This window comes from Pseudomonas sp. Z5-35 (assembly GCF_051131945.1).
Lineage (GTDB): Bacteria > Pseudomonadota > Gammaproteobacteria > Pseudomonadales > Pseudomonadaceae > Aquipseudomonas > Aquipseudomonas marvdashtae.
Genome location: NZ_CP071640.1, coordinates 3,686,281 through 3,743,951, shown reverse-complemented (window position 1 = coordinate 3,743,951; position 57,671 = coordinate 3,686,281). Strand labels below are relative to the sequence as shown.

Genomic DNA, 57,671 nt, shown 5'->3' with positions numbered 1-57,671 from the left:
TTAGAGGCAGACCCATGACCCAGGAAACCGGCGGCTTCGCCGCTTTTAATCTCAACCCGAACATTCTGGCAGCCGTCATTGCGACCGGCTACGAAGAACCTTCGGCGATTCAGCAGCAATCGATCCCGATCATCATGGCCGGCCATGACATGATTGGCCAGGCGCAAACCGGTACAGGTAAAACCGCTGCGTTCGCCCTGCCGATCCTGCATCGCATCGATCCTGCCAAGCGCGAGCCGCAAGCCCTGATCCTGGCGCCAACCCGTGAGTTGGCGCTGCAAGTAGCCACCGCTTTCGAAACCTACTCCAAGCAAATGCCTGGCGTTACCGTTGTGGCCGTTTACGGCGGCGCCCCGATGGGCCCACAACTGAAAGCCATCCGTAATGGCGCGCAGATCGTTGTCGCCACCCCGGGTCGTCTGTGCGACCACCTGCGTCGTGACGAGAAAGTCCTGGCTACCGTGAACCACCTGGTTCTCGACGAAGCCGACGAAATGCTCAAGCTGGGCTTCATGGATGACCTGGAAGTCATCTTCAAGGCCCTGCCGGCAACTCGCCAGACGGTATTGTTCTCGGCCACCCTGCCGCAATCGATCCGTGCCATTGCCGAGCGCCACCTGCGCGATCCGCAACACGTGAAGATCCAGACCAAGACCCAGACCGTCACCGCGATCGAACAGGCTCACCTGCTGGTTCACGCTGACCAGAAGACTTCCGCCGTTCTCAGCTTGCTGGAAGTGGAAGACTTCGACGCCCTGATCATGTTCGTGCGCACCAAGCAAGCGACCCTGGACCTGGCCAGCGCCTTGGAAGCCAAAGGCTACAAAGCCGCTGCGCTGAACGGCGACATTGCCCAGAACCAGCGTGAGCGCGTGATCGACTCCCTCAAGGATGGCCGTCTGGACATCGTTGTGGCGACCGACGTTGCTGCCCGTGGCCTGGACGTTCCGCGCATCACCCACGTGTTCAACGTGGACATGCCGTACGATCCGGAATCCTACGTGCACCGTATCGGCCGTACTGGCCGTGCTGGTCGCGAAGGCCGTGCGCTGCTGCTGGTCACCCCGCGTGAACGCCGCATGTTGCAAGTGATCGAGCGTGTCACCGGGCAGAAGGTGGCTGAAGTTCGCCTGCCGGACGCCCAGGCCGTTCTCGATGCCCGCATCAAGAAGCTGACCAACAGCCTGTCGCCGCTGGTGGCTGACGCCGAGTCGACCCACGGTGATCTGCTCGATCGCCTGACCGCCGACATCGGTTGCACCCCACGTGCCCTGGCCGCTGCCCTGCTGCGCAAGGCTACCAATGGTCAGGCGCTGACCCTGGCCGCGATCGAGAAGGAACGTCCGCTGGTGCCGAACAACGCACCGCGTGGCGATCGTCCAGAGCGTACCGGTGATCGTCCGGACCGTGGTGATCGCGAGCGTCGCGCGCCGATCCCGCTGGCCGAAGGTCGTGCTCGCTGCCGTACCGCGCTGGGTGCTCGTGACGGCATTGCCGCCAAGAACCTGCTGGGCGCCATTCTCAACGAAGGCGGCCTGGCCCGCGAAGCCATCGGTCGCATCCAGGTGCGTGACAGCTTCAGCCTGGTGGAATTGCCGGAAGATGGCCTGGAGAAGTTGCTGACCAAGCTCAAGGACACTCGTGTCGCCGGCAAGCAGCTCAAGCTGCGCCGTTACCGCGAGGATTGATCAGCCTGCGGGTTGATTGATCGAGCATAAAAATCCCCGACTGGTTCGGGGATTTTTTTGCCTGTCGTTTGGTGTTTCTTCAGGGCTATTGGTCAATCGAACCGATAAATGTCCATCCCCAGCGCTCCCATCGTGAATCCCTCATGGGCGACGTCGAACTTTCCACCGGCCCCTCGGGCAAAATACAGCGGCAGCAAGTGTTCGTCGCTGGGGTGGCTGCGTACGGCGTGGGGGGCTTGGCGACGGTAGTCGTGCAGCACCGGCTCGTCGTCGACCGTCAGTTGTCCGACCACCCAATCGCGGAAGGCCTTGGCCCACGGCTCGACGCTGTCAGAACCGGCGTTCCAGTCCAGGTCGCGCAGGTTATGCGTGATGCTACCGGAGCCGATCAGCAGGATGCCCTGCGCCCTTAGGCTTGCCAGGGCCCGGCCAACCTGCGTTTGTAACATCGGGCCCTGGCGGCTGGGCAGGGAAATCTGTATCACCGGAATATCTGCCGCGGGGTACATCAAGGAGAGCGGCACCCAGACGCCGTGATCGAATGGCCGCGCCGAGTCGAGACGCGCCGGCAAGTGCGCTGTAACAAGCAGGCCGGCCACGCGTGCAGCCAGTTCCGGGTCTCCGGGCGCAGGATATTGCACCGCGTACAAGGCTGGCGCAAACCCACCGAAATCATGCCAGGTGCGCGGCTGTGGGTTGGCGTTGACCCGCAGTTCATCGCTCTCCCAATGCGCCGAGACAATCACAATGGCTTTGGGCCTGGGCAGTTGCGCGGCCAGGCGAGCCAATGCCGGGCCGCTTTCACCGGGTTCCAGAGCAAGCATGGGTGAGCCATGGGAGATAAACAGGCTGGGCAGCATGGGCGTGCTCCTGAGCGTTAAGATATGCCATCTTCTGTCAGGTCGATGATCCAGATCTAATATAAGTTTTAACCTGTTTTGATCGATATTTTGGAGCGAATACCATGGAGCCGGAGTTTTGGCACAAGCGTTGGTCAGCGAACCAGATCGGTTTTCACCTGCCGCAAGTAAACCCTTATTTGCAGCGCTTCTGGCCGCAACTGGGATTGCCCTTGGGAACTCGGGTGCTGGTGCCTCTGTGCGGCAAGACCTTGGATTTGCCGTGGTTGGTGCAGCAAGGGTGCTCGGTGCTGGGCGTGGAGCTTTCGGAGAAAGCCGTCTGCGATTTTTTCCTCGAGCAGCAGCTTGAGCCGAGCGTGACGGAAGAGGGCGCGTTCAAGGTGTTTCGAGCCGCAGACATTGAAATTCGCTGTGGGGATTTTTTTGCGCTGACGTCGGCGGATGTGGCGGATTGCGCGACGCTGTATGACCGCGCTGCGTTGATCGCCTTGCCCGCGCCAATGCGCGAGCGGTACGTGGCCCATCTGCAGAGCATTTTGCCGGACTGCGTCGGGCTGTTGATTACGCTTGATTACAACCAGGACGAAATGCCTGGACCGCCGTTTTCCGTTGGGCATGACGAGGTACAGCGGTTGCTGGGTGCAGCCTGGCAATTGGAGATCTTGCAGGAACAGGATGTGCTGGGAGAAAGCTGGAAGTTCTTGCAGGCGGGGGTGAAACGTCTGGAGGAGCGGGTATATCTCATATCCCGTCGCTGATGAGGATCTTTGCTCGCAACGCCTGACCAGCAGCAAAAAAAAGCCCGCATCGCTGCGGGCTTTCGTTTGAGGCTCTGGCTATCAGCCGCGGCGACGCAGCGCGTCGATACGCTCTTCCAGCGGCGGGTGGCTCATGAACATGCGAGCCAGGCCCTGCTTGATGCCACCGTTGATACCAAAGGCATTCAGGGTGTCGGGCATGTGCACCGGCAGACCTTGCTCGGCGCGCAGGCGCTGCAGGGCGCCAATCATGGCGCTGGTGCCGGCCAGGCGTGCTCCGGCGTCGTCGGCGCGGAATTCGCGTTTGCGCGAGAACCACATGACGATGGCGCTGGCGAGGATGCCCAGGACCAGCTCGGCGAAAATGGTCGCCACGTAATAGGCGATACCCTGGCCTTCTTCGTTCTTGAAGATCACTTTGTCGACGAAGTTGCCGATGATGCGGGCGAAGAACATCACGAAGGTGTTTACCACGCCCTGGATCAGCGCCAGGGTCACCATGTCGCCGTTGGCAACGTGGCCGATCTCGTGGGCCAGCACGGCCTTGACTTCATCGGGCGAGAATCGCTCAAGCAAGCCCTGGCTGACGGCGACCAGTGCGTCGTTCTTGTTCCAGCCGGTGGCGAAGGCGTTGGCCTCGTAGGCTGGGAAAATCCCGACTTCCGGCATCTTGATCCCGGCTTCGCGCGACAGCTGCTCGACGGTTTGCAGCAGCCATTGTTCGTGGCGAGTGCGCGGCTGGCTGATGATCTGGGTGCTGGTGCTCATCTTCGCCATCCACTTGGAGATGAACAGCGAGAACAGGGAACCGGCGAAACCGAACACCGCACAGAAGATCAGCAGCTGATTGAGGTTGAGATCAACCCCGTTGGCCGCCATGAACCCGTTGAAGCCGAAAAGGCTCAGGGTGATGCTGGCAATCAGCACGACCGCCAGGTTAGTGGCCAAGAACAGCAGGATGCGCATCATGGTGGTGGAAATCTCCTCATGCTAAAGATGTAGCGTTATGCGGGGTATATAAGGTGCTGCCTCAGGCTATTCAACTCGCCTACTATTTCAAACTGTGTCCTACAGGCGTCCTAAATGCTTGAAAGACTTTTCCGAAAGTGATTACGGAAAAGGAATGCGGCGCCGCTGCCCTGTGAACGTTGGCCCTGGCCGACCATCCGTTCTGCATCTCTGAGTGTAGAAGGGCTGCCGAAGCCAGCGGAACGGATATGTTGCTGAATCAAACAGCGTGCGAGCGAGGCCGCTCGCACGCGCTCCGGGTCACTGGCGGTAGGACTTGAGGAAGTTGCCGATGCGGCCAATGGCCTGGTCCAGGTCATCGACCCGCGGCAGGGTCACCACGCGGAAATGATCCGGCCATGGCCAATTGAACGCCGTACCCTGGACGACCAGCAGCTTCTCGGACAGCAGCAGGTCGAGGACAAACTTTTCATCGTTATGGATCGGGCAGACCTTCGGGTCGATCCGTGGGAACGCATACAAGGCGCCCATCGGCTTGACGCAGCTGACGCCAGGAATGTTGTTGAGCAGTTCCCAGGTGCGATTGCGCTGTTCCAGCAACCGGCCCTGGGGCAGGACCAGGTCGTTGATGCTCTGGTAGCCACCCAGCGCCGTCTGGATCGCGTGCTGGCTCGGCACGTTGGCGCACAAGCGCATGTTGGCCAGCATGTCGATGCCTTCGATGTAGCTCTGGGCGTGATGCTTGGGACCGGAGATGGCGATCCAGCCGGAGCGGAAGCCGGCGACGCGATAGGACTTGGACAAGCCGTTGAAGGTCAGGCATAGCAGGTCCGGCGCCAGGGAGGCGGTGCACACGTGCACGGCGTCGTCGTAGAGGATCTTGTCGTAGATCTCGTCGGAAAACACCACCAGGTTGTGCTGGCGGGCCAGCTCCAGCATGCCCAGCAGCACCTCTCGAGAATACACGGCGCCGGTCGGGTTGTTCGGGTTGATGATCACCAGCGCCTTGGTGTTTGGCGTGATCTTGGCCTTGATGTCCGCCAGGTCAGGGAACCAGTTCGCCTGCTCGTCGCACAGGTAATGCACCGGGTTACCGCCGGACAGGCTCACGGCGGCGGTCCACAACGGGTAGTCGGGGGCTGGCACCAGCACTTCGTCGCCGTTGTTGAGCAGGGCCTGCATGGACATGACGATCAGCTCGGACACGCCGTTGCCCAGGTAGATATCCTCGATGCCGATGCCTTCGACCTGCTTTTGCTGGTAGTACTGCATCACCGCCTTGCGCGCGCTGAACAAGCCCTTGGAATCGCTGTAGCCCTGGGCGGTCGGCAGGTTGCGGATGACGTCCTGGAGGATCTCATCGGGCGCTTCGAAACCAAAGGGCGCCGGGTTGCCGATGTTCAGCTTGAGGATGCGGTGGCCTTCCTCTTCCAGGCGCTTGGCGTGCTTGAGCACCGGGCCGCGAATGTCGTAGCAGACGTTGGCGAGCTTGTTCGATTTGCTGACCTGCATGGCGATGTGTTCCCGAAAATGAACGATCCAGGCGGCGTATGAACTACCGTACTGGGGATCCTGCGTCTGTGCCCAGGCCTGACGCGATAGATGCGCCACAATCCGTTTGAATGCGCATGGCGTGACTGCCAGACTGGCATCTGACGAGGCGCAATCATACGTGCCGCCCGATCTGCGGAAAAGCGTCGGATCGGGCTTTTTCAATTGCCGAGGTAGGACGATGGAAAAGTTGCAGAAAACCCTTGAGGAATGGCGTGCGATGCTCGATCCGGAGCAGTACAACGTCTGCCGGTTGAAAGGCACCGAGCGGCCGTTCTCCGGTAAATACAACGCGACCAAGACCGACGGTGTGTACCACTGCATTTGCTGCAACGAACCGCTGTTCGATTCCCAGACCAAATTCGATTCCGGCTGCGGGTGGCCGAGCTTTTACGCGCCGCTCGAAGGCAGCGCGGTGGTAGAGGTGCGCGATGTCAGCCACGGCATGATCCGCACCGAAGTGGTCTGCGCCAAATGCGATGCGCACCTGGGCCACGTCTTTCCGGACGGTCCGCCGCCTACCGGCCTGCGGTATTGCATCAACTCGGTGTGCCTGGATCTCGTGCCACGCGAATAAGAATGGCTCAGTCCTTCGCCAGAAGGGCATTAGCAGAGGTTGGAGCAATTAAATTGCACACAATTTAATTGCTCGCTATCTTCCTGATTCCCACTTCTTTCTGGAGCCACCCCATGACCGACAACCTGTTGAGCATCCCTTGCACGACCATCCAGGGCGAACAAAAGACCCTCGCCGATTTCGCCGGCAAGGCGGTACTGGTGGTCAATACCGCCAGCCAGTGCGGCTTCACCCCGCAGTACAAGGGCCTTGAGACGTTGTGGCAGTCCTACAAGGACCAAGGGCTGGTGGTGCTGGGCTTTCCCTGCAACCAATTCGGCAAGCAGGAACCGGGTAACGAGGGGGCGATTTCCGAATTTTGCGAGCTCAACTTCGGCGTGAGTTTCCCCTTGTTCAAGAAGGTCGAAGTCAACGGTGCCAACGCTCATCCGCTGTTCGTCCAGCTCAAGCAGCGGGCGCCGGGTCTGCTGGGGTCCAAGGGCATCAAGTGGAATTTCACCAAGTTCCTGATTGGCAAGGACGGTCAGGTGGTCAAGCGCTTTGCCCCGACCACCAAGCCTCAGGATCTCACCGCTGAGATCGAAACCCTGCTCAAATGAACCCGCTGCCAGTCGATTCGCTGAAGCTCGACAGCCAGTTGTGCTTCAAGCTGTACGCCGCATCGCGGGCAGTGATTCGAAGCTACAAGCCGATGCTTGACCAACTCGGCCTGACCTACCCCCAATACCTGGTGATGCTGGTGCTGTGGGAATGGCAGGACAACCCGCCGGAGCAACCGACGGTGAAGGCGTTGGGGGAACGTTTGCTGCTCGATTCCGGCACGCTGACGCCGCTGCTCAAGCGTTTGGAACAGCTGAAGCTGGTCCAGCGCCAGCGCTCGGCCCGTGATGAACGGGAGATGCATCTGAGCCTGGCCCAGAGTGCAAAGGCCCTGCGCGAGCAGGTCGGTCCGCTCAAGGCCCGTTTGCTGTGCGATAGCGGGATCGACCTGGCTCGAGTGGGTGAGCTGCGCGACGGCCTGGACCATCTGCTGGCGCAGATCAAAGTGCTGACGTAGTGGGCACCCACTGATCCAGCAGTGCCGCCAACTCTTCGCGACGGAACGGCTTGGACAAATAATCGCTCATGCCTGCGGCCCGGCAGCGTTCGCGCTCTTCAGGCATCGCATTGGCGGTCAGGGCGACAATCGGCAGGTTCGGCCAGCGCCCGCTGCGGCGAATCTGCCGGCTGGCTTCGTAGCCGTCCATGACCGGCATGTTGCAATCCATTAGCACCAGGTCGAAATCCTGCTGTTCGAGCTGGTCCAGGCCTTCGGCGCCGTGGGCCGCGACGACCACTTCGCACCCCAGCTTCACCAGCATGCCCTTTGCCACCAGCTGGTTGACGGGGTTGTCTTCCACCAAAAGCACCCGTCCACGCCGGGAGGGGGTCTGCGCCTCGATTTGTGCGTCATCGATCGTGGTCGCCTCGCTTTGCAGGGAGCGGCGCAGGATCTGATAAAGCGCATGGCGCGCCAAAGGCCGGGCCTGCTGCAGCAAGGGGGCGAGGGCGGTTGCTTCTTCGCTGGGCATGAAGCTGCCGTAGGCGGTAACCAGCAGGATAGGGGCGTCGAAGGTGGGCCGCAAGTTGAACAGGCATTCCGGACAGTCGGTGATCAGGATGTCCGGATTGAGGCCGAGCAGCCCGTCATCCACCGTGCGTTGTACATAATCCAAGCCCCAGCCGGGCAACAGCATGCCCAACAATTCGGCCAAGCCGCTGCTGGCGGTAGTAATCGCGACGACGTTGCCACGCAAGGATTCGACGGGAGGCGCAGGGGTGTGGCAGGGCAGCGGCAGCTCGGCGCAGAACTGGCTGCCGAAGCCTGCCTCGGAACTGATCGTCAACCGGCCCTGCATGGCTTCGCAGAGATTGTAGGTCAGTGCCAGTCCCAGCCCGGTGCCGCCAAATTGACGGGTAATGCCGGCTCCGGCCTGGGTGAACGGCTGCAGGATGCGAGCCTGGGCTTCCTGTGGAATGCCGATACCCGTGTCGCAGATCTCAATTCGCACGCCACCGTCGTAATGGCTCAAGCGCACATCTACCCGGCCGAACCGAGTGAACTTCAACGCGTTGGACAGCAGGTTGCTGACGATCTGGCGAACGCGGGTCGGGTCACCTAATACTTGCGCGGGGAACTGCGGTTCGATCAGGCACGCCAGCTCGACGCTCGGGGCGGCATTCTGGGAAAGCAGGTTGGCCGTGTCTTCGACCAGGGCGCCCAGGTCGAACGGGATGCGCTCGAGCTCCAATTGGCCTGCGTCGAATTTGGACAGGTCGAGGATGTCGTTGAGCAATTCCACCAGGACCTTGCCCGAGTCATGGGCAATCGACAGCTGTTGCTGTTGTTCGGCCGTAAGCGGGCCGTCCAGGGACAGGGCAATCATTCCCAGCAGGCCGTTGAGCGGCGTGCGGATCTCGTGGCTCATGTTGGCCAGGAACGCCGAGCGCGCGTCGGCCATGTCCAGGGCGGTACGCCGGGCAACCTCCAGTTCCTCGTTGGACTGGCTGAGGCGGGCATTGATGGCCTTGAGTTCGGCGGTGCGCGCCGAAACAATGGTTTCCAGTTGCGCCAGGTAGTCGGTGAGGCGGTTTTCAGCCGTGCGCCGCTGCTGGATTTCGGTGGAGATGTTTTCGAACTGCTGGTTGGCGACTGACACCAGTACGCCGATCTCGTCGTACTGGTGGCCGGAAGGACACTCCAGCGGAGTCTGTTCGCTGCTGCTGGGGTCTCGGCTGCTCAGCTCGCGGATGACCCGCACCAGCGGCTTGGTCAGCATGACGTAGAACAGGGCCAGCAACAGCCCGGTCAGGATCAGGCTGCGGGCGAAACCATTGAGCAAGGTGATTTCGGCCCGGCGCAGGAAGCGACTGCCGAACGAATAGGTGTCGACGTCAAGTCGCAACACACCCAGGGACTCGCCGGGCAGATGACTCAAGTACAGCCGGTCCTCGAACTGGCGTTGGGCGCCGAACAGAAAGTCGCTGATGAACCGGTAGCTGCTTTGCAATTCGGGGCGTTTGACGCTTGCCAGTACGGTGTTGGTGTTATCGATCAGTTCGGCGCCGATGATGGCCGGCGAGCGCAACAGGCCCAGGGCCAGCTCCTGGGCGAGTTCGGCATCGATGTTATAGGCGATGCGCGAGGCCGGGTTGTGGCTGATTTCCAGCAACGAAAGGATTTCCCGGTTGATCGACGCGTCTTCGCTGGCATAATCGATGCCGATCTGCACCAGGCTCAGCAAGGTGCCCAGCACGAAACCCACCAGGACGGTCAGTCGGGCCTGCTTGTACGACAGCCGTTGGGTGAACCTGATGTCCATTGAATGGTGAACCACTTACGTTTCCCTTCGCCGGTCAAGCATAGCTGATCATCTCTGAATGTCGGTGTCGCGGGTGTGTAGTGTTTGAACAGACCCGCCATTGACGTCGTCGTTTCGTCGCTGAAGCGTCATCATTACCGTGAACTTGTCCGAGGAGAAGACGTGGACGTCCGATTGAATGCTTTTCTTGAGCGCGCCGATGCGGTGCTGGCCCGTATCGAGCCCCTGTTGCCCGCTCCACGACCCGCCATCGACTGGTCCCAGACCTTGGCTGCCCGTTGGCAACGCGACGGGCGCAGCGGTTTCCTGCTGCCGCTTGAAGTCAGTCTCGATATTGGTTTGTCGGACCTGATCGGCGTGGATCGCCAGGTGGAGCAGTTGGGCCGCAACACCCAACAGTTCCTCGATGGCATGCCGGCCAACCATGCGTTGCTCTGGGGCTCGCGTGGCACCGGCAAATCGTCGCTGGTGCGCGCCTTGCTGGCCGAACATGCCGGGCATGGCCTGCGCTTGATCGAGATCGAGCGCGATCACCTGGCCGATCTGCCCCGGGTGGTCGAGCAGGTGGCGAAACTGCCGCAGCGCTTCGTGTTGTTCTGCGATGACCTGTCGTTCGAATCCGGCGAGGGCGACTACCGCGTGCTCAAGAGCGTGCTTGACGGTTCCCTCGAGCAGGCGCCGGACAACGTGCTGCTGTATGCCACTTCGAACCGCCGCCATCTGGTGCCCGAAAAGGAAAGCGACAACGAGAACTGGAAGCGGGTCGACGGCGAGCTTCACCCCAGCGAAGCCGTGGAAGACAAGATCGCCTTGTCCGACCGTTTCGGGTTGTGGTTGTCGTTCTATCCGTTTACCCAGGAACATTTTCTCGACGTGGTAGAGCATTGGATCGGTGTGCTGGCCGCCAAGGCCGGGCTGGCCTGGCAACGTGACGAAGCGCTGGATATACAGGCGGTGCGCTGGGCGACCGGACGCGGCAACCGCAACGGACGTTGCGCCTATCAGTTTGCCCGCTATTGGGTGGGCCTTAAACTTCTGGAGCACAAGGCATGATCGATTTGACGAGCAGCGGGGAAGGTCTCGAAGGCTACGGGCTGTTATCGGCACAATTGCAATCGCTGCTGGCCGATGAGCGGGACTTCATTGCCAATGCCGCGCAATTTTCGGCGTTCCTGTCCAGTCAGCTGGACGATCTGAATTGGGCCGGTTTTTACCTCAATCGTAATGACGAATTGGTGCTGGGCCCATTCCAGGGCCAGATTGCCTGCGTGCGGATCCCGTTTGGCCGTGGCGTGTGCGGTACTGCCGCGGCGACGCGCCAGACCCAGCGCGTTGAAGATGTCCATGCGTTCGCCGGGCACATCGCCTGCGACAGCGCATCGAACAGCGAACTGGTGGTGCCGCTGGTCAAGGACGGGCGCCTGATCGGCGTGCTGGACCTGGACAGTCCGAAACTGGCGCGCTTTACCGAGCATGACCAGGCCGGCATTGAACAATTGGCCGCGATATTCCTGCGCTTGACCGATTGCTGATCACTTTTTCAATCCTGCCTTGGCCAGCAGACTGTCCGGGTCGATTTCGTCGATCTGGCGTGGGTCGAGGAACGCCTCGGCGTAATGCAGGTAGATCCGCTCGTCGATGAACAGCCCGAACAGCTCGGGATCGATATGGGCATCGCGGCACATCGTGGCCATGATGCCCAAGGCTTCACTCAGTTTCTTGGCCTTTTTGTAGGGCCGATCGGCTGCCGTCAGCGCTTCGAAAATATCGGCGATGGCCATCATTCGAGCCGGCAGGCTCATCTGCTCGCGCTTGAGTCGCTTGGGATAGCCGGTGCCGTCCATCTTCTCGTGGTGCCCCCCGGCGATTTCCGCGACATTTTCCAGGTGGCTGGGGAAGGGCAACTGGCTGAGCATCAGGATCGTCTGGACCATGTGATGGTTGATCACGTAGCGCTCCTCGCGTGTCAGCGTGCCGCGGGTAATGCTGAGGTTATAGAGTTCGCCGCGGTTGTATTTCCAGGTCGGCACATCGAGTTGGAAACCCCACGGATTGTCGGCCGGAATCAGCTCGGCCGGATGCCGTTCGAACAGATGTTCGGGCTTGTCCGCCAGCAGCGGTTCAGCGACGGGCAGCGTCGGCGTCGGCACGCGGGCCTGGCGCCGGTTTTCCTCCCAGGACACGCCCAGGCGATCGTCCAGGGTTCGGGTCCAGGTGCGTTTGGCGATGCGTTGCAGGCGTTGCAAGTCGGCGTCCGCCATGGCTTCGGAGCCCAGGTTGCAGCGTGCAACGAAGGCGAAGTCATCATCGAGGACGGCTAGGGCGGTGTCACGTCGTTGGGCCAGGAGAGAGGCTTCGCCACCGGTTGCCAGGGCCTGCCAATAGTCGACCCAGGCGTCGCGCTTGAGGACTTCGAAGCGGGTGCGAATTTCGTGGATACGATCGTTCAAGGTTTCCAGCTTGGTGGCTTTGTCCACCACATACTCGGGCGTGGTGACCTTGCCACAGTCGTGCAACCAGGCTGCGATGTGCAGCGCCTCCCATTCATCTTCCGTCGGCTTGTAGCCTTCGAATGCCGGTGCCTGGCTGGCGGCAGCCGCCTGGGCGAGCATGAGCGTCAGGGCCGGTACTCGCTGGCAGTGGCCGCCGGTGTAGGGGCTTTTGGCATCGATCGCGCCGGCGAGCAGTTGGATGAACGAGTCCAGCAATTGCTTTTGCCTGGCTTGCAGGCGCTGGCTTTCGATGCTCACCGTTGCGGTGCCCGAGACCGCCTGCAAGAAAGCGATGCGGTCTGGCTGGAGCTTTTCCAGGTCGGCTTCGGTGCCGGTGTCAGTGATCAATAGCACTAGCGCGCCGACGGTTTCCTGATGACGGTTGCACAGGCGTATGCCGATCAAGTGCACACGGGGGGCGTCCAGTGCCAACAGCACGCTACGCAAGTCGGCGGCCTGCTCGAAGCCCAAGGAAGACACCAGGGTTTGCGCGGCACCCAGTTCCCGGAACCACTGCGGGCTGTCCGAGGCATCCAATGCATAACCTTGTAGCGCGAAGGCCTGAAGATCCCGAGGCGCTCCATTGATGACCATTCCGTACGGCTTGATCTGCTCGCCGTCGTTTTCGCGCAGGTAGATCAGGCCGGCCTGGGCCTGGGCGATTTTCACGGTCTCGAACAGCACCCGCTCCAGCAGTGGGGCGAAACGGGTTTCGGCGCGCAGGCTGGCGGTGATCTCGAAAAAACTCGCCAGGGTTTCTTTCATGCGGGCCATCGAAACGCCCAGTTGGTCGACCTCCAGCACAGGGGAGCGACGGGACACCGGGTAACTGAAGTTGAAGCTGCGGATGGCGTCGGCTTCCCTTACCAACCCGCGCAACGGCTTGACCAAAATCCGCGATGTCAGCCAGCCCAAAGGCAGGCACAACAGCAAGGTGGCCAGGGTAATCAGCGCGCCTTGCCAGCGCAGGCGATAGGCATCGGCCAGCAACTCGTCCTCCGGCACCAGCAAAGCCAGTTGCAGCCCCTCTGGCCCACCCTCCTGCATGTGGCTGCGGGAGACGATCCACTGGCGGCCGGCCGCCTCCAGGCGGGGCATGTCACTGTCGTTGTCGAGCGCGGCGGCGATCGCCGGGTGCAAGTCACGCGCCTTGATCAGATGTGCCGACTGGCTGTCAGTGACCAGTCGCTCGCTGTCGGGGTATCCCACGGCGTTGCCTTGAGGGTCTATCAGGGCGATCTCGGTGCCGGTCGTTACCTTGTGCTTGGCCAGCGTCTGGGACAACGCGGCCAGGGTCAGGTCAGCGCCGATGACCGCTCGCTCGCCGCTGCGTCGGGCGAGGGTCGTGCCGATATTACGGCTGGAAAAAAACACGTAGGGTTCGGTGGTGATCTGCTCCGTGGTGTCCATTGCGCTGCGAAACCAGCCCCGACTGCGTGGATCGTAGTCTTCGTCGAGGTGATCCTGGCGGCTGATCAGTGTCAGTGCCTGATCATAGAACAGCGACTGGGAGTGAACCGAACCTGCGTCGCCTGGGCGCTCGACGGTCCACACCTCGTAGAACGCGTTGGCCGGTGCTCTCAGGGCGCTTTTAGAGGCTTCGGTGCGCAAAGATCGAACCATCAGGAAATTGCCGTCGCGATCGCCCAGGTAGAGCGATGCCAGGTTCGGATTGTCCCGCAGTGCCTGGCTGAAAGGACCGAGCAGGGCCAGTCGTTGCGACATCTGGGGCATGCGTGTTGCTGGGTAATCGGCCAGCAGGCCGAGCAAATGGCGGATCGGTTCGTAAGTATCGTATAGATCCAGGCGCACGGTCTGTTCGATTCGATTGAACAGCTTTTCACTGCTGGACAGGATGATCTGCGTGGTCTGTCGATAGTTGAAGACGCCCAATACCACGCCGGTCAGCAGCAGGAGCAGCGTGAACATCACGCTGATATGGACGTGCAGGGGAAACCTGCGTTTTTCCGGACGCGGTGCGCTGGGCATTTCCGTCACTCCAAGTGTTGGGGGAAATCGCCCCCCGCTACGCACTGCTGAGCGAACAGCATAGTAAACACTGGATTATTTTGCCTTGACGATCGCTGTTTCCAGGCTGCGCCCCAGTTCAATCATCGCCTGGCTCAGTGCGTTGACGCAGCCATCGATTCGTTCGGGGGACTGTGCTTGATGGCAGGCCTGTTCCAACGCCTCGCACAGTTGAATCAGCGCAGTGGCCTGCACGATGCGGGCGACACCTTTTATCTTGTGCGCCGTCTCGGTAATCGCCTGCCGGTTTGCGCCGCGGGCGACGTCAAGCAGTTCCTGGCGGTCAGCGCGGTTGCTGCTGAGCAGTTCTGCGAGCAAGCGGTGGGTGGACACCGGGTCGCCGCCGGTCAGCGTGTGCAGGCTTTGCAAATTGAAAGCCCGGGAAGCATTGATGGGTTTGATGGCGTTCATCCATTGATTGAGTGCGCTCAGACTGATCGGCTTGAACAGGCAGTCGTCCATGCCGGCATCCTTGCATCGTTGTTTTTCCTCGGGCTGCGCGTTGGCGGTGAATCCCAGGATGGTGCAGGGCGGCTGTTGCTGCTCGGCCTCGTGTCGGCGAACCGCCCGGGCCAGTTCGTAGCCGCTCATGATGGGCATGTTGCAGTCGGCGATGATCAGGTCGAAATCTCCGTCAAGCCAGGCCTTTAGACCTTGCTCGCCGTCGTGGCTGACATGGTGGGGATGACCGAGATAATTCAGCTGCTGGGACATCAGCAGACGATTGGCCGGATGGTCGTCCACGACCAGGACGTTCAGCGTGCACGTCGCTGTTTCAGTCACAGGCGTAACAGGAACGCTGGCTTCTGCCTTCGGCAGGATAGTGAGCGGCAAGGAAATCCGCACCTGGGTTCCAAGGCCCGGCTGGCTGTTCATTTGCAATTCGCCGCCCATGGCCTCGCACAGGTGACGACTGATTACCAGGCCAAGCCCCGCCCCCTTGCGGGCCATCCGGCTGCCGTTATCGGCTTGGGCAAATGGCTCGAACAGACGTCCGAGGTCTGCCGGACTGATACCGATGCCGCTGTCACTGACTTCCATCTGCAATTGCAGCGTCTTGTCCCGGGCGGCCTGGGACAGCTTCACGCTGACCTTCACTTCGCCTTGCTCGGTAAATTTCAAGGCATTGCTGATCAGGTTCGAAAGCACCTGCTTGAAGCGCAATGGGTCCATTCGCACGTCCGGGTTGATTCCAGCAGGCTCGAATTGCAAGGACAATCCAATGTTCTTTTGCCGGGCCAGCCCGTCGAAAACCCGCATGACCGATTGCACCAGGGCCTTCAGGTCAACCCGTTCGGGCGCCAGGCTAAGATGGCCTGTTTCGATACGGGCGATGTCGAGGATATCGCCTATCAGCTCCAACATGCCGGACGCCGACTCGTACGCGACCTCAATCGCCGAGCGGTCAATGTGACCCTTGTCGGCGTGTTTCAGGGCCAGTTCGAGCATGCCGATCACTGCGTTCATGGGCGTACGGATTTCATGGCTCATGGTCGCCAGGAAAGTGCTCTTGGCCCGGTTGGCGTCGTCGGCCTGTTCTTTCGCGGCGCGCAGTTGCTCGACGAGCTGACGCCGCTCGCTGATATCAATCCAGCCGCCGATTATCCCCTGCACCTGTGCCGCAGAGTTACGGTACGGAAGGATCCAGTGATAGATCGTCAGTTTCCTGTTGCCAATGTGCAGTGGCCGGTCAGTGATCAGCGCGGTGCCTTCAGCCATGACGCGTTGATAGTCCGCCTGGTATTCCCGGGCTTCGAAAGCATTGCTCATGGCACCGGGCATGATGTTCTTGCCAATGACCTCCTCACGCTTCGCGTTGAACGTTTCCAAGTAACTGTCGTTGCAGCTTTGCAGCACGCCATCGCGGTCTCGCACATAGATCGGATGGGGTGTGCCGTTGAGCAGGGCGTGCATGAACTCAAGTTGGTCATTGAGCGCCAGTTCTGCCCGCTGGCGTTGCCTGATCTGTCGCTGCATGTAGGCATTCCATGCCAGCGAAAGCAGCAGTAGCAGGCCGACGCCGGCGACGATTTGGAAAAACACCCGGTTATAGGTGCGCCATGTGTGTTCCGAGGCCGAGACGTAGCCGCGCCAGCGGTTGTTGATCACGCCCAGTTCGTCGGGATCGATGCTGGTCAAGGCCTTGTCGAGGATGGAGCTCAGCTCCGTGGCGGTTCTTGCGGTGGCCAGCGAGAACATTGCCTGCTGAGTCCCTACGGTGCTGCTGATTTGCAACTTGTCTTTGAGCGAGTGGGACGAGATGAAGTAGTTGGCCATGACCAGCGAGTTCACACCACCGTCGGCCTGGCCTTGGGCGATCATTTCAGCGGCGTGCAAGGAACCGACGGTTTCGATTATTTTGATGCTCGGGTACTGGTTGCGTAGAAATTCTATGATCGGATTGCTTTTGGCGATTGCCAGGCTTTTGTCCCCGAACTGGTCGAGGGTGGTGGGTGTATCGGAGTGTTTACGGGTCAGCAGAACGAATGAGCTATCGAGGTAAGGGCGGCTTAACTTCATCTGCTGTTGCCGTTCGCTGCTGGGTAAAAGTGCCGCAATCACGTCGGCGTGACCTTCCAGGACCGCGGCAATCATGTCGTTGTCGTTCTGGTGGCGTTGGACGTCCAGGCGCATGCCGGTACGCAACCGGATCAGCTCCAGCAGGTCGGCACTGATTCCGCGAAAATCGCCGTCCGAATCAAAGAAAGTGAACGGGGCCGCGGTTTCGTTCACCGCCACTCGAACCACCGGATGCCGTGCCAGCCAGCGCTCTTCCCGGTCGGTCAGTTGTATCTTGTGCTCTGTGAGGTACAGGTCGCTGCCGGCACTCCAACGCTTGGCGATAGCCGCTTGCTCGGCGATGGAGATCTGGTTCAACGTAGCGTTGACGACTTCCAGCAACCGGGTCTCGTTGCGTCGCACCGCGAAACCGAATCCGTGGGATTCATGTTTGCCGAAGCTGGCCATGCGGATGTTGCTCAAGTAACCCTTGCTGATCATGTAGTGGGTGGAAATGGTATCGCCGAGAAACACATCGGCTTGGCCGAAGGCAACGGCGTTGATAGCGTTCTGGTAGGAGGGGTACGTGGTAATAAGTGCCTTGGGGTACAGCTTTTCGATCTCACGGGGCGGCAGATAGTGATAGACCATGCTCAGCCGCAGCCCGTCCAGATCATCGGTCAGGGGGCGGTTTTCATTCGTCCGGGTGACCAGGACAGGTTGATCCACGGCATAGGGAGCCGATAGAACGACGCCCGGATCTTGGGCTTCGAAGCCGTTGGCGGTGCCGAGCAGGTCTATTTGCCCGGTCTTGAGCGCGGTAATGGCTGCTTCGCGGGAATCGAAGCGCAGGACTCTCATGGGCAGGCCGCTGGCCTTGGCGATGACCCCGGCATAATCGGCGGTCATGCCTTCGTAATCGCGACCGCTGCCGGAAAGGTCGAAGGGCGGATAGTCCGGCGCAGAGGTCCCCAGGACCAGTTCCTGACGACTTTGCAACCAGGCACGGTGGGTATCATCAAGCTTGATCTCGATATGATCGACGCTCGCACGGCTCAGCAGGGCATAGTGCTCAGGCACATTCGGCGCAGCCACGAGAAACACCGCATAAAGCCCTGAACTTAATAGCAGCAGGTACTTGCTTATGCATTTGAGCATCCTGTTATTTCTCACACCAGTGCGTTGCGCTTTGCCATTTCGATCAAATCCACCAGCGACTTCACTTTGAGTTTCTGCATGAGCCGTTTTTTATAGGTGCTGACCGTTTTATTACTTAGGAACATGCCTTTGGCTATTTCCTTGTTGGTGCGGCCTTGGGCAAAAAGTTGCAACACCATCAACTCTCGGTCGTTGACGCTTTTGAAAAGATCCAGCTCGACACTGCGCGGGTCATCGTCACGTACGGGGGTGAGCGCTTGACTGGGAAAGTAGTTGTAACCGGACAGTACGGCTTTGATTGCGCTGACAAGTTCACTGAGGTCTTCTTGTTTGCAAACATAACCGGATGCGCCGGACTGCATGCATCGAATACCGAAAAGTGTCGGGGATTGTGCTGTCAGCACCAGCGTCTTGAGCGGCGTGCCCATGGCATTGAAGCGAGACAGTATTTCCAGTCCGTCAAGTTTGGGGATGCTGATGTCCAGGATGACCAGGTCCGGCATGCACTCACGCACCATTTGCATCGCGTCGACGCCATTGTCGGTTTCCCCTACGACTTTATAGCCTTCGTGCTCAAGGAGCATTCGAACGGCGAGGCGGATGACCGGATGATCGTCAACTATGAAAACGGAGTTCATGAATAAGTCCCCTACGAGCTTAATAAAGCGCGCACCTTAGCCCAGTTAAGGTCAAGTCGCGCGAGGAGACAGGCATGCATCATCAATTTCAGAAGTTTCCTACAAAAAAAGAGGCGAGGTACCACGATGTATTTAGTGGGTTGGTAGGCAATTGGCGTGAGGGGGGTGTTTTATGTTCAGCTTGAGGGGGTTAGTTCTAATAATTAATCAGGTAGTTAATAAACGACTATCGTCATTGTTGACAGGCGCAGGCCAGCAACCGGCTCCCGTTCGCTCAGGAGGCGGTTGCTGGACGAAGTTGCCTCACTGACGCGTGCGACCGGTCATTTCCTGGGCCATTTCGCTGGCATAGCTGTCGGTCATGCCGGCGATAAAATCGATCATCCGCAGGAATGCACTGTGCAGCGAGCCGTCAGGATCGGGTGCGTTATTGCCTAGAAGGTCGAGGATGCGACGGTTCTTGAACGAAGGGGTACGGCCGCCGTGTTGTTCCAGGGCAGCTCCGCAGAATCCATTGAGCAAGATCTCCAGCGTGGTGTAGGCGCCGATTTCATTCAGGGTTTTTCGCTTGTCCTGGAATATCTTCTTGCGGGCCATGTCCTTGGCATTCAATACGCAGCGCTTGGCGGGTCCGTGCATGTGCTCCACCAGGTCGCCCTGCAGCGTGCCCGCCAGCAAGGCGTCCTGTTGCTCGACGAATGCCCGGGCGGCGGCGTTGGTGAGGTGTTCGATGGCCTTGCCACGCAGGATCGCCAGTTTTCTTCGCCGCGAATCCTGCGGGCCGAGCTGACGATAAGTTTCCGGCAAGTCGTCTCCGACCAGGTCCAGGAGTAGCGATTCCACCTGCGGGTATTCCAGCAGGTCCATCTCGACACCATCCTCCAGGTCAATCAACGCGTAGCAGATGTCATCGGCCGCTTCCATCAGGTAGACCAGCGGATGCCTTGCCCAGCGCTGGTCCTCGAGTTGCGGCAGGCCGAGCTTATGGGCGATTTGCTCCAGCAGCGGCAGCTCGCTCTGGTAACAGCCGAACTTGTGTTTCTTGTAGCCCAGGGAGTCGGCGTGACGAGCGGTCCAGGGGTATTTCAAGTAGGTACCCAGGGTCGCGTAGGTCAGCCGTGTGCCACCGTCGAACTGATGGTATTCGAGCTGTGTGAGTACCCGGAACCCCTGGGCATTGCCTTCGAAATTAAGGAAATCGTTGCGCTCGGCATCGCTCATGGCGTCAAGCCAACCGCGTCCCGCCGCTTGTTGAAACCAGTAGCGGATCGCGTCCTCGCCAGAATGGCCGAACGGCGGGTTACCGATGTCATGGGCCAGGCAAGCCGATTGGACCACCATGCCCAAGTCACTTGGCTCGCACCAGTCGGGCAGGGCGTTGCGGATGGTTTCCCCGACACGCATGCCCAGTGATCGTCCGACGCAACTGACTTCCAGCGAATGGGTCAAGCGTGTGTGGATATGGTCGTTGCTGGACACCGGGTGCACTTGCGTCTTGCGCCCAAGGCGCCGGAAGGCTCCGGAGAAGATGATGCGGTCGTGGTCTTTGTGAAATGGGCTGCGGCCCAGCTCTTCCGGGCTATGCAGCGGTTTTCCCAAGCGTTCGCGAGTCAGCAGGGTGTGCCAATCCAAGGCCGGTGCTCCGTTTGATGAGTCGATGCCTTAGCTTCCCGGTTCGAGCGGTGTCCCGCAAGGCCCCAGAGCCTCGATCAGTTGTGCCCAGGTGTTGCGTCCACCACCGAATCGGGTTTTCCCGGGCTTGAAGGTGTCAGGGTTTGCGCGCGCTCTTGGCCAGCTTGATCAGCGGAAGCACTGCTGTTGCCAGTCGGACCAGGCGCGACAAGCCGCCAGAGCGCCCGCTTCGGGTTCGTTTGCCTCCAAGGAAACCGAGCAAGGAAACCGCGGCTACGCCCCAAAGGGACGCGTGCTTGAGGCCGAAGCCCTCGTGCCAACTTTTCGTGAAGCCGCGTACCCGTTGCAGCGGATGCAGCAGTTGGCGCGTTTCCTGGCGAATTTCCTGGCGATGCATTTCCATGCGCAGGCGCACCAGCGCCTTGCGCATTTCCTGTCGGGTACGGGCTTGGGGAATGTCAGGCAGACTCATGGCAACAGGCGCTCCCGATCGTTGGCCAATTCTTCCAGGGTGGCATGGAAAGGGGAGGACTCATCGTAGATCGCTGCCTTGAGTCGAAGCCCACAGAACAACGCCGCCAACAGATAGAACAGGCACAGGCCGATAATCCCCGCCAGGCGATAGGTGTCCCATACCAGGATCAGCACCAGCGCCGACAGCCCAACCAACAGCAGCAAACCAAAAACCAGCGCAAGACCTGCAAACAACAACAGGCTGACGGTACGCGCCTTCTGTTCCTGCAGTTCAATGCCGAACAATTCGACATGGCTGTGCAGCAACCCGAGGAATGCCGCGCCCAGGCGACGCGCTGTGGGTCTCGTGCCCGATTCGGGCGAGCCGGATTCGTCGATGCCCATCATCAGCGCCGAGTCGCCAGCAGTCCGATCAAGAAGCCCACGCCCGCCGCGATGCCGACCGATTGCCAAGGATTGGCTTGTACGTACTCTTCGGTGGCGATCACCGCCGCCTGGCCGCGCTCACGCACAGAGTCTTCAGTCAACTTGAGGGTGTCGCGGGCGCGCAACAGGGTTTCATGGATCTGGCTGCGCAATTCGTCAGCCTGATCGCCCGCCAAGGTCGCGGTGTGATCGAGCAATCGTTCAGTGTCCTGGACCAGCGTCTGGAAGTCTTCCATCAGGGTTTCTTGAGCAGTCTTTGCCTGGGTTCTGGCCATGGGTGCATCTCCGTAAGTGACGTCTGAAGCGTTCGAGTATGAGCCTTGCCGGAAGGTTCAGTGAAACTGAGTAGTACATCTTTTGCTCTGGAGTTTGCGATGTACTGGTGCATCCACCTGCGCCAGTGCGCTGAAGCTGGGCGAAAGCCTCTGGAAACCTTAACTCAAATAATCCAGGACTGAACATTGCGCTACGGTTCCTTGTCCTGGTTGCCCGGATAAAAACCGTGCAGCAGGCCATAGCGCTCGTGACGGACTTGATCCACATGATGCCGGACCCGCTGCTCCGGCAGCCCAAGCATGATCAGCGCGTGAGACGCCAGCATCAGGCTCGACTCCAGTAACTCCGGGACTACTTCGGTGGCCCCGGCAGCCTGCAACTCGGCCAGTTGGCTGTCGTCGCGGGTACGCACCAGGATCGGCACCTGCTGATTGACCCGCCGGGCCTCCTTGAGTACGGACATTGCAATGTCCGTCTTGTCTACCGCGATGACCAGCAATCTTGCGCGACCCAGCCCGACGGCGGCGAGCAGGTCTGCCCGGCGTGAGTCGCCATAGTGCACGCATTTCTCGCCGACCGAGGCTTCACGGATGATGACCGGGTCGTCATCCAGGGCAACGAACCCCAGCCCCTCGCGGCGTAGAAAGCGCCCGATCGACTGTCCTACGCGCCCATACCCGCAAATGACTACATGACCCGACAAGCCTGCGTTGAGCTCGCTGATCTGGTCCAGCTGCGCTTCTTCGTTGGGCTTGCGATGGAGCCGGGCGGCTATGGCTGGCGCGGCGCGCAGCAACAGTGGCGTCAGCAGCATCGAGCAGAACGTGGCGGCCAATAACAGCCCGCCGATGTCGGCGGGCATGAGGCGGTTCTGTTGCATCAATGCCATGAGGGCGAAACAGAATTCGCCGCCCTGGGCCAGGGCCAAGCCGCTGCGCCAGGCGGTTTCGCCATCGCTGCCGCGCCACTTCACCAGCGCGGCGACCACGCTGCCCTTGATGATCATCAATCCCAGCGTCAGTCCCAGGATCAGCAGGCCATCGTCGACGAACAGTTGCAAGTCGATCAGCATGCCGATGCTGACGAAGAACAGTCCCAGCAGGATATCGCGGAACGGCCGTATATCGGCCTCGATCTGATGCCGATAGTGGCTTTCGCCGAGCAACATGCCGGCGAGGAATGCCCCGAGCGCCGGTGACAGGCCAAGCAGGTGGGTAAGCCATGCGGTCAGCAGCACGATCACCAGGGCCAGCAACACAAAAAGCTCGGCGGACCGGGACGCCGCTACTTCGTGGAACAGTCGCGGCAGCAGCAAGCGGCTGGCCAACAGCAAGCCGCCGAACAGCACCAGCGTCTTGCCCAGCGTCAGGGGCAGCGCCCAATACCAGGCGTGCTCGCTGCTCCCGGCAAACACCGGCACCAGGGTCAGGAGCAATACCGCGACGACGTCCTGGAACAGCAGCACGCCGATGGCGTTCTGGCCGTGACTGGTGAAAATCTCCCCCAGGCTGGTCAGCTCCTTGCTGACGATGGCGGTGGAGGACAAGGCCAGCCCGGCGCCGAGCAACAGTGCCGCCATCGCCGGAGCGCCGCAGCCCACCAGCAGGGCGCCCAGCAGCGCTCCCGAAATCACCACCTGCAAGCTGCCGAGGCCGAACACCACCCGGCGCAATTCGAGCATCTTCGAGAGCGAGAATTCCAGGCCCAGCGAGAACAGCAGGAAGACCACGCCAAGTTCGGCAAGGTCCGGCAGTTCTTCGCTGTCGTTCACCCAGTCCAGCGCGGTGGGACCGACGGCCAACCCGACACAGAGATAGCCAAGCACAGGTGGCAGGCGCAGCCGCCTGAACAGGGCAATGACCACCAGGGACGAGGCGAGGATGATCAGCAGGTTGGCAAACAAGGGATACTCCGTTTCAGGTTCTGACACTCAGCGTAGAGGAGAAATGAACCGAGCATCGCCGAAAATACTTTGGTGCTCAATGATTTGCATCAGCGCTTTACCGAAACATTCTGAATCGCGGCACCCGCCTCGACGGCTTCCCAAGGCAGGCCTAGAATGGCCATCTATCTTTTTTGGGCCTACCTGCCATGCCGCCTGAATGCCAGTTGTTCGGCACCCTGGGATGCCATTTGTGTGAAGTTGCCGAGGGCGTGCTGATGCCCTTCGTCGAACATGGCCTGTTGGTGGAACTCGTGGATATCGCCGAAAGCGAGGCCTTGGCCGAGACCTATGGTTTGCGCATTCCGGTATTACGCAGAGTCGATACGGGGGCTGAGTTGGATTGGCCCTTCGATGATCCCGATTGCGTTGCCGCCTTTCTCGGTTGATACCTTCCATCGCCTGAGCCCACACGCCATCATTGGCGAAATGCTATTCTTCGGTTACTGTATGCCTATACAGCTATCCGGAGTGCGTGCCTTGGTCAATGTCGAGCAATTGAAAAACAGCGTGAACAGGATGTCCGCGGACGTTGTGCGTGAGGCGGTCCTGGAGTTGCGCCTGGATGGTCTGGTGACCGAAGGGAAGACGCCCTTCAATAAACTGCACTTCAACACCTGTTTCGCCGAGATCGAAGCATTGTTCCAGCGCGCCGGTTATCACAAGCAGCTCGATGTGGTGGGTTACCAGGGGTTGTTGTATGCGCTGTACGACCCGGGGCGCTGGGAGGCGGTCGACGTGCTGCGCTGGTTGAAAGAGTTCACCGAAGCAGCAGCGAGACCGACGCCAATCCGCGCCTGAGCCAATCATTGCTGGGCTGGTTTGCGTGACTATCGGATAATGTCGGCCCCGTAAAGGTTAAAGAGTCCTTAATGTCTGGTTCATCGTTTTCCGCGGCTCACCATCAGGCGAGCACGCTGTATTTGCCGCCCGGCGCCTGGCAGACAGTGCTCGATTGTCTCTGCGAGCATTTCAGCGCGATCAGCCGCGAGCAATGGCTGGATCGGATCGCCCGGGGACGAGTATTGGACGAGGAGGGCAGGTCGATTCGTGCCGACTTGCCATACCGTGAAGGTCTGCGCATCCATTACTTTCGGGAAGTCCCCGACGAAAAGCCGATCCCGGTAGTGGAGTCGATTCTCCATGTCGACGAGCACCTGGTGGTGGCCGACAAGCCGCATTTCCTGCCTGTCACCCCAGCGGGGGAATACGTTGAACAGACGTTGTTGCGGCGACTGATTCGTCGGCTGGACAATCCCCATCTAGTGCCCTTGCACCGCATCGATCGCCACACGGCCGGACTGGTGCTGTTTTCAGCCAATCCGCTGACTCGTTCAGCGTATCAATCGTTGTTTCCGACGCGACGGATCGAAAAACACTACCAAGCCATTGCCCCCGCATTGCCTGGATTGGTTTTTCCGCGCGTGCACAAGAGCCGGATGATCAACGGGGAGCCGTTCTTTCGAATGCAAGAAGGACCGGGCGAGCCCAATACCGAAACGGCCATTGAAGTGCTTGAAAGGAATGGCGACCTGTGGCGCTACGGCCTGTATCCGGTCACCGGCAAGAAACATCAGTTACGGGTTCATATGAACGCGTTGGGGGCGGGCATCTGCAACGATCCCTTCTACCCCGACGTGGTTCGAGATGCCGAGGATGATTATTCCAATCCGCTCAAGTTACTGGCGCGGGGGTTGCGTTTCATCGATCCGATCACGGGCGTGGTGCGCTCCTTTGAAAGCGCGATAACGCTGCGTTGGTAATGGCGCCGCTTTAGGACAGGCAATAAAAAGCCCGCAATAATGCGGGCTTTTCCTCATCTGGCTGCGACGTCAAAGATTACAGGTCTTTAACGGTACGAACCTGATCCTTGTTCACGCGAGTCTGCTTGCCATCCAGTTGCTCGAATTCGTAGAAGCCACTGTCTTCATCGTAATGTGGCGTGTCGACGGCCTGGATTTCGCGACCGTCATTCAAGGTGATCACTGTTGGCGATGCGCACCCGGCGAGAGTGGCGAGGCCCAGCGCGAGCATGAAAGTAGCGAGGGTCCGTTGAGTCATGGTGTTTCTCCGAAATGAATTCTTCAAGTGACTGACCTTCAGACGTATACATCGCGAGCAAGTTCCTGGCTAGTGTCAATCTGACACGCCTGCGTGATGGGCGAGGAGCTCCGGTGTATTGAGATTAGCCAGCCGGGGATCATTGGCGGGGCACTGCAAGGCCATGGCATGTAGCGTGCGCATGATGCGGCCAGGGCTGCGTTCGCCTTCGTGCCACGCCTGTTCAAACGCTGCTGCCAGGGCGACCGGGATGACGCACAGCAGCGGCTCCCAATGTTCGCCATGACGCACCATCAACGGCTTGTCGGGGTGTTGGCTTGCCGTCTCGCGCATGCTGTCGAGCAGGCTTGCATCAATCTGCGGTACGTCGCACGGCAGGACCAGCAGATAAGGATGCCGCGCCACCCTGAGGCCCGCACGGATGCCTGCCAATGGGCCGGGAAAATCCCCTTCCTCGTCATGAACCAGCTGGTCTGCGTACAGGGCGTAACGTTCCGGGTTGCGGTTGCAGGAGATGATCAGGTCATCGCTCAAGGCCCGGGTATGCCGATGCAGGTGGGCAATCAACGGTTCTCCATGCCATTGCAGCAAACCTTTGTCTTGCCCGCCCATCCTTTGCCCGCGCCCGCCTGCCAGGAGCAGGACGGAACAGGAAGGCAGGGGATTGTTCGAGGTCATCGCGTGTCTCCGCACGGGCGAAAAAATCAGGCGCTGTGATATAACACCAGGCTGTTTCCTCTACAACTGGAAGAGCCTATGAAAGCCAAGGCTGATGTACCTTTCGTGCCGCTCAATATCGCGGTACTGACTGTCAGTGATAGCCGTACCCTGGAAACCGACACATCGGGGCAGGTCTTTGTCGACCGGCTCGCGGAGGCAGGGCACAACCTCGCTGCGCGGGTGTTGCTAAAAGATGATCTGTACAAGATCCGCGCGCAAGTCGCTACCTGGATTGCCGACGAGGTCGTACAGGTGGTGCTGATCACTGGTGGTACCGGCTTCACCGGTCGTGACAGTACACCCGAGGCCGTTGCGTGCCTGTTGGACAAACAGGTCGACGGGTTCGGCGAATTGTTCCGGCAGATATCCGTGGCGGACATTGGCACCTCAACGGTGCAATCGCGAGCCCTGGCCGGCCTGGCCAACGGTACGCTGGTGTGTTGCCTGCCGGGTTCAACCAATGCGGTGCGCACCGGATGGGACGGGATCCTGGCGGAGCAATTGGATGCGCGGCATCGGCCGTGTAACTTCGTGGCCCATTTGAAACAGGCGGCGCCTTGTGAATCCCGTGGGTAAACCGGGCAAGACTGGCGCCTTGATGGCGGTCGAGGTCGCGTTGGAGCGGTTGCTTGAGATGGCGGCGTCTTCACCGATCATCCAGCGCGAGCGGGTGCCCCTGGCGCAGGCGGAGGGCCGGGTGCTGGCCGAGAACCTGGTGGCGACGCTCGATCTGCCGCCTTGGCCCAACAGCGCCATGGACGGCTACGCCTTGCGCCTGGCCGACTGGCATGGCGAGGCGCTGGTGGTCAGTCAGCGGATTTTCGCCGGGCAGGCTCCAGAGCCCTTGGCCGCGGGAACCTGCGCACGAATCTTTACGGGGGCGCCCGTTCCGGTCGGCGCCGATTGCGTCGAGATGCAGGAAAACGTCGTGGTCGAAGATGACCAGCGGGTACGGTTCACCCAGCCGCTGGCGAGCGGGCAAAATATCCGTCCCCAAGGGCAGGAAACAACCGTCGGCGAACAGGTTCTGTGCACCGGTACTCGCCTGGGTCCGATCGAGCTGGGACTCGCGGCATCCCTGGGTTGTGCATCGCTGGAGGTGGTGCGCAAAGTGCGCGTTGCAGTCCTGTCCACGGGCGATGAACTGGTGGAACCTGGCCAGCCCCTGGGGCCGGGGCAGATCTACAACAGCAACCGTGTGTTGCTTTGTGGGTGGCTGCAGCGTCTGGGTTGCGAGGTCGTGGATGCGGGCATCCTGCCTGACGATTTGTCCGCTACCCGCCGGTGCCTGGCCGGGCTGGCAGATGTCGACCTGATCCTTTCCACGGGTGGGGTCTCGGTGGGTGAGGCCGACTTTCTGGGCATCGCGTTACGTGAAGAGGGTGAGCTGACGCTTTGGAAGCTCGCCATCAAGCCTGGAAAACCGCTGACAGTCGGACATTTCCGTGGCGTGCCGGTAATAGGTCTGCCCGGAAATCCCGCTTCTACGCTGGTGACTTTTGCACTGTTGGCTCGGCCATATCTACTGAGACGCCAGGGCGTTCAGTCTGTGGAACCGCTCAAGTTCAAGGTGCCCGCCGGTTTCGTCTGGCCGAAGGCGGGCAGTCGGAGAGAGTACTTGCGAGGGCGTATTGAAAATGGCCGCGCAGTTATTTACCGCAACCAGAGTTCGGGCGTCTTGCGAAGCGCAGCCTGGGCCGACGGGCTGGTCGAGGTCCTCGAAGAGCGAACGCTGGTGGAGGGCGATGAAGTGAGCTTTATTCCCTTGAGCGAAGTCTTGGGTTAGCTCTGATTCAACATGTTCAGGCCCGAGTAGGTACTCGGGCCTCTACTTGTAATCCTTAGCGCGACAGTAACGTCACCAGTTGGTCGAATCGGTTGTTCGCGACCCAGCCCAGCAATCCGATCACCACCGCCGCCGCACCGGCCAGATAGGCAAGTCGGTGTCGAACCGCCTTGACGTCGGTACGGATTTCATCCATGTCCCTGCGGATGTACTTGAGGTGGGTTTCCAGTTCAACGAAGCGCGGTTCCAAATCAGTTCCTCCAGTAGGCTTACTGCAGCTTTTTCCTTCGTCTTGCCCATCGGCTCGTTCACCCCCGAAGGGTACGAACTGCCGGGGCGATACCTTGTATTCATGGCTATGCATGGGGCGTTTCTCCCCGGCAAACATGATTTTTCCAGCGATCAAGCGGACCTCTACGGGCCGTGGCATATCCGTCCATGGGCAACACATCCTTCTAAATGATCGATTTACCGTTTCAACGTAAGCTGATGCCAAGGTGTCTCAATATGACAAGAGGGTCAATTGAACTGATTCGCCAAGACTTGTAAGAAAATTCCTTGAATAAGGAAATCTCTGAGTGAGGCCGTCCGGTCTTTTGTGACAGCGAAAGGCAAGTCGTGTGTTTTTTTTAAAAGATTGAGCGAGTCCGGGCTTTTTCGGCTGCGCGGGCGGTCTCATTCCTGAACCTTTCCAATGACGGAGACAACGATGAGCAAAGGCAAGGCGCTATTGATCCTGCACGGCAAGCAGGCGCTCAACGAAGAGGTTCGCGCGGCAGTGACGCTAAAGCGCAAACAAGGCTGGGATCTGGCGGTTCGGCTGACTTGGGAAGCCGGCGATGCCCAGCGATGTGTCGAGGAAGCACTGGACGCCGGTTACACGCAACTGATCGCAGGTGGGGGCGACGGAACCTTGCGCGACATCGCCGAGGCCATCGCCCTGCAGGCTGGTGGAGCCAGCCTGGTGTTGTTGCCGCTGGGCACTGCCAATGACTTTTCTCGGGCGGCGGGGATTCCGTTGGACCCGGAGCAGGCCCTGGATCTACTCGACGTTGCGCCCCGGGCGGTTGATCTGGGTGAGGTCGGTGGACGGATTTTCCTCAACATGGCCACCGGTGGTTTCGGCAGCCAGGTCACTGCGAATACTTCCGAGGACCTTAAAAAGGTCCTTGGCGGTGCCGCTTACCTGTTTACCGGCCTTTCAAGATTCAGTGAGCTGAGTGCTGCCTATGGCGAGCTGCAGGGCCCCGGTTTTCATTGGCGTGGTGATCTGTTGGCGCTGGGTATAGGCAATGCTCGGCAGGCCGGAGGAGGGCATGTGCTGTGCCCTGAGGCGCTGGCCGACGATGGGTTGCTCGATATAAGCATCCTGCCTGCACCGCAGGAAGTAGTCAGTACACTCAAGGATCTGCTGTCCGGCGGCCTGGGTATCGACAACATGTTCGTACGGGCGCGCTTGCCATGGGTGGAAATCAAGGTAGCCCAAGGCCTGGATATCAATCTGGATGGCGAACCCTTGGAGGTCAATGATCTGCGTTTCACTGTGCGGCCCAAGGCGTTGCGCGTGCACTTGCCAGCGGATTCGCCTCTATTGGGGTCTTCGGGCCTGCTCAGTCGTCCAGGCTGATAATCTGCTCGCGTACTGCAAATAGCACCAACCCCGCGACATCATGGATTTGCAGGCGCTTCATGATCTGGGCTCGGTGGGTTTCTACGGTCTTGATGCTCAGGCTCAGGCCGTTGGCGATTTCCCGGGTGGATTTGCCGCGAACGATCAGCCGCAGGATCTCCAACTGGCGAGCGGTCAGGTTATGGGTCTGGGCTGGATCGGGTTGGTGTTTTTGGACACGGGTCAATGCTTGGTTGATCACGGTGTGGGCAATGGCCGGGCTAAGGTAGCGCTCATTATTGCGCAGTGCATCCAGGGCGTGTTCCAGCTCGGTGGCAGTGGTGTCTTTGAGCAGATAACCATGGGCTCCGGATTCCAGCGCCTGCATGATCAGTGCGGGATCGGTGTGCATGGACAGGATCAACACCTTGCTGTGGGGACGCGCTTGCTTGAGCTGCTGCAAGGCTTGGAGGCCGCTGGTGTCTTTCATCGAAATATCCAGCAGCACGATATCCGGATCGAGCCGCTCCACCAGTTCCAATAGCTGTGCGCCGTCGTTGGCTTCGCCGACGACGGCGTAGCCAGGCAGATCCAGGACCAGGGCGCGCACACCGGCCCGGATCAGCGAGTGGTCATCTACCAAAAGCAAATTACAAGTCAATGGAGAACCTTATTCTTGCTGGCCCGTTCCAGGGTGCGAGGCGCCCAGGGAATGCGAGCTTCGATATGCGTGCCTTTTCCGGCCTCGCTGGTAACCTTGAGGGTGCCGCCCAGTTGTTCGACCCGCTCCGCCATGCCGGCCATGCCGCGTTGCCCTTCGCGGGCGGGATGGGTGGCCGGGACGAATCCCCGGCCGTCATCACTGATCAACAACGTCAGGCCTTCGGGCAGGCGTTGCAGGCGTACCAGGAGATTCGTCGCCTGGGCATGGCGCAGGATATTGGTGACCGCTTCCTGGGTGATGCGAAAGGCGGCGACCGTCATTTCTTCCGGTATGCCGGCCATGCGCTGCTGACAGTCCAGGCTCCATTTCACCGGTGTATTGGCCAGGGTCTTGAGCAGGTGCGCGCGCAGGCTGGCTTCGAGTCCCAGGCTGGTCAGCTGTCTCGGGTTGAGGATGGCCGACACGTCCCGCACTTTATTCAGGGTTTCGTCCAGCGTCTCGCAGAGCACGGAACATTGGCTTTGCAAATCGTCCGGCATGCGGCGTTTGAGCCATTCGCTTTGCAGCTTTGCCGCGGTCAGTAATTGCCCAATATCGTCGTGCAGTTCCCGGCTGAGTCGATGGCGCTCGTTTTCCTGGACTTCGAGCAGCCGATCCGCCAGTTCCTGCGGTTGGAACTTGATGGACTTTCGCGACAGTCGATACCGGATCCAGACACAGGCAAGGGCCGCTACATTCAACGCCAGCAAGCTCAGCGGTACGGTAACGGCCGTCAGGTAGGCCAGCAGGCAGCCGAGGGTCGAGCAGATGCACAGCAGCAACGTGAACCGGCGGGCGTTTTCTCGGGAGGGTGGCCAGGATATAAGTGACTTGAAGCTGGCGTACATAGCGGATGGAGCCAATGGATGTTCGCTGCGGGCAGGCCGGTCAGCGCATCTGACGGGCCGGGTCGGGTAAACGTTTCAGGTCGGGGACGGCTTCAGTTGGCGGCGGCTGTTCGAAGCGACTGACGCGAGACATAGTACCACTTCGAATATCGTTGGTCGCGTTCGGCTTGGCGGCCGCAACGCCCAGCGAGCCGGGTACATGAACACGAGTCGCAACGAGCGATTTCAGGCTTGTTTCTGAGCGAAGGGGACCAATGCCAAGGAGCGCGATGGTTGTAATACCTCGCAAGGACTCTGGCCTACCTGAAAAGCAAATGCTTCGATCAGAGAGGTCTGTTCGCTGTTGTCCAGGCCCAGCTTGCCGGTGGTGTGATCGACCAGTTCCAGTTGCCAGGCCATCAGTGTGAAACAATCTTTCAGCGCGTCCAGCGCTTGATCGTGCAGCTCCATGTGATGTTGCGCGTGAGTGAGCAAGCCATGGATGTGCAGCGAAAACTCCGAAACGGCCTCCAACGCCAAGGCATCGGCCTTGTTTGCCAGCTTCAGCAAGGTGCTGAGCATGCAATCAATGGCGTCCTTGTCGTTGTTGATCAATTGCAGGTGGCTCAGGCATTCCTCTGACTTGGCCAAGAGCGTCTCGGCTTCAATCAGGAACTCGGGAAGGCGCTGGCTCCAGTTCTTGCGATCGTTCGGCATGCTTATCTCCACAACATCATGTCAGGCGAAAGTGATCGCGTGTGACGAACGGCTGGATCTCATGGCCGACAACGAACGGCAGCGCGTCGCCAGCCTTTGCCGCTCGGCAAACGCCGGTGCGCAGACGATTGAACCGGCGAGAGCGGCCGAACGACTGGAAGTCCGATGTCCTACGGTCGCGCACAAAGGCCTGACTCCATTCAACAATGAGAATGGCGTCACATTAATGGCTATTGGATAGCGGGAATATCAGGTTGGACCTGATTGTGCCTAGGGGAATCCCTTAGACATGGGAACTTTGCACGCAAACCGAAGTCGCGCGGCGAGAAAAATGACGGTGTACAGATGGGAAGCCAGTAAAGCATGATGTTAATGTGACATCAATGCCCCGCACAGCTATTTCATGTCGGGGTCAAGAAACGGCTCATGCAGCCGATAAAGCCTTTACAGGATTCATCCGAACAAGCCCAGGAGTCATCGATGGCCGGCATTCTCGACACAGTAGATCAACGAACCCAACTGGTGGGTGAGAATCGCCTGGAAATTCTCATGTTTCGCCTGGCGGGGCGGCAGTTGTTCGCCATCAACGTTTTCAAGGTCCAGGAAGTGTTGCAGCTGCCGAAGCTGACGTTGATGCCCCAGCGCCATCCGTTCGTCTGTGGCGTGGTCAACCTGCGGGGCCAGACGTTGCCGGTCATCGACCTGTCCCAGGCCATCGGCATGCGTCCACTGGTGCCGGGACCGAACAGCACCATCATCGTCACCGAGTACAACCGCTCGGTCCAGGCGTTTTTGGTGGGTGGCGTGGACCGCATCGTCAACATGAACTGGGAAGCCATCCTGCCGCCTCCGACCAGCGCCGGCCGAGAGCATTACCTGACGGCCATCAGCAAGGTGGACGACCAGTTGGTGGAGATCATCGACGTGGAAAAAGTCCTCGCCGAAATCGTGCCTTACAACGCCAAGGTTTCCCGGGACAAACTCGAGGATCCGGTATTGGAGCGCGCCCGCGGTCGTGAAGTATTGCTGGTAGACGACTCCAATGTCGCGCTTTCCCAGTTGCGTGACACCCTGGGCCAGTTGGGCGTGAAGATGCACATTGCCAGTGACGGCTTGAAGGCGTTGAACATGCTCAAGGCGTGGGCGGATACCGGCGAGGTCATGACCGACAAGTTGCTGATGATTTTCACCGACGCGGAAATGCCGGAGATGGACGGCTATCGACTGACCACTGAAATCCGTAACGACCCGCGCTTGCGCGCGCTCTACGTGGTATTGCATACCTCACTGTCCGGCAGCTTCAACGACTCGATGGTGAAGAAGGTCGGCTGTGACAATTTCCTCTCCAAATTCCAGCCGGACAAGCTGGTCGATGTGGTGCGCCAACGGTTGATGCTCGACCACGGCTGATCGAGGTTTGCTTCACCGGTCGGCTCGTATAAGGTTGCGTTTTTTAGCCACCAGGGAAGTCGACCATGTTGCGGCTGAGCGCGCTGTATCGTTATCCGTTGAAGTCCGGCAAGGGCCAGCTGCTGCAGGGGATTGGCCTGGACAAGCTCGGGCTCGACGGTGATCGGCGCTGGATGTTGGTGGATGAGGCCAGTGGACGATTCCTGACCCAGCGAGCCGTGGCGAAAATGAGCCAGCTCTCGGCTGTGTGGAGCGAGGCGGGTGGCCTGACCCTCAGCGCGCCGGGCCACGGCGCCATCGAGGTGCCGCTGCCGTCCGCCCGCGAAGAACAACGGCGCGGCGTGATCATCTGGCGTGACACCTTGCGCGTGCCGGATGCAGGCGACGAGGCGGCGGCCTGGGTCAGTGAATTCATCGGCAATCCCACCCGGTTGGTCCATGTGCCGGTGGAGCTGGCTCGCACCACGGCAGCCGGCTACGGCAAGGACGACGACAAGGTCGCCTTCGCCGATGGATTCCCCCTGCTGCTGATTGGCCAGGCCTCCTTGCAGGATTTATCGAGCAAGGTCGGTCGCCCGCTGGAAATGCTGCGCTTTCGTCCCAACCTGGTGATCGAAGGCAGCGAGGCGTTCGCCGAGGATGGCTGGAAGCGCATTCGCATCGGCGAGGTGGAGTTCCGGGTGGTCAAGCCGTGCTCGCGCTGCATCATGACAACGGTCGATCCGCATACGGGCGAACGTGATCCGAAGCGTGAGCCTTTCGCGACATTGCAGCAGTATCGTTCGACCCCGGATGGCGCGATGTTCGGCCAGAATCTGGTCAACGACGGCGACGGCAGCCTTGAAGTCGGCATGCCGGTCGAAGTGCTGGAATAAGACCCATGAATAGAAATGCCCGTGCCATTGGACACGGGCATTTTTGTTTATGACGTAACCGCTCTGTGGCGAGGCAGGTTCAGCCGCGATACTCACACAGGTAAGCCGTGTCGACGGTCACCTTGAGCTGGAATTTGCTGTTGGCCGGGACGTTGAACTGGCTGCCAGCGGCAAAGGTTTCCCAGTCAGTGCTGTCGGGCAGTTTAACCGTCAGGGCGCCGGAAACGACGTGCATGATTTCCCGTTGGGCGGTGCCGAATTCGTATTCGCCCGGTGCCATGACGCCGATGGTCGCGGGACCTTCGGCAGTGCCGAAGGCGATCGACTTGACGGTGCCGTCGAAGTACTCGTTGACTTTGAACATGGGCGATTCCTCGAGAAAGGGCTGAAAAAGGCCGGCCAGTATGCACAAGGCCACAACGGTCGTCATCTGCCGCGCCGGACCTTACGGTCAGCCTGTGAGCACCAGGGGCAATAGTCTCGCCGTGTTGCGGGCGTCCTCTAGCGCGCGGTGCTGTTGCCCACAGAATTGCATTCCGGCCAGCTGGAGCGCCCCGTTGAGCCCCAAGGGGCGCTCCAGCCGACGGGCCTTGGCGAAGCGTTGCTTGAGATTCATATGCGGTACCTGGTCGAGAACGCTGTGCAATTGTTGCTGCTGCCATTCCTGAAGCAATTGCTTGCGATCGTAGTCGCCCCAGCTGACCCAGCCTTCCAGGCGTGCGTGATAGGGCGCCAGCCAATGCTCGAACGCCGGCCAGACTTCGGCAAGCGGTGCCGCACTGTCGACATTGGCCTGGCTGATGTGCGTCAACTGGCGACAAAAAGACGTGAGCAGTGGCCGCCTCAAAGGCCGAACAAACCTCTGGAAATGATCCACTTCGCGGCCATCTCGATTCACCAGGGTGGCGCCGATTTCGATAATTTCCATTTCGGTTACCGGCCAGCCACCTTCATCGGTGGTGGCCTCCAGATCAATCACCAGCCATTGAGGCATTGCAAGGTTCCTGGTATCGGCGTGTCGATGGGTTTGAGCGTAGCCAAACCCGGCATATCCGCCTAGTCCTGTCTCGTTCTGCAATATTCGACGATCGGCAGGCATGCTCGATTTGAACGACCGCGCCCGAGCGCTTGCTTGGCTGCCCCGGTCAGCTTAAATTGCCCGCGCCACCTGGATTTGCTTGAGTGGCCCGCGTTGGCCGATCAACAGTAGGAGAGAGTGGGTGGACGAGCAAAAAGCCCTGCGCGTGATGCGTGAGCTGGTCGACAACGGGCAACTGACCGATCCGGACAGCGCACGCGGAAAATTGCTCCAGACCGCCGCTCACCTGTTTCGCAACAAAGGCTTTGAACGCACCACCGTGCGCGACCTCGCGAGCGCCGTTGGCATCCAGTCGGGAAGCATTTTCCATCACTTCAAAAGCAAGGACGAGATCCTGCGGGCGGTGATGGAGGAAACCATCCGCTACAACACCGCGTTGATGCGCGCGGCGCTTGCCGAAGGTGGCAGCGTGCGCGAGCGCGTGTTGGCGCTGATCCGCTGCGAACTGCAATCGATCATGGGCGGTACCGGCGAGGCGATGGCGGTGCTGGTCTATGAATGGCGCTCCTTATCCGAAGAAGGGCAGAGACAAGTGTTGGCCCTGCGTGATATCTACGAAGCTGTGTGGCTCGAAGTCTTGGGCCAGGCCCGGGATGCCGGGTATATTCGCGGGGACGTGTCCATCATGCGGCGTCTCCTTACCGGGGCGTTGTCCTGGACCTCCACCTGGTTTCGCGCCGAAGGCAGCCTGAGTCTTGATGAATTGGCCGAGCAGGCGCTGATCCTGGTGCTGAAAGAAGAACAATAAGCGTCATTGTGTTGATGGGAATTTCTTGGGGAGTGGGTTATCTTGATTTTTTCGCCGATGGGGATGACCTCGCGCGCTCTGCTGGCCGCTCTGAGCCTTTTGTTGATGCTGCCTGTCGAGGCGGCGCAAGAGGTCCGGATCGGCGCGGCACATTTTCCGCCTTATACCGTTCGTCCCGAGAATGGTGCCGACACCGGGCTGCTGCCGCAACTGGTGGAGGCGTTGAATCGATCCCAGGCCGATTACGAGTTCGTCCTGGTGCCCACCTCGATCCCACGCCGTTTCAACGACTTCAAGCAAGGCCGGGTCGACATGGCCATTTTCGAGAATCCAGACTGGGGCTGGCAGGATGTGCCCCATACGCTGGTGGACATGGGGCTGGAAGACGCTGAGGTCTTCGTAGCGCAGAAACTGCCGGATCGCCAGCAGAGCTATTTCGCGGACCTTCGAGGCAAGCGGCTGGCCTTGTTCAGCGGTTATCACTACGCCTTTGCGCAGTTCAACTCAGACCCCAAATTCCTCATCGGCCAGTTCAACGCCACGTTGACCTATTCCCATGACAGCAATATGCAAATGATGTTGCGCAGGCGTGCGGACATTGCGTTGGTGACCCGTTCGTACCTCAGCGATTATCTGTTGCGCAATCCCCAGCTCGCTTCCCAGTTGCTGGTCTCCGAGCGTATCGATCAGATTTATCATCATTACGCGTTGATCCGACCGCAGGCGCCCATTTCTGCGGAGGCGTTTGGTCGATTGCTGCAGAAACTGCGGGACGATGGCCAGCTTCTGGCGATTTTCAAACCCTACCAGATCGAGCTGGTGCCGACCCACGCCCACCAAGTGCGCGACTAAATTTCCCCTCCCGGCTCACGTCACACGTTGACTACCGACGAATACGCGAGCCCCTTCAATGTCTCACTTCAATCCTGCGGCGACGCTTCCCTTGCCTGGCGGCCGTAGTCTCGGCGCCGATGAAACAGAACGCCACCTGAGCCTGATGCTCGAGGACGCGCCGCTGGTCCGGTTGCGCCTGGAGCGCGGTCCCCAGTTGCATGTGCATTTGCAGGAGCCCAATGATCGGCCTGTGGGTCCGGCGCTCTGGGCGGCTTGCTATTGGTTGTTTGCCAGGGACCCGGGCTGCCAGCAACTGGTCTGGCACCTCGATGAACGTCCAGGCGAGGCACTGCTCAGCGGCTTGCTGGTGGACACCTTGCAACCCAACGAATACCTGTGCGAGCGCACGCTGTTCTGGCAATTGCCGCAGCCTTGGCTGGGCGAGTCGTTCAGCGGCAGTTATCCGCAGCAGATGATCATCACCGATGGCAAGCGCCATCCTCGCCGACCCGTCAAGCCACGAGGCGAGGTGTATCGGCGCTTCGACGCGCGTCTGGGGGCGTGGGTGTCCTTGCGAACCCTGGAAATCGAGCATGACCTGACGCGCTTCAACCGCTGGCAGAACAGTCCGCGAGTGGCCAGTTTCTGGCAGGAAGAGGGCAGCCTGGAGCAGCATCGCCAATACCTGACCAAACTGCAGCACGACCCTAGGGTCTTGACGCTGGTCGGCTGTTTCGATGAGCAGCCCTTTGCCTATTTCGAAGCCTATTGGGCCAAGGAAGATCGAATCGCGCCGTTTTATGCAGCGAGCGACTACGATCGCGGCATCCATATGCTGGTCGGCGAGGAACAGCACCGCGGCCCGCACAAGGTGGCGAGCTGGCTGTCGGCGCTGGTCCATTACCTGTTTCTCGATGACCCGCGCACTCAACGCGTGGTGGCCGAGCCCCGCGCCGATAACGCGCGGATGATCGGGCATCTGCATAACCAGTGCTTTCATTGCGAGAAAGAATTCGATTTCCCGCACAAGCGAGCGGCCCTGATGATCCTGGGGCGCGAGCGGTTTTTCGAGCGGTGTTCGTTGGTGTAGGCCTTGAAACTTCATCGCGAGCTTGCTCGCGATGAAGCTGGACAACTACCGATATCAGCGTCGGGCGAAGGTGTCCGCACGAACCCCTGAGACCTTGCGGCAATGCACCAGGGCGTCGCGGATCATGAAGTTGACCAAGGTCGGCGAGACCCCCAGTTCCTTGGCGATGTCCTTCTGCGGCACGCCGTGCAAACGGTACATCTCGAAGGCGTAGCGGGTACGGCTGGGCAACTCGGTCAGCGCCTCGGCAATGTGCTCCAGCGTGGAAAAATTGATGTGAGACGTCTCCGGCGAAGCACCCTGGATGACCACGTTCAATCCTTCCTCTTCCGGCCCCGAGTATTTCTGTTCCAGCGCCTGCTTGCGGTAATGATCGATCGCCAGGTTGCGCACGATCTGGAACAGGTAGCTGAGCTGGGCCTTGAAAGACGAGGTGATCTGTGGTGCCGATTGCAACCGGAAAAACGCATCCTGGACGACGTCTTCGGCGCGGGACCGGCAACCGGTGATACGCGCCGCGATCTTGACCAGAATGGTTCGGTTATCGACAAATGCTTGGAGTAGCGGTGAGTCGCACCTGCTTGTGGATACTTGTTCCGTCATGGAATTCACCTTGCTGCAATTAGTTAGCAGGACGACCTGTCCATCGGACCTGTCCTACACATCGACGGCCAAATTAGGCTTAATGATAATTATTGTCAATTGAGAAGAAGAATTATTGATGAAAGGAAGTCCAGCTTGAGCGCTGCGACTCTTTGTCGCTCTGCGCGACGGTCAAGCGGTCTGTTACGCAGGGCCGGCGACTAATTATTTGCCGGCGCTATCCGTTCCATGGGGGACAACTTGCAAGCCGAATTCAGGCAGGAACCCCCCATGACCGAAGCGTTCGAACTCCCCAGCACCCTGGCTCATGCCCTCCAGCGCCGCGCCGCGTTGACGCCGGACCGGGTGGCCTTGCGCTTCCTCGCCGACACCGCGCAGCAGAGCGTGGTACTGAGTTATCGCGACCTGGATCTGCGCGCCCGGACCATCGCCGCCGCCTTGCAGGCCGACGCCGAGCCCGGTGATCGAGCGGTGCTGCTGTTCCCCAGCGGCCCGGATTACGTCGCGGCGTTCTTTGGTTGCCTGTACGCCGGCGTGATCGCCGTGCCGGCCTATCCGCCGGAGTCCACGCGTCGCCATCACCAGGAGCGGCTGCTGTCGATCATCGCTGACGCCGAGCCACGGTTATTGCTGACCAGCGCTGACTTGCGTGACACCTTGCAGGCCATCGAATCGGCACCGCCGGTGTTGTGCGTCGATGCCCTCGATCCGGCCCGTGCCGGACAATGGCTGGCGCCGGACCTGCAAGACGATGCTATCGCGTTCCTGCAATACACTTCCGGCTCCACCGCCTTGCCCAAGGGTGTGCAAGTCAGCCATGGCAACCTGGTAGCCAATGAATTATTGATTCGTCACGGCTTCGGCATTGATGTGAATCCCGACGACGTCATTGTCAGTTGGCTGCCGCTGTATCACGACATGGGCCTGATCGGCGGTTTGCTGCAGCCGATCTTCAGTGGCGTGCCCTGCGTGCTGATGTCACCGGCTTATTTCCTCGCTCGACCGTTGCGTTGGCTCGAAGCGATCAGCGAGTACGGCGGCACCATCAGCGGTGGCCCGGACTTCGCCTATCGGCTGTGCTGCGAACGGGTCAGCGAGTCAGCCTTGGGCCGCCTCGACCTGAGCGGCTGGCGCGTGGCCTATTCCGGCTCCGAACCGATCCGCCTCGACAGCCTGGAGCGCTTCGCCGAAAAGTTCGCCCCGTGCGGGTTTACCTCCGACAGCTTCATGGCGTCCTACGGGCTGGCCGAAGCGACCTTGTTCGTCGCCGGCACGCCGCGCGGTCGAGGCATTCCTGCGATGCGGATGGACGATGCGTCATTGGCGCAAAACCGCGCCGAACCGGGGCAGGGCAGCGCGGTGATGAGTTGTGGCGTGAGCCAGCCGGGTCATGCGGTGCTGATCGTCGAGCCCTCCACGTTGCAGCCGTTGGCTGACAGTCAGGTTGGCGAAGTCTGGGCCGCCGGGCCGAGCATCGCCCACGGTTACTGGCGCAATCGCGAAGCCAGCGCCAAGGCGTTTGTCCAGCATGATGGTCGCACGTGGCTGCGCACCGGCGACTTGGGTTTTGTACGTGGCGGCGAGCTGTTTATTACCGGCCGCCTGAAGGACATGCTGATCGTGCGTGGCCATAACCTTTATCCACAGGACATCGAACAAGCCATCGAGCGCGAAGTGGAAGTAGTGCGCAAAGGACGAGTCGCAGCTTTTGCAGTCGACGACGACGGCGAAGAAGGCATCGGCATCGCCGCGGAAATCAGCCGCAGCGTGCAGAAGATTCTCCCGCCCGAAGCCCTGATCAAAGCGATTCGCCAGGCCGTGGCCGACAGCTGCCAACAAGCGCCCAGCGTCGTGGTGCTGCTCAACCCTGGCGCGTTGCCGAAGACCTCCAGCGGGAAACTGCAGCGTTCGGCGTGTCGCGCCCAGTTGGCGGATGGCAGCCTCGACAGCTATGCGCTGTTCCCCTCGACCGAAGTGCAAAGGGTCGATGAGCCTGGGTCTTCATCCGAGCTCCAGGCCTTGATTGGCCAGCTCTGGTGCGAGCAATTACAGGTCGACCAGGTGCGCGGCGACGACCATTTCTTCCTGTTGGGCGGCAATTCGATCGTCGCTACCCAAGTCATCGCTCGGCTGCGCGAAATCCTGGGCCTGGAACTCAACTTGCGCCTGCTTTTCGAGGCCCCGACCCTGGATGCTTTCGCCGCAGCAGTGGTCAACCTGCAGCGTGACGGCGGTCGGGCTCAAGGCCTGATCAATCCACTGTCCCGCGCCGAAGCGTTGCCCCAATCCCTGGCCCAGAACCGCTTGTGGCTGACCTGGCAGTTGGACCCTTCGAGCCGCGCCTACAACATCCCCGGCGCCGTGCGCTTGCGCGGTGAGCTGGAGGAAAACGCCTTGCGCGCCAGCTTCCAGCAACTTATCGAACGCCACGAATCCCTGCGCACGCGGTTTCTGGAACGTGACGGCATAGCCTTGCAACAGATTGACCCGGCCGGTGAATTCAACCTTCAGGTGATCGACCTCAGCGACGTGCCCGCCGACCAGCGCGAAGCCCGTGCGCGGCAGATCCGTGAAGACGAAGCAGCCAGCCGATTCGATCTGGAAAAGGGACCGCTGCTGAAGGTCACTTTGTTGCGCCTGGATGAAGACGAGCATCAGTTGCTGGTGACGCTGCACCACATCATCGCCGACGGCTGGTCGATGAACGTGTTGATCGATGAATTCTCGCGTCTATACGCCGCTGCATCCCGGGGACAGGTGGCGGAACTGGCACCGTTGCCGTTGCAATACGCCGACTACGGCAGTTGGCAGCGGCAATGGCTCGCCCAAGGCGAAGCCGAACGCCAATTGGAATACTGGAAACAGCAGTTGGGTGATGAGCATCCGCCCCTGGCGCTGAGCACCGATCATCCACGCAATGCCCAGCAGCGTCGCAGCGCCGCGCGCCACAGCGTGCGTCTGGACAGGGACCTCGGCGAGGCCCTGCGCCAAGTCGCCCAAGCGCATGACGCGACGCTGTTCATGCTGCTGCTGGCGGGCTTGCAAGCATTATTGCAGCGCTACACCGGCCAATCCGACATCCGCATCGGCGTGCCCAACGCCAATCGCCCGCGCCTGGAAACCCAAGGGCTGATCGGCTTCTTCATCAACACCCAAGTGCTGCGCGCACAAACCGATGCGCGCCAGCCGTTCGCCGCGCTGCTCGCCCAGGCCCGAGCGGCTACGCTGGGTGCCCAGGCTCATCAGGACCTGCCTTTCGAACAGCTGCTCGAAGCGTATCCCCAGGCCCGCGAGCAGGGTCTGTTCCAAGTGATGTTCAATCACCAGCAGCGGGACCTGGGCGCGTTGCGGCGTCTGCCCGGACTGCTGGCCGACGAGTTGCCGTGGCACAGCCGTGAAGCCAAGTTCGACCTGCAATTGCACAGCGAAGAAGACCGCAACGGTCGTCTGATGTTGTCGTTCGATTACGCAGACGAACTGTTCGAGGCGGCGACCATCGCGCGCTTGGCCGAGCATTTCTGCAACCTGTTGCGATCCGTCTGCAGCGACCCGCACCAGGCCATCGGGGACGTGCCGTTGTTGAGTGCCGAGGAACTCGCCCAGCAGCGGCGTTGGGGGGCTGCGCCCTGTGAACCCGCCGCGCAATGGCTGCCGGAACTGTTGAATGAACAAGCCCGCCGCAGCCCGCAACGCACCGCGCTGCAGTGGGACGGTGGTTCGCTGGACTACGCCGAGCTGCACGCCCAGGCCAATCGGCTGGCGCATTACCTGCGGGACAAAGGCGTCGGCCCGGACGTGTGCGTGGCGATCGCCGCCGAGCGTTCGGCGCCGTTGCTCATCGGCGTGCTGGCGATCATCAAGGCCGGCGGCGCTTATGTGCCGCTGGATGTCGATTACCCGAGCGAACGCCTGGCCTACATGCTCCATGACAGCGGCGTCGATTTGCTGCTGACCCAGACCGCATTGCTCGAACGCTTGCCGGCCTGCGAGGGCGTCAGCGTCATCGCCATGGACGCCCTGCACTTGGAGCAATGGCCAAGCAATCCGCCGGGCCTGCACTTGCATGGCGATCACTTGGCCTACGTGATTTATACCTCCGGTTCGACCGGTCAACCCAAGGGCGTCGACAATACCCACGCGGCCCTGGCTGAGCGCTTGCAATGGATGCAAGCCGCCTATGGGTTGGATGAAAGCGACGTGCTGATGCAAAAAGCGCCGATCAGTTTCGACGTGTCGGTGTGGGAGTGCTTCTGGCCGCTGGTCGCCGGCAGCCAATTGGTACTGGCCGGCCCAGGCGAACACCGCGACCCGCACCGCATTGCGCAGTTGGTCGAGCAGTTTGGCGTAACCACGCTGCATTTCGTGCCGCCGCTGCTCAGCCTGTTCGTCGACGAACCGTCGAGCGCCCGCTGCACCAGCCTGCGCCGAATCTTTTCCGGTGGCGAAGCCCTGCCGGCCGAGCTGCGTAGCCGGGTACTGGCGCGGTTGCCTGCGGTGCAACTGCACAACCGCTACGGCCCGACCGAAACCGCCATCAACGTCACCCATTGGCACTGCACCGAAGCCGATGGCGAGCGCTCGCCGATTGGCCGGCCGTTAGCCAATGTGCTGTGCCGGGTGCTCGACAATGATCTCAATCCTCTGCCGATCGGCGTGCCCGGCGAGCTGTGCATCGGTGGCCTGGGCCTGGCCCGGGGTTACCTGGGGCGTCCGGGCCTGACGGCCGAGCGCTTCATCGTCGACCCGCAAGGATCGGCGGGCGCACGGCTGTACCGCACTGGCGACCGGGCGCGGTGGGGGGCGGACGGCGTGATCGAATACCTTGGCCGTCTCGACCAGCAGGTCAAGCTGCGCGGTTTCCGGGTCGAGCCACAAGAGATCGAAGCCCGACTGCTGGCCCAGGACGGCGTCGCCCAAGCGGCGGTGCTGGTACGGGACACGGCGGCCGGCCCGCAGTTGATCGGCTACTACACGACCGACGCGGTCCATGAAGACGAAAGCGCCCAGGCCACGCGTCTGAAAACCGCCCTGGCCGTCGAGCTTCCGGAGTACATGGTGCCTGCGCAACTGCTGCGCCTGGACGCCATGCCGCTGAGCCCAAGCGGCAAGCTCGACCGCCGCGCCTTGCCCGAGCCGCAATGGCAGGTGCGCGAGCACGTCGAGCCGACCAGCACACTCGAACAGCAGATCGCCGGCATCTGGCGCGATGTGCTGGGGCTTGCGCGCATTGGCCTGCGGGACGATTTTTTTGCCCTGGGCGGCCATTCGTTGCTGGCGACCCAGATCATTTCCCGCACTCGCCAGGCCTGCGATGTCGAGCTGCCGTTGCGCACGTTGTTCGAGAACAGCGAGCTGGGCGCCTTCGCTGAGCAGGTGCGGCTGATCCAGGCCAGCGGTCGGACCAACGGCCAGCCGCCGATCGAGACAGCCGATCGCAGCCAACCGGTACCGTTGTCGTATTCCCAGCAGCGCATGTGGTTCCTCTGGCAGATGGAGCCGGACAGCCCGGCCTACAATGTCGGCGGCATGGCGCGGTTGCGCGGGGTGCTGGACGTCGGGCGTTTCGAAGCAGCCTTGCAAGCCTTGATCCTGCGCCACGAAACCCTGCGCACCACGTTCCCGAGCATCGACGGCGTGGCCCGCCAGCAGGTGCACGGCGAAACAGGCCTGCGCATGGACTGGAAGGACTTCTCGATGCTCGACGCCGATGTTCGCCAGCAGCGCGTGCAGCAACTGGCGGACAGCGAGGCCCACGAGCCCTTCGACCTGGAAACCGGGCCACTGCTGCGGGCCTGCCTGGTCAAGACCGCCGAGCATGAGCATTACTTTGTGCTGACGCTGCACCACATCGTCACCGAAGGTTGGGCGATGGACATCTTTGCCCGAGAACTGAGCGCGCTGTACGAAGCCTTTATCGATGACCGCGAATCGCCGCTGGAGCCGTTGCCGGTGCAATACCTGGACTACAGCGTCTGGCAGCGCCAATGGCTGGAATCCGGCGAGCGCCAGCGACAATTGGACTATTGGACCGCGCAACTGGGCCGCGAACATCCATTGCTGGAACTGCCGGCCGACCGCCCGCGTCCGCCGGTGCAAAGCCATCGCGGCGAGTTGTTCCGCTTTGATCTCAGCGATGAGCTGGCCGCCCGGGTCCGTGCCTTCAACGCCGAACGGGGCTTGACGCTGTTCATGACCATGACCGCCGCCCTGGCGGTGTTGCTCTATCGCTACAGCGGCCAGACCGACTTGCGCATCGGCGCGCCGGTGGCCAACCGCATCCGTCCGGAAAGCGAAGGCTTGATCGGCGCCTTTCTCAATACGCAGGTGCTGCGTTGCCAGCTCGATGGGCAGATGTCGGTGGGCGAATTGTTCGAGCAGGTACGCCATACCGTGATCGAAGGCCAGTCCCACCAGGACTTGCCGTTCGACCATCTGGTAGAAGCCCTGCAACCGCCGCGCAGTGCGGCGTACAACCCGCTGTTCCAAGTGATGTGCAACGTGCAGCGCTGGGAATTCCAGCAGAGCCGCACGTTGGCCGGCATGAGCGTCGACTACTTGGTCAACGACGCCCGCGCGACCAAGTTCGACCTGAACCTGGAAGTCACCGACCTCGACCATCGGCTGGGTTGCTGCCTGACTTACAGCACTGACCTGTTCGACGAACCGCGCATCGCCCGCATGGCCGGGCACTGGCGCAATCTGCTGGAAGCGTTGCTGGTCGATCCGTCCCGGCGACTGAGTGAACTGCCGCTGCTGGACGCGAGCGAGCAACGGCAGCTTTTCGACAGCCTCGGCGAGGAGCCGGGTGAGCATCGCCTGGATCAATGCATCCACCCGCTGTTCGCTGAGCAGGCCCAGGCGCGCCCCGACGCGCCGGCCCTGAGCTTCGCCGGCCAGACCCTGACTTACGCCGAACTCGATGGCCGGGCCAATCGCCTGGCCTGGATGTTGCGCGAACGGGGCGTCGGGCCGCAGGTGCGGGTGGGCCTGGCGCTGGAGCGCTCGCTGGAAATGGTCGTCGGCCTGCTGGCGATCCTCAAGGCGGGCGGCGCCTACGTGCCGCTGGATCCTGAATATCCGCTGGACCGCTTGCACTACATGATCGAAGACAGCGGCGTCGGCCTGTTGCTCAGCGACCGGGCCATGTTCGAGGTCCTTGGTCCATTGCCGGAGGGCGTGCAGCGCTGGTGCCTGGAAGACGATTCGGCGGCCCTGGCGCAATACGCGGATCATGCGCCGGCGCTGATCAACCTGCCGCAGCACCAGGCCTACTTGATCTACACCTCCGGTTCCACCGGCAAGCCCAAGGGCGTGGTGGTATCCCACGGTGAAATCGCCATGCATTGCCGAGCGGTGATCCAGCGCTTCGGCATGCGCCCGGACGATTGCGAACTGCACTTCTATTCCATCAACTTCGATGCCGCTACCGAGCGCCTGCTGGTGCCGTTGCTCAGTGGCGCCCATGTGGTGCTGCGCGCCCAGGGCCAGTGGGACGCCCAGGAGATCTGCGGGTTGATTCGCCAGCACCGCATCAACATCCTCGGCTTCACGCCCAGCTACGGCAGCCAGTTGGCGCAATGGCTGGCGGGCCAGGGGCAAACGTTGCCGGTGCGCATGTGCATCACCGGTGGCGAAGCCCTGACCGGCGAGCATCTGCAACGCATCCGCGCCGCCTTCAATCCGCGCCTGTTTTTCAACGCCTATGGGCCGACCGAAACCGTGGTAATGCCGCTGGCGAGCCTGGCCCCGCAACGGCTGGAGGAGGGCGCGGGCAGCGTGCCGATTGGCAGCGTGATCGGCGCTCGGGTGGCCTACATTCTCGATGCCGACCTGGCACTGGTGCCGCAAGGCGCCACGGGTGAGCTGTATGTCGGTGGCGCCGGCCTGGCCCAGGGTTATCACCAACGCCCGGGCATGACCGCCGAGCGTTTTGTCGCCGACCCGTTTGCCGCCGCTGGCGGACGGCTGTACCGCACCGGCGACCTGGTGCGCCAGCGTGCCGACGGCCAGGTGGAATACCTGGGCCGAATCGACCACCAAGTGAAAATCCGCGGCTTCCGCATTGAGCTGGGGGAAATCGAAAACCGTCTGCTGGAACATGACGCCGTGCGCGAAGCCGTGGTGTTGGCCCTCGATCTGCCGGGTGGCAAGCAGTTGGTCGGCTATCTCGCCACCGACGTCGCGGAGCAGGGCGCCGCCGAGCAGGCGACCTTGCGTGAATCCCTGAAAAACCACCTCAAGGCGCAGTTGCCGGACTACATGGTGCCGACTCACTTGATCGTGCTGGCGAGCATGCCGCTGACCGCTAACGGCAAGCTTGATCGCCGTGCCTTGCCGATGCCCGATCCGGAGCTCAATCGCCAACAGTACGTGGCGCCAGGCAATGTCCTGGAACAAGCGCTGGCCGCGATCTGGTGTGATGTGTTGAACGTGAAACAGGTGGGCCTCAACGACAACTTCTTCGAGCTGGGGGGCGACTCGATTCTCTCGATCCAGGTCGTCAGCCGTGCCCGGCAGCAGGGCATCCACTTCACCCCACGTGATCTGTTCCAGCACCAGACCGTGCAAGCCTTGGCCGCCATAGCCACCCGCAGCGAGCAGGTGAGCGCCGAGCAAGGCTTGTTGAGCGGTGAGTCGGGGCTGACGCCAGTCCAGCATTGGTTCTTCGACAGCGCGATACCCAACCGTCATCACTGGAACCAGGCGTTGCTGCTGGAGCCGGCGATGCCCCTGCAAGCGCATAACCTGGCGCAGGCATTGCGCGCTGTTTTCGAGCAGCATGATGCCTTGCGCCTGGGCTTTGGCAACACGGCCGGGCATTGGCGTGCCGAGCATCAGCCGTTGTTCGACGGCGTGCTGTTGCAGCACCTGGCCGTGGATTCGCCACACGCCTGCGAAGGGGTATTTGCCCAGGCGCAGCGCAGCTTTGACCTGGCGACTGGGCCTCTTCTGCGCGCCGTGCTGGCAGACATGCCCGACGGTCGGCAACGGTTGCTGATCGCTGTCCATCACTTGGTGGTGGATGGCGTGTCGTGGCGGGTGTTGATGGACGATCTGCAAACCGCCTACCGCCAAGCCGTGAACGGGCAAGCGCCGCAGTTACCGGCCAAGACCAGCCCGTTCCGGGATTGGGCGGCGCGGTTGCAGGCCTACGCTGGCAGCGAGTCCTTGCGTGAGGAGTTGGGCTGGTGGCAAGGCCAATTGAGCGGCCCGGACGTGGCGTTGCCTTGTGCGAATCCCGACGGTGGCCGGCAAGAGCGGTACGCTGAAAGCGTCAGCGTGCGCCTGGACGCGGAGCGCACCCGCCAGCTGTTGCAACAGGCGCCGAGCGCCTACCGCACCCAGGTCAACGACTTGCTGCTCACGGCGCTGGCTCGGGTGCTGTGTCGCCGCACCGGTCATGCATCGGCGCTGATCCAGCTCGAAGGCCACGGTCGTGAGGCGCTGTTCGATGACATCGACCTGACGCGCACCGTGGGCTGGTTCACCAGTGTCTATCCGCTACGGCTGAGCCCCGCGGGGGACGATCTCGGCACCTCGATCAAAGCCATCAAGGAACAACTGCGCGCCGTGCCCCACAAGGGCCTCGGCTATGGCGTGCTGCGTTACCTGGCCGACACGACCGCGCGTGAAGCCATGGCCGCTTTGCCCCGCGCCACGATCACCTTCAATTACCTTGGCCAGCTCGACCAGACCCTCGGCCACGACGCGCTGTTCCGGCCACTCGACGCACCGCTGGGCCCGATCCACGACCCTGACGCGCCACTGCCTAACGAATTGGGTGTCGACGGCCAAGTCAGCGGCGGTGAACTGGTGCTGCGCTGGACCTTCAGTGCCGAGCGCCATGACCGCGAGGCCATCGCCGCGCTGGCCGATGCCTATCTCGAGGAGTTGCAGCGCCTGATCGAACATTGCCTCGCGGACGAGGCGGGCGGCCTGACGCCGTCGGATTTCCCGCTGGCGAAACTGACCCAGGCACAACTCGACAACCTGCCGGTGCCGGCCGGGCAGATCGAAGACGTTTATCCGCTGACGCCGATGCAGGAAGGCATGTTGCTGCACACGTTGCTGGAGCCGGGCACGGGCCTGTATTACATGCAGGACCGTTATCGCATCAACAGCGCGTTGGACCCACAGCGTTTCGCCCAGGCCTGGCAGGCGGTCATCGCCCGCCACGAAGCCTTGCGCGCTTCGTTCTGCTGGAACGTCGGCGAAGACATGCTGCAAGTCATCCACAAGCCCGGCCGCACGCCGGTGGACTGTCTCGATTGGACGCAGGTGCCCGAGGATGAGCAGGAGCCCAAGCTCCAGGCGTTGCTCAAGCAGGAGCGCGAGGCCGGTTTCGATTTGTTGAACGAGGCACCGTTCCACCTGCGATTGATCCGGGTCGGCGCGGCGCGCTACTGGTTCATGATGAGCAATCACCACATCCTGATCGATGCCTGGTGCCGTTCACTGCTGATGGACGATTTCTTCGAGATCTACACCGCCCTCGGTGAACATCGCCAGCCTCAACTGGCCGTGCCGCCGCGCTATCGCGACTACATCGGCTGGTTGCAACGCCAGAGCCTGGCCGAAGCCCGGCAGTGGTGGCAGCGCAACCTGCAAGGCTTTGAACGGACCACGCCGATCCCCGGCGACCGGCCGTTCCTGCGCGAGCACGCCGGTGATAGCGGCGGCATGGTGGTCGGCGACTGCTACACGCGGCTCGACGCCCGGGATGGCGCGCGATTGCGCGAGCTGGCCCAGGCCCATCAGTTGACTGTGAACACCTTCGCCCAGGCGGCGTGGGCCCTGGTGCTGCGCCGGGTCAGTGGTGATCGCGACGTATTGTTCGGCGTGACCGTGGCCGGGCGCCCGGTGGAGATGCCGCAGATGCAGCGCACGGTGGGGCTGTTCATCAACAGCGTGGCCTTGCGGGTGCAGATCCCGGGCGACGACCAGCGCTGCAGCGTGCGCCAGTGGCTCAACGGGTTGCTGGACAGCAACATGCAATTGCGCGAGTACGAATACCTGCCGCTGGTGAGCATCCAGGAAGCCAGTGAACTGCCCAAGGGCCAGCCGCTGTTCGACAGCCTCTTCGTGTTCGAAAACGCGCCGGTGGAAGTCTCGGTGCTGGACCGCGCCCAAAGCCTCAACGCTACATCGGACTCGGGCCGCACCCACACCAATTTCCCGCTGACGGCGGTCTGCTATCCGGGCGATGACTTGGGGCTGCACCTGTCCTACGACCAACGTTATTTCGACGAGTCCACCGTCCAGGGACTGCTCGGCGAGTTCCAGCGATTGCTGCTGGCGTTGATGGACGGTTTCCATGGCGACATGGCTGAACTGCCGCTGATCGGCGCCCAAGAGCGGGATTTGCTCGTCGAAGGCTGTAACCAGAGCGCGCGCGACTATCCGCTGGAGCGCAGTTACGTCGAGCTGTTCGAGGCCCAAGTGGCGGCCCATCCGCAACGCGTCGCCGCCACCTGCCTGGAGGACAGTTGCACCTACGCGCAACTGAATGAACGCAGCAACCGTCTCGGTCATGCGCTGATCGCGGCCGGCGTCGGTCTCGATCAGCCCGTGGCGCTGTTGGCCGAACGGAACCTGGACCTGTTGGGCATGATCATCGGCAGTTTCAAGGCCGGTGGCGGTTACCTGCCGCTTGATCCTGGCCTGCCGAGCCAGCGCCTGAGCCGCATCATCGAACTGAGCCGTACGCCATTGTTGGTCTGCACTCGCGCCTGTGAGGAGCAGGCGCTGGCGTTGCTGGAAGCGTTCGCCTGTGCCGGTCGGCCGAAGCTGCTGGTCTGGGAGAACGTCCAGGCCGGCGATGTGTCGCTGGACAATCCTGGCGTCCACAGCGGACCGGACAACCTGGCTTACGTGATCTACACCTCGGGTTCCACGGGGTTGCCCAAAGGCGTCATGGTGCAACAGCGCGGCATGCTCAATAACCAGCTCAGCAAAGTGCCGTACCTGGCGCTGGACGAGACGGACGTGATTGCCCAGACGGCGTCCCAGAGTTTCGACATTTCGGTGTGGCAGTTCCTCGCCGCGCCGTTGTTCGGCGCTCGGGTGGACATCGTGCCGAATGCCATCGCCCATGACCCGCAAGGACTGCTGGACCATGTGCAACGCCAGGGCATCACCGTCTTGGAAAGCGTGCCGTCACTGATCCAGGGCATGCTTGCCCAGGAGCGCATCGGCCTCGATGGCCTGCGCTGGATGTTGCCAACCGGCGAGGCGATGCCGCCGGAGCTCGCCCATCAATGGCTGTTGCGTTACCCGGATATCGGCCTGGTGAATGCCTACGGTCCGGCCGAATGTTCCGATGACGTGGCGTTCTTCCGGGTCGACATGACTTCGACCCGCGGCACCTACCTGCCCATCGGCACGCCCACCGACAACAACCGTTTGTACCTGCTCGACGGCGCGCTGGACCTGGTGCCACTGGGCGCGGTGGGGGAGTTGTGTGTCGCCGGCACCGGGGTCGGACGCGGTTATGTCGGCGATCCGCTGCGCACCGCGCCGGTGTTCGTGCCCAATCCGTTCGGCGCAGCCGGGGAACGCCTGTATCGCACCGGCGACCTGGCGCGACGCCGCAGCGACGGCGTGTTGGAATATGTCGGGCGCATCGACCATCAGGTGAAGATTCGTGGCTATCGTATCGAGCTGGGGGAAATCGAAGCGCGGCTGCACGAACAGCCCGAGATCCGCGACGGCGCGGTGAGCGTGCAGGACGGCGCCCATGGCAAGCATCTGGTGGGCTACCTGGTTGCCGCCGACTCGACGCTGAACCCGACCGAACGGCTGGAGCGCATCAAACAACGGCTACGCGCCGAGCTGCCGGAATATATGGTGCCGCTGCACTGGCTGTGGCTCGACCGGTTGCCTCTCAACGCTAACGGCAAGCTGGATCGCAAGGCCTTGCCGGCCTTGGAGATTGGCCAGCTGCAAAGCGAGGCTTATCAAGCCCCTGGCAGCGATCTGGAACGGACCCTGGCGGACATCTGGGCCGAGGTGCTGAAGGTCGAGCGGGTGGGGATACGCGATAACTTCTTCGAGCTGGGCGGGCATTCGTTGCTGGCGACGCAAATCGCCTCGCGTGTGCAAAAAGCCCTGCAACGCAACGTGCCGCTCCGGGCCATGTTCGAGTGCAGCACGGTGCAGGAGCTGGCCGAATACATCGAAGGGCTGGCGGCCAGCGAAATCACCGAGGAGAAGGCGGATCGGTTGAATGATCTGATGGCGCAGTTGGAAGGATTGTAGTTTTGCGGCGTCTATAAGGACCCCATCGCGAGCTGGCGGCACAAGCAGGGCAACCCCGTGGTTGACGCCTCGCTTGTCGCGGCTCAGTCTCCCGAAGGTTTTCCCTGACTCAACAAGGAGGTCACCGATGCCTTTTGTAACGATTGCCGGACAACCGCTCCATTACCTTGACCAAGGCCGGGGGCCGGTGGTGCTGCTGGGCAGCAGCTATTTGTGGGACAGCAGCATGTGGACGCCGCAGATTGACGCCCTGTCGAAGCACTGTCGGGTGATCGTTCCTGAGCTGTGGGGCCATGGCCAGTCCGGGCGCTTGCCGGAGGACACGACTTCCCTGGATGACCTGGCGTGCCAGGCGCTGGCGTTGATGGACCAACTGGAGATCGATTGCTTCAGCCTGGTAGGGCTCTCGGTGGGCGGGATGTGGGGTGCGCGACTGGCGTTGGCGGCGCCTGGACGTGTGGAGTCGCTGGTGTTGATGGACACCTACGTCGGCGTCGAGCCGGAACCGACCCGCCTGTATTACTTCTCGCTGTTCGACAAGATCGAGGCCTGCGGCGGCATCCCTGAACCGTTGCTGGACATCATCGTGCCAATCTTCTTCCGGCCAGGCATCGATCCGCAGTCGGCGCTCTACCAACAGTTCCGCGCCTCGCTCGCGGCGCTACCCGCCGATCGCCTGCGCGACAGTGTCGTACCGCTGGGGCGGATCATTTTCGGTCGGGACGATATCCTGCCGCGCCTGCCTGGACTGGACGCCGAGCGCACGCTAGTGATGTGCGGCGACCAGGACAAGCCACGGCCACCGGCCGAGGCGTTGGAAATGGCCGAGCTGATTGGCTGTCGGCATATGCTGGTCCCGGAGGCGGGGCATATCTCGAATCTGGAGAACCCGGAGTTTGTGACCGAGGTGTTGCTGGCGCTTCTGACGCGCAAGCACTGACTGTTGCCCAACCGTGGCGAGGGAGCTTGCTCCCGCTGGGCTGCGCAGCAGCCCCAAAAAGCGCATGCGTTTAACCTGACGAACCACAGCAAGACAGCCAGGGGCTGCTTCGCAACCCAGCGGGAGCAAGCTCCCTCGCCACAAAAGCAGTCGGCGGCGCGTCAGGTTTTTTGGGCTTTACTTCGGCCCGAGAATCTTCACCAGCTTGTCCGGCGATGGCGCGCCTTGCTGTTGTTGCAGTTCGCCTTTCTCATCGAGGTAGAAAATCGCCGGGGTGGCTGACAGTTCCAGTTCTTCCATCAGTTGCAGGTTGGCGTCGAGCTTGGCCTGGATGGCCGACGGTATGTCCTTGAGCGGTTTGAGCGAGCTGCCTTTGCCGGCCTTTTCATGCTCGGCCAGGGCTTTCTCCGGTTCCTTGGCGGCCAGCAATGCAGCGGATTTACCCGGGCTGTCCTCGCGGATGATGCCCACCATGATGTGGCGCAACTGCACCTTGCCGGCCTTGACCCACGGTCGGGCCTGTTCCCAGAACATGTTGCAGTATGGGCAATTGGGGTCGCTGAACAGGTACACAGTGCGTGGTGCGTCCTTGTTGCCATCGGCGATCCAATTGCTCGCTTCCATTTTTGCCCAGATTTCCTTGGCCATCGGCGCGTAGACCAGTTTTTGCAGCGGCTCGGCGCTCAGGTCCTTGCCCTCGGCGTCGTACAGGTTGCCCAGCAGAACGTGTTTGCCATCCGGCGTCAGGTACAGGGCCATGCCACGGTTCTGGTATTGCGCCGCATAACCGCGCAAGCCATCCGGTGCGTCGAAGGTGCCGACGATTTTCGCGCCCTTGGCTTCGATCTTCTTGATCGCCGCCGGTAACTCTTCGGCGTGAAGCAGTGGGGTTTGCAAGAGTGCGCCGGCAAAGGCCAGGGTCAGCAGGTGGTTGAGGCGGGGCATGGCAGTGTCCTTGTCGCGGGGTGGGCCGCCATGGTCGAGCCCGGCGTTTCGAAATTTTCCAGTGCGCGGGCCAGGCTCGCTTCCGACAATTCGCCCAGATGACTGCCCAGCAAGCGGCCGTCGGCGCTGTAGAACAAGGTTGTCGGTAATGCCATCGAGCCGACGGCTTGACCAAGACGCCCGCTGCCATCGAACAGCACGTTAGTCAGGCTAAGGCCCTGGGTCGCGAGGTAGGTGCTGACGCTTTGCATGCTTTCGGCTTGATTGACGAACAGGAAGGTCAGGTCCGGGCGCTGCTTTTGCGCTTCTTCCAGTACCGGCATTTCACGCCGGCAGGGTGGGCACCACGTGGCCCAGAGATTGATCACCAAGGGGCCGCCCTGGTAGTCGGCGAGGTTCACGGTTTCGCCTTGGGCGTTGCGCAGATCGATCGCCGGCAAGCGAGTACCCTGCTCATAAATCGTCAACGACAGGGTTGCCACCAGCCAGAACAGCAGCCCGCTGCCGACACTGAAACCCAGCGGGCGGCGCAGGCCCGGTCGGCGACGTGCCCATAGCAGCGCAGCGATCAACAGCGCAACGATGCCCGGCCAGGCCAGGAAACCGCCGTCGCGCAAGTCGACAATCTGCCACGGATCGTCCTGGTAATGGTTCCAGTACGCAGCGACAAAGCCGACTCTCGCGGCAAGCAGCCCCAGCAGGAACAACCCGAACAGCACTGATTCGGGGTTTTCGCCGCCGCGCTTGGCCACGCGCCAACCGACGAAGGTCGCCAGGGCCAATGCGCTGATCAGCAACAGATGGTTAAGGGCGATGGCAAAGGTGCCCAAGGTAAACGTCAGCATCAGGGCGCGTTCCGGGTGATGTTCCAGCGCTCCAGGAAGCCCTTGGCGTCGATTTCGCCCGTGATCCGTTGGCTGCGGCGTTCCGCGCCGTCCGCGCCGATCCACAGCAGGCTCGGTGGCCCAGGCACCTGGTAACGGTTTAGCAGCTCTCGGCTGGCGGCGCTGTCGGCGGTGACATCCAGGCGCAGCAGCCGCACGTCCTTGAGGGCATCGAGCACTTCGGCGCGGCCGAACACCTGTTTCTCCATGATCTTGCAGGACACGCACCAGTCCGCGTAGTAATCCAGCAACACCCACTGGCCCTGCGCCTTGGCGGCGTCCAGTTCCCGTTGCAGGGCGGCAGGCTCGCTGACCGTAACGAAGGCATCGTCGGTGCTGAGGGTCGCGTTGCCTTGTCCGCCGGTGTAGACCTCCAACGGCCTGAACAGGTCGTCGCTGCCGCCCGACGCCCCGATCACCAGCAGGCTGCCCCACAGGCCGAACAACAGCGACACGCTGCCCCACAGGTAGGCGGCGCGACCAAATCCTTGAGTTTGGCGCCAAGCGCAATAAGCGGCAATTACCAGCAGTGCGCCCCATAGTCCGATCCACAGCGAGCCATCGATGATCGGGCGAATCATCAGCAGCGCGGTGCCGAGGAACAAAAAGCCGAATACACCCTTGAGCAGGGTCATCCAGGCGCCGGGCTTGGGCAGGAAGCGATTGCCCACGGTGACCAGCAGCAACAGCGGCAGGCCCATGCCGACGCCCATGGTGAACAAGATCAAGCCGCCGTGCAGCGCGTTGCCGCTCTGGGCGATGTATAGCAGCGCGCCGGCCAGCGGCGCGGTCATGCAGGGGCCCACCAATAGACCGGACAGCGCCCCGAGAATGCCGGCGCCCACCAGGCTGCCTCCGCGGCGTTGGCGGCCGGCGTTTTCCAGGCGATCACGCAGGGCGGCCGGCAGTTGCAGTTCGAAGAAGCCGAACATCGGCAACGCCAACACCACGAACACCGCCGCGAAAGTGCCCAACAGCCAGGGTTGTTGCAACCATGCCTGCAGGTTGGCCCCGAGCAGCGCCGCGAGCACGCCCATGGCGGCATACACCAAGGCCATGCTGATCACGTAGCTGCCGGCCAATGCCAGACCGCGCCGGGGGCCGGCGCCGCTGCCCACCACCAACCCGGCCAGAATCGGCAGCATTGGCAACGAACACGGCGTAAATGCCAGCAACAGCCCCAGGCCGAAGAACACCAGCAGGCTCCAGCCCAACGTGCGTTGTTGCAGACCGCTGGCCAAGGCCTGATCCTGCGCCTCGCCGTTGGCCGTTATCGCTGCGCCGCCACCCAGGTCGACCACTTGGGTTTGGGGCGGATAGCACAGGCCCGCGTCGGCACAGCCTTGGAAGCCGACCTTGATCTTTCCCGTAGCCCCGGCGGGAATCTTCAGTTCCAGTGCCTGGCGATAGACTTGCTGGTCGCCGAAAAACTCGTCGCTGTGAGCTTCGCCTTCGGGCAACTTCGGCTTTTGCGCTTCGGCCAAACCGTCGAATTTGAGCCGCTGCTGATAAAGGTAGTATCCGTCCGCGATCTGCCAGAACAACTGGGTCTCACCGGAATCCAGGCGTTGCGAGGAAAAGACGAACGCCTTTTCCACCGGCAGGAAGTCGGGTTTGGTCTCGAAGGGATTGGCAGCCTGGGCCAGGCCCGAGAGCAGGATCAGCCACAGCAAAAACAATCGACGCATGGGTAAAGCCTTAGAGCGAAGCAAGTGGAACGCACAATGGTGGCTGGCGATTAACCGTCGATTAACCCGGTCGACAACCGGTTTGCAGTAATGATCGCCCATATCGGGCGTACTCGTCGCATAATGTCGGCTTAATCGGCCGACGGCCTAATGTACCTTTTTCAACGGGGCCCCCCATGCGCGTACTGGTCTGCGAAGACGATGAGTTGATCGCCAGCGGCATAGTCGCCGGGCTGACGGCCCAAGGCCTGACGGTCGAACACGTCTCCACCGCATCGGCGGCGCGAGCGATGATTGGCGTGGCCGAGTTCGATGTCATGGTGCTCGACCTTGGCCTGCCCGATGAGGACGGCCTCAAGCTGCTCCGGCAGTTGCGCCAGCAAGGCCTGGAGATTCCGGTGCTGATCCTCACCGCCCGTGATTCGGTGACCGACCGGGTCGAAGGCCTCCAGGCCGGCGCCGATGATTATTTGCTCAAGCCGTTCGACCTGCGCGAGCTGGCGGCGCGCCTGCACACCTTGTTGCGACGCGTGGCCGGGCGCAGCGTCAATCTGATCGAGCACGGCCGCCTGACGTATGACCCCAGCAGCCGCGAAACCACCCTGGACGGTCAATCGGTGGACCTGTCCCGCCGCGAGCAGTCGCTGTTGCAGGCCCTGCTTCACAGCCGCGGACGGGTGTTGTCCACCGAGCAGCTCAAGGACAGCGTCTACGGATTCAACGACGAACTGGAAAGCAATGCCCTCAACGTGCATATCCATCATCTTCGGCGCAAGCTGGGCAACGGGATTGTCGAGACGGTGCGCGGCCTGGGTTATCGGCTGGGGCCGGCCGATGGCGGGGAATCCTCCAAGTGATGAGCTTGCGACTACGGCTGAGCCTGACCCTTGGCGCGGCCTTCGCGCTGATCTGGGCCCTCGCCGCCGCCTGGATGCTCAGCGACCTGCGCAACCAGATGATGTTTTCCCTCGACCAGCGCCTGGTGGCTTCGGCGCGGATGGTCGCCGGGTTGCTGGAGCAACTGCCGCCCATGCCCAGCAAAGGTGAGGGCACGCATTTCAGTGCTGAACAGCTGAGCATTCCGGGCGGCATGGCCTGCCAGGTCAGTTCCTTGCGCGGGGAGATCCTGGCGCGCAGCCACGGCACCCCGGAGCAAGCTCTTGAAGCCGAGAAAATGGGCTTTCATGACCAGATGATCGACGGCGCGCCGTGGCGCAGCTTCACCTTGGCCCGGGGCGATTTGCGTATTACCACTGCCGACCGCCAGATCGAGCGCGAAGCGTTGAACATGTCGGTGTTGCTGGCGGCGTCGGTGCCGGTCGGCGTGGCGCTGCTCGGTTGCCTGTGCCTGTTGTGGCTCGGCATCGGCCAGGGGCTGGCGCCGCTCAACCGCATGCGCGATGCGTTGATGCGGCGCAACGCCGATTCCCTGGAGCCGTTGCAGATTCATCCGCTGCCCAGCGAGCTGCGTCCCTTGCTGGAAACCCAGAACCAGTTGCTCCAGCGCATCGGCAAGACCATCGAGCGCGAGCGGCGCCTGACCGG

The 57,671-nt window shown here is 61.4% G+C and carries 46 protein-coding genes (1 of these 46 running past the window's edge); 22 read left to right on the top strand and 24 right to left on the bottom strand.

Going from position 1 to position 57,671, the window contains the following annotated elements:
• Window positions 1-14: 14 nt before the first annotated feature.
• A complete protein-coding gene (locus tag J3P95_RS17040) occupies window positions 15-1,688 on the top strand; it encodes a DEAD/DEAH box helicase (RefSeq protein ID WP_434580385.1) in 1,674 nt (557 codons plus the stop codon).
• A 92-nt stretch (window positions 1,689-1,780) separates the two neighbouring features.
• Here J3P95_RS17040 and J3P95_RS17035 read toward each other — a convergent pair whose 3' ends face one another.
• Window positions 1,781-2,548, bottom strand: a complete 768-nt coding sequence (locus J3P95_RS17035; RefSeq protein WP_434580387.1) for a DODA-type extradiol aromatic ring-opening family dioxygenase — start codon at window positions 2,546-2,548, stop codon at window positions 1,781-1,783.
• Between the two features lie 104 nt (window positions 2,549-2,652).
• Here J3P95_RS17035 and J3P95_RS17030 point away from each other — a divergent pair, with 104 nt between their 5' ends.
• Window positions 2,653-3,306: a thiopurine S-methyltransferase gene (locus tag J3P95_RS17030; protein WP_434580389.1), complete on the top strand. Its 654-nt coding sequence runs from the start codon at window positions 2,653-2,655 to the stop codon at window positions 3,304-3,306.
• A gap of 81 nt (window positions 3,307-3,387) precedes the next feature.
• On the opposite strand, the gene htpX is transcribed toward J3P95_RS17030, so the two are convergent.
• Window positions 3,388-4,275 carry a protease HtpX gene (htpX, locus tag J3P95_RS17025; protein WP_003199411.1) on the bottom strand — a complete coding sequence of 296 codons (888 nt, stop codon included), beginning with the start codon at window positions 4,273-4,275 and terminating at the stop codon, window positions 3,388-3,390.
• 300 nt (window positions 4,276-4,575) lie between these two features.
• Window positions 4,576-5,787, bottom strand: coding sequence for a pyridoxal phosphate-dependent aminotransferase (locus tag J3P95_RS17020; protein ID WP_434557919.1), 1,212 nt, complete (start codon window positions 5,785-5,787; stop codon window positions 4,576-4,578).
• Between the two features lie 220 nt (window positions 5,788-6,007).
• Here J3P95_RS17020 and msrB point away from each other — a divergent pair, with 220 nt between their 5' ends.
• The 3 genes from msrB to J3P95_RS17005 all read left to right on the top strand — a co-directional run bounded on the left by msrB (window position 6,008) and on the right by J3P95_RS17005 (window position 7,460).
• Window positions 6,008-6,403: a peptide-methionine (R)-S-oxide reductase MsrB gene (gene msrB / locus J3P95_RS17015; RefSeq protein WP_434557918.1), complete on the top strand. Its 396-nt coding sequence runs from the start codon at window positions 6,008-6,010 to the stop codon at window positions 6,401-6,403.
• Window positions 6,404-6,516: 113 nt separating this feature from the next.
• Window positions 6,517-7,002 carry a glutathione peroxidase gene (locus J3P95_RS17010; protein WP_434557917.1) on the top strand — a complete coding sequence of 162 codons (486 nt, stop codon included), beginning with the start codon at window positions 6,517-6,519 and terminating at the stop codon, window positions 7,000-7,002.
• Window positions 6,999-7,460 carry a MarR family winged helix-turn-helix transcriptional regulator gene (locus tag J3P95_RS17005; protein ID WP_434557916.1) on the top strand — a complete coding sequence of 154 codons (462 nt, stop codon included), beginning with the start codon at window positions 6,999-7,001 and terminating at the stop codon, window positions 7,458-7,460. Before J3P95_RS17010 ends, J3P95_RS17005 begins: the two co-directional genes overlap by 4 nt.
• On the opposite strand, the gene J3P95_RS17000 is transcribed toward J3P95_RS17005, so the two are convergent.
• Window positions 7,444-9,765, bottom strand: coding sequence for a response regulator (locus J3P95_RS17000; protein ID WP_434580392.1), 2,322 nt, complete (start codon window positions 9,763-9,765; stop codon window positions 7,444-7,446). The two genes, J3P95_RS17005 and J3P95_RS17000, sit on opposite strands and share 17 nt — an antisense overlap.
• A gap of 162 nt (window positions 9,766-9,927) precedes the next feature.
• Between J3P95_RS17000 and J3P95_RS16995 the strand changes: the two genes are divergently transcribed.
• A complete protein-coding gene (locus tag J3P95_RS16995) occupies window positions 9,928-10,818 on the top strand; it encodes an ATP-binding protein (protein WP_434580394.1) in 891 nt (296 codons plus the stop codon).
• Window positions 10,815-11,297 carry a GAF domain-containing protein gene (locus J3P95_RS16990; RefSeq protein WP_434557913.1) on the top strand — a complete coding sequence of 161 codons (483 nt, stop codon included), beginning with the start codon at window positions 10,815-10,817 and terminating at the stop codon, window positions 11,295-11,297. Before J3P95_RS16995 ends, J3P95_RS16990 begins: the two co-directional genes overlap by 4 nt.
• Here the strand turns inward: J3P95_RS16990 and J3P95_RS16985 are convergent, their stop codons facing one another.
• From J3P95_RS16985 to J3P95_RS16950, 8 genes are all read right to left on the bottom strand, one after another.
• Window positions 11,298-14,246 (bottom strand): HD domain-containing phosphohydrolase, encoded by a 2,949-nt coding sequence (locus J3P95_RS16985; RefSeq protein WP_434580396.1) that lies wholly within the window; start codon window positions 14,244-14,246, stop codon window positions 11,298-11,300. It lies immediately after the preceding gene.
• Window positions 14,247-14,321: 75 nt separating this feature from the next.
• Window positions 14,322-17,942, bottom strand: coding sequence for a transporter substrate-binding domain-containing protein (locus J3P95_RS16980; protein WP_434580398.1), 3,621 nt, complete (start codon window positions 17,940-17,942; stop codon window positions 14,322-14,324).
• 11 nt (window positions 17,943-17,953) lie between these two features.
• Entirely contained in the window at window positions 17,954-18,580 is a 627-nt protein-coding gene (locus J3P95_RS16975) for a response regulator (RefSeq protein ID WP_434557910.1), read from the bottom strand.
• Window positions 18,581-18,883: 303 nt separating this feature from the next.
• Complete coding sequence (locus tag J3P95_RS16970; protein ID WP_434557909.1) at window positions 18,884-20,212, bottom strand: deoxyguanosinetriphosphate triphosphohydrolase; 1,329 nt, start codon at window positions 20,210-20,212, stop codon at window positions 18,884-18,886.
• 136 nt (window positions 20,213-20,348) lie between these two features.
• The gene (locus J3P95_RS16965; RefSeq protein WP_186609923.1) at window positions 20,349-20,684 is read right to left on the bottom strand and encodes a hypothetical protein; all 336 of its coding nucleotides are present in this window, start codon (window positions 20,682-20,684) and stop codon (window positions 20,349-20,351) included.
• Window positions 20,681-21,070 carry a phage holin family protein gene (locus J3P95_RS16960; RefSeq protein ID WP_186609945.1) on the bottom strand — a complete coding sequence of 130 codons (390 nt, stop codon included), beginning with the start codon at window positions 21,068-21,070 and terminating at the stop codon, window positions 20,681-20,683. The genes J3P95_RS16965 and J3P95_RS16960 overlap by 4 nt, the downstream gene beginning before the upstream one ends.
• 2 nt (window positions 21,071-21,072) lie before the next feature.
• A complete protein-coding gene (locus J3P95_RS16955) occupies window positions 21,073-21,387 on the bottom strand; it encodes a DUF883 family protein (protein WP_186609922.1) in 315 nt (104 codons plus the stop codon).
• Between the two features lie 191 nt (window positions 21,388-21,578).
• Window positions 21,579-23,291: a cation:proton antiporter gene (locus tag J3P95_RS16950; protein WP_434557908.1), complete on the bottom strand. Its 1,713-nt coding sequence runs from the start codon at window positions 23,289-23,291 to the stop codon at window positions 21,579-21,581.
• A 188-nt stretch (window positions 23,292-23,479) separates the two neighbouring features.
• On the opposite strand from J3P95_RS16950, the gene J3P95_RS16945 reads away from it, so the two are divergent.
• The 3 genes from J3P95_RS16945 (at window position 23,480) to J3P95_RS16935 (ending at window position 25,093) form a co-directional block, all read left to right on the top strand.
• Window positions 23,480-23,719 (top strand): glutaredoxin family protein, encoded by a 240-nt coding sequence (locus tag J3P95_RS16945; protein ID WP_434557907.1) that lies wholly within the window; start codon window positions 23,480-23,482, stop codon window positions 23,717-23,719.
• A gap of 91 nt (window positions 23,720-23,810) precedes the next feature.
• Complete coding sequence (locus J3P95_RS16940) at window positions 23,811-24,131, top strand: transcriptional regulator (RefSeq protein WP_434563867.1); 321 nt, start codon at window positions 23,811-23,813, stop codon at window positions 24,129-24,131.
• 71 nt (window positions 24,132-24,202) lie between these two features.
• Complete coding sequence (locus J3P95_RS16935) at window positions 24,203-25,093, top strand: pseudouridine synthase (RefSeq protein WP_434580401.1); 891 nt, start codon at window positions 24,203-24,205, stop codon at window positions 25,091-25,093.
• 76 nt (window positions 25,094-25,169) lie between these two features.
• Here the strand turns inward: J3P95_RS16935 and J3P95_RS16930 are convergent, their stop codons facing one another.
• Entirely contained in the window at window positions 25,170-25,391 is a 222-nt protein-coding gene (locus J3P95_RS16930; RefSeq protein WP_039588986.1) for a YgdI/YgdR family lipoprotein, read from the bottom strand.
• Between the two features lie 75 nt (window positions 25,392-25,466).
• Window positions 25,467-26,069 (bottom strand): molybdenum cofactor guanylyltransferase MobA, encoded by a 603-nt coding sequence (gene mobA, locus J3P95_RS16925; RefSeq protein ID WP_434580403.1) that lies wholly within the window; start codon window positions 26,067-26,069, stop codon window positions 25,467-25,469.
• A gap of 78 nt (window positions 26,070-26,147) precedes the next feature.
• Between mobA and moaB the strand changes: the two genes are divergently transcribed.
• Together moaB and J3P95_RS16915 are read left to right on the top strand one after the other, a co-directional pair.
• The gene (moaB, locus tag J3P95_RS16920) at window positions 26,148-26,687 is read left to right on the top strand and encodes a molybdenum cofactor biosynthesis protein B (RefSeq protein WP_434580405.1); all 540 of its coding nucleotides are present in this window, start codon (window positions 26,148-26,150) and stop codon (window positions 26,685-26,687) included.
• A gap of 22 nt (window positions 26,688-26,709) precedes the next feature.
• Window positions 26,710-27,897 (top strand): molybdopterin molybdotransferase MoeA, encoded by a 1,188-nt coding sequence (locus J3P95_RS16915; RefSeq protein WP_434581185.1) that lies wholly within the window; start codon window positions 26,710-26,712, stop codon window positions 27,895-27,897.
• 55 nt (window positions 27,898-27,952) lie between these two features.
• Here J3P95_RS16915 and J3P95_RS16910 read toward each other — a convergent pair whose 3' ends face one another.
• Entirely contained in the window at window positions 27,953-28,261 is a 309-nt protein-coding gene (locus J3P95_RS16910; RefSeq protein WP_434563863.1) for a hypothetical protein, read from the bottom strand.
• A 345-nt stretch (window positions 28,262-28,606) separates the two neighbouring features.
• On the opposite strand from J3P95_RS16910, the gene yegS reads away from it, so the two are divergent.
• Window positions 28,607-29,524 (top strand): lipid kinase YegS, encoded by a 918-nt coding sequence (yegS, locus tag J3P95_RS16905; protein ID WP_434580407.1) that lies wholly within the window; start codon window positions 28,607-28,609, stop codon window positions 29,522-29,524.
• Here the strand turns inward: yegS and J3P95_RS16900 are convergent.
• The 3 genes from J3P95_RS16900 to J3P95_RS16890 form a co-directional block, all read right to left on the bottom strand.
• Window positions 29,508-30,167 carry a response regulator gene (locus J3P95_RS16900; protein ID WP_434557902.1) on the bottom strand — a complete coding sequence of 220 codons (660 nt, stop codon included), beginning with the start codon at window positions 30,165-30,167 and terminating at the stop codon, window positions 29,508-29,510. The genes yegS and J3P95_RS16900 overlap by 17 nt on opposite strands.
• Window positions 30,164-31,057, bottom strand: coding sequence for a sensor histidine kinase (locus tag J3P95_RS16895; RefSeq protein WP_434581186.1), 894 nt, complete (start codon window positions 31,055-31,057; stop codon window positions 30,164-30,166). The genes J3P95_RS16900 and J3P95_RS16895 overlap by 4 nt, the downstream gene beginning before the upstream one ends.
• Window positions 31,058-31,282: 225 nt before the next feature.
• On the bottom strand, window positions 31,283-31,753 hold the full coding sequence (locus J3P95_RS16890; protein ID WP_434557901.1) for a hypothetical protein: 471 nt from the start codon (window positions 31,751-31,753) through the stop codon (window positions 31,283-31,285).
• Window positions 31,754-32,233: 480 nt separating this feature from the next.
• Between J3P95_RS16890 and J3P95_RS16885 the strand changes: the two genes are divergently transcribed.
• On the top strand, window positions 32,234-33,163 hold the full coding sequence (locus J3P95_RS16885) for a chemotaxis protein CheV (RefSeq protein ID WP_434557900.1): 930 nt from the start codon (window positions 32,234-32,236) through the stop codon (window positions 33,161-33,163).
• A gap of 65 nt (window positions 33,164-33,228) precedes the next feature.
• The gene (locus J3P95_RS16880) at window positions 33,229-34,038 is read left to right on the top strand and encodes an MOSC domain-containing protein (RefSeq protein ID WP_434557899.1); all 810 of its coding nucleotides are present in this window, start codon (window positions 33,229-33,231) and stop codon (window positions 34,036-34,038) included.
• A gap of 79 nt (window positions 34,039-34,117) precedes the next feature.
• Here J3P95_RS16880 and J3P95_RS16875 read toward each other — a convergent pair whose 3' ends face one another.
• A complete protein-coding gene (locus J3P95_RS16875) occupies window positions 34,118-34,402 on the bottom strand; it encodes a pyrimidine/purine nucleoside phosphorylase (RefSeq protein WP_186636758.1) in 285 nt (94 codons plus the stop codon).
• 87 nt (window positions 34,403-34,489) lie between these two features.
• On the bottom strand, window positions 34,490-35,032 hold the full coding sequence (locus tag J3P95_RS16870) for an exonuclease domain-containing protein (RefSeq protein WP_186609908.1): 543 nt from the start codon (window positions 35,030-35,032) through the stop codon (window positions 34,490-34,492).
• A gap of 226 nt (window positions 35,033-35,258) precedes the next feature.
• Here J3P95_RS16870 and J3P95_RS16865 point away from each other — a divergent pair, with 226 nt between their 5' ends.
• From J3P95_RS16865 to J3P95_RS16855, 3 genes are all read left to right on the top strand, one after another.
• Window positions 35,259-35,885 (top strand): TetR/AcrR family transcriptional regulator, encoded by a 627-nt coding sequence (locus tag J3P95_RS16865; protein WP_434557898.1) that lies wholly within the window; start codon window positions 35,259-35,261, stop codon window positions 35,883-35,885.
• Between the two features lie 63 nt (window positions 35,886-35,948).
• Window positions 35,949-36,737, top strand: coding sequence for a substrate-binding periplasmic protein (locus J3P95_RS16860; RefSeq protein ID WP_434557897.1), 789 nt, complete (start codon window positions 35,949-35,951; stop codon window positions 36,735-36,737).
• 58 nt (window positions 36,738-36,795) lie between these two features.
• Window positions 36,796-37,809, top strand: coding sequence for a GNAT family N-acetyltransferase (locus tag J3P95_RS16855; RefSeq protein ID WP_434580412.1), 1,014 nt, complete (start codon window positions 36,796-36,798; stop codon window positions 37,807-37,809).
• 54 nt (window positions 37,810-37,863) lie between these two features.
• On the opposite strand, the gene J3P95_RS16850 is transcribed toward J3P95_RS16855, so the two are convergent.
• Entirely contained in the window at window positions 37,864-38,412 is a 549-nt protein-coding gene (locus J3P95_RS16850) for an RNA polymerase factor sigma-70 (protein WP_186636745.1), read from the bottom strand.
• Window positions 38,413-38,682: 270 nt separating this feature from the next.
• Here J3P95_RS16850 and J3P95_RS16845 point away from each other — a divergent pair, with 270 nt between their 5' ends.
• Together J3P95_RS16845 and J3P95_RS16840 are read left to right on the top strand one after the other, a co-directional pair.
• Entirely contained in the window at window positions 38,683-51,669 is a 12,987-nt protein-coding gene (locus J3P95_RS16845) for a non-ribosomal peptide synthetase (RefSeq protein ID WP_434625902.1), read from the top strand.
• Window positions 51,670-51,796: 127 nt separating this feature from the next.
• Window positions 51,797-52,609, top strand: coding sequence for an alpha/beta fold hydrolase (locus J3P95_RS16840; RefSeq protein ID WP_434557894.1), 813 nt, complete (start codon window positions 51,797-51,799; stop codon window positions 52,607-52,609).
• 177 nt (window positions 52,610-52,786) lie between these two features.
• Here the strand turns inward: J3P95_RS16840 and dsbG are convergent, their stop codons facing one another.
• The 3 genes from dsbG to dsbD are packed head-to-tail and all read right to left on the bottom strand — an operon-like array spanning window position 52,787 to window position 56,126.
• Window positions 52,787-53,554, bottom strand: coding sequence for a thiol:disulfide interchange protein DsbG (gene dsbG / locus J3P95_RS16835; protein WP_434580416.1), 768 nt, complete (start codon window positions 53,552-53,554; stop codon window positions 52,787-52,789).
• Window positions 53,530-54,399 (bottom strand): TlpA family protein disulfide reductase, encoded by an 870-nt coding sequence (locus tag J3P95_RS16830; RefSeq protein ID WP_434580419.1) that lies wholly within the window; start codon window positions 54,397-54,399, stop codon window positions 53,530-53,532. Before J3P95_RS16830 ends, dsbG begins: the two co-directional genes overlap by 25 nt.
• Window positions 54,399-56,126, bottom strand: a complete 1,728-nt coding sequence (gene dsbD, locus J3P95_RS16825) for a protein-disulfide reductase DsbD (RefSeq protein ID WP_434580421.1) — start codon at window positions 56,124-56,126, stop codon at window positions 54,399-54,401. Before dsbD ends, J3P95_RS16830 begins: the two co-directional genes overlap by 1 nt.
• Before the next feature lie 176 nt (window positions 56,127-56,302).
• Here dsbD and J3P95_RS16820 point away from each other — a divergent pair, with 176 nt between their 5' ends.
• Together J3P95_RS16820 and J3P95_RS16815 are read left to right on the top strand one after the other, a co-directional pair.
• Window positions 56,303-56,983 carry a response regulator gene (locus J3P95_RS16820; RefSeq protein ID WP_434580422.1) on the top strand — a complete coding sequence of 227 codons (681 nt, stop codon included), beginning with the start codon at window positions 56,303-56,305 and terminating at the stop codon, window positions 56,981-56,983.
• A protein-coding gene (locus tag J3P95_RS16815; protein WP_434557889.1) for an ATP-binding protein crosses the window boundary here: on the top strand, window positions 56,983-57,671 show its 5' portion. It continues 643 nt past the right edge of the window; the window shows 689 of its 1,332 coding nt (coding positions 1-689); it begins with the start codon at window positions 56,983-56,985; the stop codon falls past the right edge of the window. Before J3P95_RS16820 ends, J3P95_RS16815 begins: the two co-directional genes overlap by 1 nt.

What these genes read in the sequence shown, in the direction of transcription:
- J3P95_RS17040 (WP_434580385.1), top strand. Translation starts at nt 15, where the DNA reads ATGACCCAGGAAACCGGCGGCTTCGCCGCTTTTAATCTCAACCCGAAC.
- J3P95_RS17035 (WP_434580387.1), bottom strand. Translation starts at nt 2,548, where the DNA reads ATGCTGCCCAGCCTGTTTATCTCCCATGGCTCACCCATGCTTGCTCTG.
- J3P95_RS17030 (WP_434580389.1), top strand. Translation starts at nt 2,653, where the DNA reads ATGGAGCCGGAGTTTTGGCACAAGCGTTGGTCAGCGAACCAGATCGGT.
- htpX (WP_003199411.1), bottom strand. Translation starts at nt 4,275, where the DNA reads ATGATGCGCATCCTGCTGTTCTTGGCCACTAACCTGGCGGTCGTGCTG.
- J3P95_RS17020 (WP_434557919.1), bottom strand. Translation starts at nt 5,787, where the DNA reads ATGCAGGTCAGCAAATCGAACAAGCTCGCCAACGTCTGCTACGACATT.
- msrB (WP_434557918.1), top strand. Translation starts at nt 6,008, where the DNA reads ATGGAAAAGTTGCAGAAAACCCTTGAGGAATGGCGTGCGATGCTCGAT.
- J3P95_RS17010 (WP_434557917.1), top strand. Translation starts at nt 6,517, where the DNA reads ATGACCGACAACCTGTTGAGCATCCCTTGCACGACCATCCAGGGCGAA.
- J3P95_RS17005 (WP_434557916.1), top strand. Translation starts at nt 6,999, where the DNA reads ATGAACCCGCTGCCAGTCGATTCGCTGAAGCTCGACAGCCAGTTGTGC.
- J3P95_RS17000 (WP_434580392.1), bottom strand. Translation starts at nt 9,765, where the DNA reads ATGGACATCAGGTTCACCCAACGGCTGTCGTACAAGCAGGCCCGACTG.
- J3P95_RS16990 (WP_434557913.1), top strand. Translation starts at nt 10,815, where the DNA reads ATGATCGATTTGACGAGCAGCGGGGAAGGTCTCGAAGGCTACGGGCTG.
- J3P95_RS16985 (WP_434580396.1), bottom strand. Translation starts at nt 14,246, where the DNA reads ATGCCCAGCGCACCGCGTCCGGAAAAACGCAGGTTTCCCCTGCACGTC.
- J3P95_RS16980 (WP_434580398.1), bottom strand. Translation starts at nt 17,942, where the DNA reads ATGCTCAAATGCATAAGCAAGTACCTGCTGCTATTAAGTTCAGGGCTT.
- J3P95_RS16975 (WP_434557910.1), bottom strand. Translation starts at nt 18,580, where the DNA reads ATGAACTCCGTTTTCATAGTTGACGATCATCCGGTCATCCGCCTCGCC.
- J3P95_RS16965 (WP_186609923.1), bottom strand. Translation starts at nt 20,684, where the DNA reads ATGAGTCTGCCTGACATTCCCCAAGCCCGTACCCGACAGGAAATGCGC.
- J3P95_RS16960 (WP_186609945.1), bottom strand. Translation starts at nt 21,070, where the DNA reads ATGGGCATCGACGAATCCGGCTCGCCCGAATCGGGCACGAGACCCACA.
- J3P95_RS16955 (WP_186609922.1), bottom strand. Translation starts at nt 21,387, where the DNA reads ATGGCCAGAACCCAGGCAAAGACTGCTCAAGAAACCCTGATGGAAGAC.
- J3P95_RS16945 (WP_434557907.1), top strand. Translation starts at nt 23,480, where the DNA reads ATGCCGCCTGAATGCCAGTTGTTCGGCACCCTGGGATGCCATTTGTGT.
- J3P95_RS16935 (WP_434580401.1), top strand. Translation starts at nt 24,203, where the DNA reads ATGTCTGGTTCATCGTTTTCCGCGGCTCACCATCAGGCGAGCACGCTG.
- J3P95_RS16930 (WP_039588986.1), bottom strand. Translation starts at nt 25,391, where the DNA reads ATGACTCAACGGACCCTCGCTACTTTCATGCTCGCGCTGGGCCTCGCC.
- mobA (WP_434580403.1), bottom strand. Translation starts at nt 26,069, where the DNA reads ATGACCTCGAACAATCCCCTGCCTTCCTGTTCCGTCCTGCTCCTGGCA.
- moaB (WP_434580405.1), top strand. Translation starts at nt 26,148, where the DNA reads ATGAAAGCCAAGGCTGATGTACCTTTCGTGCCGCTCAATATCGCGGTA.
- J3P95_RS16915 (WP_434581185.1), top strand. Translation starts at nt 26,710, where the DNA reads ATGGCGGTCGAGGTCGCGTTGGAGCGGTTGCTTGAGATGGCGGCGTCT.
- J3P95_RS16910 (WP_434563863.1), bottom strand. Translation starts at nt 28,261, where the DNA reads ATGCATAGCCATGAATACAAGGTATCGCCCCGGCAGTTCGTACCCTTC.
- yegS (WP_434580407.1), top strand. Translation starts at nt 28,607, where the DNA reads ATGAGCAAAGGCAAGGCGCTATTGATCCTGCACGGCAAGCAGGCGCTC.
- J3P95_RS16895 (WP_434581186.1), bottom strand. Translation starts at nt 31,057, where the DNA reads ATGTACGCCAGCTTCAAGTCACTTATATCCTGGCCACCCTCCCGAGAA.
- J3P95_RS16890 (WP_434557901.1), bottom strand. Translation starts at nt 31,753, where the DNA reads ATGCCGAACGATCGCAAGAACTGGAGCCAGCGCCTTCCCGAGTTCCTG.
- J3P95_RS16885 (WP_434557900.1), top strand. Translation starts at nt 32,234, where the DNA reads ATGGCCGGCATTCTCGACACAGTAGATCAACGAACCCAACTGGTGGGT.
- J3P95_RS16880 (WP_434557899.1), top strand. Translation starts at nt 33,229, where the DNA reads ATGTTGCGGCTGAGCGCGCTGTATCGTTATCCGTTGAAGTCCGGCAAG.
- J3P95_RS16875 (WP_186636758.1), bottom strand. Translation starts at nt 34,402, where the DNA reads ATGTTCAAAGTCAACGAGTACTTCGACGGCACCGTCAAGTCGATCGCC.
- J3P95_RS16870 (WP_186609908.1), bottom strand. Translation starts at nt 35,032, where the DNA reads ATGCCTCAATGGCTGGTGATTGATCTGGAGGCCACCACCGATGAAGGT.
- J3P95_RS16860 (WP_434557897.1), top strand. Translation starts at nt 35,949, where the DNA reads ATGACCTCGCGCGCTCTGCTGGCCGCTCTGAGCCTTTTGTTGATGCTG.
- J3P95_RS16855 (WP_434580412.1), top strand. Translation starts at nt 36,796, where the DNA reads ATGTCTCACTTCAATCCTGCGGCGACGCTTCCCTTGCCTGGCGGCCGT.
- J3P95_RS16850 (WP_186636745.1), bottom strand. Translation starts at nt 38,412, where the DNA reads ATGACGGAACAAGTATCCACAAGCAGGTGCGACTCACCGCTACTCCAA.
- J3P95_RS16845 (WP_434625902.1), top strand. Translation starts at nt 38,683, where the DNA reads ATGACCGAAGCGTTCGAACTCCCCAGCACCCTGGCTCATGCCCTCCAG.
- J3P95_RS16840 (WP_434557894.1), top strand. Translation starts at nt 51,797, where the DNA reads ATGCCTTTTGTAACGATTGCCGGACAACCGCTCCATTACCTTGACCAA.
- dsbG (WP_434580416.1), bottom strand. Translation starts at nt 53,554, where the DNA reads ATGCCCCGCCTCAACCACCTGCTGACCCTGGCCTTTGCCGGCGCACTC.
- J3P95_RS16830 (WP_434580419.1), bottom strand. Translation starts at nt 54,399, where the DNA reads ATGCTGACGTTTACCTTGGGCACCTTTGCCATCGCCCTTAACCATCTG.
- dsbD (WP_434580421.1), bottom strand. Translation starts at nt 56,126, where the DNA reads ATGCGTCGATTGTTTTTGCTGTGGCTGATCCTGCTCTCGGGCCTGGCC.
- J3P95_RS16820 (WP_434580422.1), top strand. Translation starts at nt 56,303, where the DNA reads ATGCGCGTACTGGTCTGCGAAGACGATGAGTTGATCGCCAGCGGCATA.